General features: G+C 37.8%; 60 protein-coding genes, 1 rRNA gene, 1 pseudogene and 1 riboswitch (1 of these 63 running past the window's edge). Of the genes and pseudogenes, 11 read left to right on the forward strand and 51 right to left on the reverse strand.

Translation table 11 applies throughout. From position 1 onward, the window contains the following. The 3 genes from SFC47_RS23405 to SFC47_RS23415 form a co-directional block, all read right to left on the reverse strand. Positions 1–87 (reverse strand): 16S ribosomal RNA (locus SFC47_RS23405); the annotation flags it as partial. 380 nt (positions 88–467) lie between these two features. Beyond that, the gene (locus SFC47_RS23410) at positions 468–1,346 is read right to left on the reverse strand and encodes a proline iminopeptidase-family hydrolase (protein WP_411256961.1); all 879 of its coding nucleotides are present in this window, start codon (positions 1,344–1,346) and stop codon (positions 468–470) included. A gap of 155 nt (positions 1,347–1,501) precedes the next feature. Continuing rightward, a complete protein-coding gene (locus tag SFC47_RS23415) occupies positions 1,502–2,224 on the reverse strand; it encodes a TerC family protein (protein WP_411256962.1) in 723 nt (240 codons plus the stop codon). A 170-nt stretch (positions 2,225–2,394) separates the two neighbouring features. Between SFC47_RS23415 and SFC47_RS23420 the strand changes: the two genes are divergently transcribed. Next, entirely contained in the window at positions 2,395–2,643 is a 249-nt protein-coding gene (locus SFC47_RS23420; protein ID WP_411256963.1) for a glutaredoxin family protein, read from the forward strand. Between the two features lie 76 nt (positions 2,644–2,719). Here SFC47_RS23420 and SFC47_RS23425 read toward each other — a convergent pair whose 3' ends face one another. Continuing rightward, positions 2,720–3,253: a GNAT family N-acetyltransferase gene (locus SFC47_RS23425; RefSeq protein WP_411256964.1), complete on the reverse strand. Its 534-nt coding sequence runs from the start codon at positions 3,251–3,253 to the stop codon at positions 2,720–2,722. A 50-nt stretch (positions 3,254–3,303) separates the two neighbouring features. After that, complete coding sequence (locus SFC47_RS23430; RefSeq protein WP_411256965.1) at positions 3,304–4,518, reverse strand: MFS transporter; 1,215 nt, start codon at positions 4,516–4,518, stop codon at positions 3,304–3,306. A 318-nt stretch (positions 4,519–4,836) separates the two neighbouring features. On the opposite strand from SFC47_RS23430, the gene SFC47_RS23435 reads away from it, so the two are divergent. Next, positions 4,837–5,565: a cell wall hydrolase gene (locus tag SFC47_RS23435; protein WP_411256966.1), complete on the forward strand. Its 729-nt coding sequence runs from the start codon at positions 4,837–4,839 to the stop codon at positions 5,563–5,565. 40 nt (positions 5,566–5,605) lie between these two features. Here SFC47_RS23435 and SFC47_RS23440 read toward each other — a convergent pair whose 3' ends face one another. Beyond that, on the reverse strand, positions 5,606–5,746 hold the full coding sequence (locus SFC47_RS23440; protein ID WP_411256967.1) for a hypothetical protein: 141 nt from the start codon (positions 5,744–5,746) through the stop codon (positions 5,606–5,608). Positions 5,747–5,819: 73 nt separating this feature from the next. Continuing rightward, complete coding sequence (locus tag SFC47_RS23445) at positions 5,820–6,275, reverse strand: SRPBCC family protein (RefSeq protein WP_411256968.1); 456 nt, start codon at positions 6,273–6,275, stop codon at positions 5,820–5,822. A gap of 126 nt (positions 6,276–6,401) precedes the next feature. On the opposite strand from SFC47_RS23445, the gene SFC47_RS23450 reads away from it, so the two are divergent. Continuing rightward, complete coding sequence (locus SFC47_RS23450; protein ID WP_411256969.1) at positions 6,402–7,238, forward strand: RMD1 family protein; 837 nt, start codon at positions 6,402–6,404, stop codon at positions 7,236–7,238. Between the two features lie 66 nt (positions 7,239–7,304). On the opposite strand, the gene SFC47_RS23455 is transcribed toward SFC47_RS23450, so the two are convergent. From SFC47_RS23455 to sda, 3 genes are all read right to left on the reverse strand, one after another. After that, on the reverse strand, positions 7,305–7,727 hold the full coding sequence (locus tag SFC47_RS23455; protein ID WP_411256970.1) for a DUF1801 domain-containing protein: 423 nt from the start codon (positions 7,725–7,727) through the stop codon (positions 7,305–7,307). A gap of 188 nt (positions 7,728–7,915) precedes the next feature. Next, a complete protein-coding gene (locus tag SFC47_RS23460; protein ID WP_411256971.1) occupies positions 7,916–8,404 on the reverse strand; it encodes a GNAT family N-acetyltransferase in 489 nt (162 codons plus the stop codon). A 283-nt stretch (positions 8,405–8,687) separates the two neighbouring features. After that, a complete protein-coding gene (gene sda / locus SFC47_RS23465; protein ID WP_411256972.1) occupies positions 8,688–8,822 on the reverse strand; it encodes a sporulation histidine kinase inhibitor Sda in 135 nt (44 codons plus the stop codon). 156 nt (positions 8,823–8,978) lie between these two features. Here sda and SFC47_RS23470 point away from each other — a divergent pair, with 156 nt between their 5' ends. Next, complete coding sequence (locus SFC47_RS23470) at positions 8,979–9,677, forward strand: Na-translocating system protein MpsC family protein (RefSeq protein ID WP_411256973.1); 699 nt, start codon at positions 8,979–8,981, stop codon at positions 9,675–9,677. Positions 9,678–9,727: 50 nt separating this feature from the next. Here the strand turns inward: SFC47_RS23470 and SFC47_RS23475 are convergent, their stop codons facing one another. From SFC47_RS23475 to SFC47_RS23520, 10 genes and pseudogenes are all read right to left on the reverse strand, one after another. Further along, positions 9,728–10,579 carry a P-loop NTPase family protein gene (locus SFC47_RS23475; RefSeq protein ID WP_411257020.1) on the reverse strand — a complete coding sequence of 284 codons (852 nt, stop codon included), beginning with the start codon at positions 10,577–10,579 and terminating at the stop codon, positions 9,728–9,730. 352 nt (positions 10,580–10,931) lie between these two features. Continuing rightward, positions 10,932–11,744 (reverse strand): VOC family protein, encoded by an 813-nt coding sequence (locus SFC47_RS23480; RefSeq protein WP_411256974.1) that lies wholly within the window; start codon positions 11,742–11,744, stop codon positions 10,932–10,934. A gap of 13 nt (positions 11,745–11,757) precedes the next feature. Then, a pseudogene (locus SFC47_RS23485) lies at positions 11,758–12,740 on the reverse strand (quinone oxidoreductase family protein). Positions 12,741–12,815: 75 nt separating this feature from the next. Next, entirely contained in the window at positions 12,816–13,556 is a 741-nt protein-coding gene (locus SFC47_RS23490; protein ID WP_411256975.1) for a TerC family protein, read from the reverse strand. 435 nt (positions 13,557–13,991) lie between these two features. Next, the gene (locus SFC47_RS23495) at positions 13,992–14,852 is read right to left on the reverse strand and encodes a M15 family metallopeptidase (RefSeq protein WP_411256976.1); all 861 of its coding nucleotides are present in this window, start codon (positions 14,850–14,852) and stop codon (positions 13,992–13,994) included. A gap of 101 nt (positions 14,853–14,953) precedes the next feature. Next, a complete protein-coding gene (locus SFC47_RS23500) occupies positions 14,954–16,060 on the reverse strand; it encodes a sensor histidine kinase (RefSeq protein WP_411256977.1) in 1,107 nt (368 codons plus the stop codon). Further along, positions 16,053–16,748, reverse strand: coding sequence for a vancomycin resistance response regulator transcription factor, VanR-F/VanR-M family (gene vanR, locus SFC47_RS23505; RefSeq protein WP_411256978.1), 696 nt, complete (start codon positions 16,746–16,748; stop codon positions 16,053–16,055). The genes SFC47_RS23500 and vanR overlap by 8 nt, the downstream gene beginning before the upstream one ends. Positions 16,749–16,881: 133 nt before the next feature. Next, on the reverse strand, positions 16,882–17,487 hold the full coding sequence (locus SFC47_RS23510; protein WP_411256979.1) for a DedA family protein: 606 nt from the start codon (positions 17,485–17,487) through the stop codon (positions 16,882–16,884). A gap of 141 nt (positions 17,488–17,628) precedes the next feature. Further along, positions 17,629–18,153, reverse strand: coding sequence for a GNAT family N-acetyltransferase (locus SFC47_RS23515; RefSeq protein ID WP_411256980.1), 525 nt, complete (start codon positions 18,151–18,153; stop codon positions 17,629–17,631). Between the two features lie 19 nt (positions 18,154–18,172). Continuing rightward, positions 18,173–18,874, reverse strand: a complete 702-nt coding sequence (locus tag SFC47_RS23520) for a YjjG family noncanonical pyrimidine nucleotidase (protein WP_411256981.1) — start codon at positions 18,872–18,874, stop codon at positions 18,173–18,175. A gap of 182 nt (positions 18,875–19,056) precedes the next feature. Between SFC47_RS23520 and SFC47_RS23525 the strand changes: the two genes are divergently transcribed. After that, positions 19,057–20,124, forward strand: coding sequence for a sulfite oxidase (locus SFC47_RS23525; RefSeq protein WP_411256982.1), 1,068 nt, complete (start codon positions 19,057–19,059; stop codon positions 20,122–20,124). 408 nt (positions 20,125–20,532) lie between these two features. Here SFC47_RS23525 and SFC47_RS23530 read toward each other — a convergent pair whose 3' ends face one another. Then, positions 20,533–21,684, reverse strand: coding sequence for a 3-phenylpropionate MFS transporter (locus SFC47_RS23530; RefSeq protein ID WP_411257021.1), 1,152 nt, complete (start codon positions 21,682–21,684; stop codon positions 20,533–20,535). A gap of 137 nt (positions 21,685–21,821) precedes the next feature. Between SFC47_RS23530 and yeiL the strand changes: the two genes are divergently transcribed. Next, positions 21,822–22,484, forward strand: coding sequence for a transcriptional regulator YeiL (gene yeiL, locus SFC47_RS23535; protein ID WP_411256983.1), 663 nt, complete (start codon positions 21,822–21,824; stop codon positions 22,482–22,484). A 155-nt stretch (positions 22,485–22,639) separates the two neighbouring features. Then, a complete protein-coding gene (locus SFC47_RS23540; RefSeq protein WP_411256984.1) occupies positions 22,640–23,119 on the forward strand; it encodes a hypothetical protein in 480 nt (159 codons plus the stop codon). Positions 23,120–23,149: 30 nt separating this feature from the next. Here SFC47_RS23540 and SFC47_RS23545 read toward each other — a convergent pair whose 3' ends face one another. Then, on the reverse strand, positions 23,150–23,620 hold the full coding sequence (locus tag SFC47_RS23545; RefSeq protein ID WP_411256985.1) for a hypothetical protein: 471 nt from the start codon (positions 23,618–23,620) through the stop codon (positions 23,150–23,152). 393 nt (positions 23,621–24,013) lie between these two features. Between SFC47_RS23545 and SFC47_RS23550 the strand changes: the two genes are divergently transcribed. Both SFC47_RS23550 and SFC47_RS23555 read left to right on the forward strand, forming a co-directional pair. Continuing rightward, on the forward strand, positions 24,014–25,024 hold the full coding sequence (locus SFC47_RS23550) for a 2-oxoacid:acceptor oxidoreductase family protein (protein ID WP_411256986.1): 1,011 nt from the start codon (positions 24,014–24,016) through the stop codon (positions 25,022–25,024). An 18-nt stretch (positions 25,025–25,042) separates the two neighbouring features. Next, the gene (locus SFC47_RS23555; protein WP_411256987.1) at positions 25,043–27,355 is read left to right on the forward strand and encodes a thiamine pyrophosphate-dependent enzyme; all 2,313 of its coding nucleotides are present in this window, start codon (positions 25,043–25,045) and stop codon (positions 27,353–27,355) included. A 442-nt stretch (positions 27,356–27,797) separates the two neighbouring features. On the opposite strand, the gene SFC47_RS23560 is transcribed toward SFC47_RS23555, so the two are convergent. From SFC47_RS23560 to SFC47_RS23575, 4 genes are read right to left on the reverse strand one after another with little or no spacing between them, the layout of a single operon-like run. Further along, positions 27,798–29,051, reverse strand: coding sequence for an MFS transporter (locus tag SFC47_RS23560; RefSeq protein ID WP_411256988.1), 1,254 nt, complete (start codon positions 29,049–29,051; stop codon positions 27,798–27,800). Between the two features lie 24 nt (positions 29,052–29,075). Further along, on the reverse strand, positions 29,076–29,939 hold the full coding sequence (locus tag SFC47_RS23565; RefSeq protein ID WP_411256989.1) for a PhzF family phenazine biosynthesis protein: 864 nt from the start codon (positions 29,937–29,939) through the stop codon (positions 29,076–29,078). A gap of 25 nt (positions 29,940–29,964) precedes the next feature. After that, positions 29,965–30,627 carry a DUF429 domain-containing protein gene (locus SFC47_RS23570; RefSeq protein WP_411256990.1) on the reverse strand — a complete coding sequence of 221 codons (663 nt, stop codon included), beginning with the start codon at positions 30,625–30,627 and terminating at the stop codon, positions 29,965–29,967. A gap of 14 nt (positions 30,628–30,641) precedes the next feature. Beyond that, a complete protein-coding gene (locus SFC47_RS23575; protein ID WP_411256991.1) occupies positions 30,642–31,142 on the reverse strand; it encodes a GNAT family N-acetyltransferase in 501 nt (166 codons plus the stop codon). Between the two features lie 79 nt (positions 31,143–31,221). On the opposite strand from SFC47_RS23575, the gene SFC47_RS23580 reads away from it, so the two are divergent. Then, the gene (locus SFC47_RS23580) at positions 31,222–31,638 is read left to right on the forward strand and encodes a ribosomal maturation YjgA family protein (protein WP_411256992.1); all 417 of its coding nucleotides are present in this window, start codon (positions 31,222–31,224) and stop codon (positions 31,636–31,638) included. Between the two features lie 28 nt (positions 31,639–31,666). Here the strand turns inward: SFC47_RS23580 and SFC47_RS23585 are convergent, their stop codons facing one another. From SFC47_RS23585 to SFC47_RS23680, 20 genes are all read right to left on the reverse strand, one after another. Next, on the reverse strand, positions 31,667–34,789 hold the full coding sequence (locus tag SFC47_RS23585; protein WP_411256993.1) for a YhgE/Pip family protein: 3,123 nt from the start codon (positions 34,787–34,789) through the stop codon (positions 31,667–31,669). A gap of 184 nt (positions 34,790–34,973) precedes the next feature. Further along, positions 34,974–36,263: a hypothetical protein gene (locus SFC47_RS23590; protein WP_411256994.1), complete on the reverse strand. Its 1,290-nt coding sequence runs from the start codon at positions 36,261–36,263 to the stop codon at positions 34,974–34,976. Positions 36,264–36,280: 17 nt separating this feature from the next. Next, the gene (locus SFC47_RS23595; protein WP_411256995.1) at positions 36,281–37,477 is read right to left on the reverse strand and encodes a DUF58 domain-containing protein; all 1,197 of its coding nucleotides are present in this window, start codon (positions 37,475–37,477) and stop codon (positions 36,281–36,283) included. 2 nt (positions 37,478–37,479) lie between these two features. Further along, positions 37,480–38,415 carry an AAA family ATPase gene (locus tag SFC47_RS23600; protein WP_411256996.1) on the reverse strand — a complete coding sequence of 312 codons (936 nt, stop codon included), beginning with the start codon at positions 38,413–38,415 and terminating at the stop codon, positions 37,480–37,482. A gap of 168 nt (positions 38,416–38,583) precedes the next feature. Further along, positions 38,584–38,826 carry a hypothetical protein gene (locus tag SFC47_RS23605; protein ID WP_411256997.1) on the reverse strand — a complete coding sequence of 81 codons (243 nt, stop codon included), beginning with the start codon at positions 38,824–38,826 and terminating at the stop codon, positions 38,584–38,586. A 171-nt stretch (positions 38,827–38,997) separates the two neighbouring features. After that, a complete protein-coding gene (locus tag SFC47_RS23610; RefSeq protein ID WP_411256998.1) occupies positions 38,998–39,147 on the reverse strand; it encodes a hypothetical protein in 150 nt (49 codons plus the stop codon). A 153-nt stretch (positions 39,148–39,300) separates the two neighbouring features. Next, entirely contained in the window at positions 39,301–39,741 is a 441-nt protein-coding gene (locus tag SFC47_RS23615; protein WP_411256999.1) for a GNAT family N-acetyltransferase, read from the reverse strand. A gap of 17 nt (positions 39,742–39,758) precedes the next feature. Beyond that, the gene (locus tag SFC47_RS23620) at positions 39,759–40,169 is read right to left on the reverse strand and encodes a RidA family protein (RefSeq protein ID WP_411257000.1); all 411 of its coding nucleotides are present in this window, start codon (positions 40,167–40,169) and stop codon (positions 39,759–39,761) included. Between the two features lie 359 nt (positions 40,170–40,528). Further along, complete coding sequence (locus SFC47_RS23625; protein WP_411257001.1) at positions 40,529–41,380, reverse strand: alpha/beta fold hydrolase; 852 nt, start codon at positions 41,378–41,380, stop codon at positions 40,529–40,531. 25 nt (positions 41,381–41,405) lie between these two features. Next, positions 41,406–41,708, reverse strand: coding sequence for an RNA polymerase alpha subunit C-terminal domain-containing protein (locus SFC47_RS23630; protein WP_411257002.1), 303 nt, complete (start codon positions 41,706–41,708; stop codon positions 41,406–41,408). A gap of 195 nt (positions 41,709–41,903) precedes the next feature. Beyond that, positions 41,904–42,485: a cupin domain-containing protein gene (locus SFC47_RS23635; RefSeq protein ID WP_411257003.1), complete on the reverse strand. Its 582-nt coding sequence runs from the start codon at positions 42,483–42,485 to the stop codon at positions 41,904–41,906. Positions 42,486–42,911: 426 nt separating this feature from the next. Continuing rightward, the gene (locus tag SFC47_RS23640; RefSeq protein ID WP_411257004.1) at positions 42,912–43,559 is read right to left on the reverse strand and encodes a YcnI family copper-binding membrane protein; all 648 of its coding nucleotides are present in this window, start codon (positions 43,557–43,559) and stop codon (positions 42,912–42,914) included. 46 nt (positions 43,560–43,605) lie between these two features. Continuing rightward, on the reverse strand, positions 43,606–44,196 hold the full coding sequence (locus SFC47_RS23645) for a copper resistance CopC family protein (RefSeq protein ID WP_411257005.1): 591 nt from the start codon (positions 44,194–44,196) through the stop codon (positions 43,606–43,608). A gap of 216 nt (positions 44,197–44,412) precedes the next feature. After that, the gene (locus tag SFC47_RS23650; RefSeq protein WP_411257006.1) at positions 44,413–45,498 is read right to left on the reverse strand and encodes an NAD(P)H-dependent flavin oxidoreductase; all 1,086 of its coding nucleotides are present in this window, start codon (positions 45,496–45,498) and stop codon (positions 44,413–44,415) included. A gap of 15 nt (positions 45,499–45,513) precedes the next feature. Further along, positions 45,514–45,681, reverse strand: a complete 168-nt coding sequence (locus tag SFC47_RS23655; RefSeq protein ID WP_411257007.1) for a Fe3+ hydroxamate ABC transporter substrate-binding protein — start codon at positions 45,679–45,681, stop codon at positions 45,514–45,516. A gap of 71 nt (positions 45,682–45,752) precedes the next feature. Continuing rightward, positions 45,753–47,600, reverse strand: a complete 1,848-nt coding sequence (locus SFC47_RS23660) for a cell wall-binding repeat-containing protein (RefSeq protein ID WP_411257008.1) — start codon at positions 47,598–47,600, stop codon at positions 45,753–45,755. 152 nt (positions 47,601–47,752) lie between these two features. Continuing rightward, positions 47,753–48,715 carry a LacI family DNA-binding transcriptional regulator gene (locus SFC47_RS23665; RefSeq protein ID WP_411257009.1) on the reverse strand — a complete coding sequence of 321 codons (963 nt, stop codon included), beginning with the start codon at positions 48,713–48,715 and terminating at the stop codon, positions 47,753–47,755. A 319-nt stretch (positions 48,716–49,034) separates the two neighbouring features. Next, positions 49,035–50,255, reverse strand: coding sequence for an eIF2A family protein (locus SFC47_RS23670; protein WP_411257010.1), 1,221 nt, complete (start codon positions 50,253–50,255; stop codon positions 49,035–49,037). A 169-nt stretch (positions 50,256–50,424) separates the two neighbouring features. Further along, entirely contained in the window at positions 50,425–52,056 is a 1,632-nt protein-coding gene (locus SFC47_RS23675; RefSeq protein WP_411257011.1) for a flavin-containing monooxygenase, read from the reverse strand. Between the two features lie 46 nt (positions 52,057–52,102). Continuing rightward, on the reverse strand, positions 52,103–53,047 hold the full coding sequence (locus SFC47_RS23680; protein ID WP_411257012.1) for an alpha/beta hydrolase: 945 nt from the start codon (positions 53,045–53,047) through the stop codon (positions 52,103–52,105). 165 nt (positions 53,048–53,212) lie between these two features. On the opposite strand from SFC47_RS23680, the gene SFC47_RS23685 reads away from it, so the two are divergent. Further along, a complete protein-coding gene (locus SFC47_RS23685) occupies positions 53,213–53,887 on the forward strand; it encodes a response regulator transcription factor (RefSeq protein ID WP_411257013.1) in 675 nt (224 codons plus the stop codon). A 407-nt stretch (positions 53,888–54,294) separates the two neighbouring features. On the opposite strand, the gene SFC47_RS23690 is transcribed toward SFC47_RS23685, so the two are convergent. The 5 genes from SFC47_RS23690 to SFC47_RS23710 all read right to left on the reverse strand — a co-directional run. Further along, positions 54,295–55,176, reverse strand: a complete 882-nt coding sequence (locus SFC47_RS23690; protein WP_411257014.1) for a 5'-methylthioadenosine/S-adenosylhomocysteine nucleosidase — start codon at positions 55,174–55,176, stop codon at positions 54,295–54,297. Between the two features lie 172 nt (positions 55,177–55,348). Next, positions 55,349–55,452, reverse strand: a riboswitch (purine riboswitch). 171 nt (positions 55,453–55,623) lie between these two features. Then, positions 55,624–56,463 carry a nucleotidyltransferase gene (locus tag SFC47_RS23695; protein ID WP_411257022.1) on the reverse strand — a complete coding sequence of 280 codons (840 nt, stop codon included), beginning with the start codon at positions 56,461–56,463 and terminating at the stop codon, positions 55,624–55,626. A gap of 185 nt (positions 56,464–56,648) precedes the next feature. Further along, complete coding sequence (locus SFC47_RS23700; RefSeq protein WP_411257015.1) at positions 56,649–56,786, reverse strand: hypothetical protein; 138 nt, start codon at positions 56,784–56,786, stop codon at positions 56,649–56,651. A gap of 302 nt (positions 56,787–57,088) precedes the next feature. Continuing rightward, a complete protein-coding gene (locus SFC47_RS23705) occupies positions 57,089–57,235 on the reverse strand; it encodes a putative holin-like toxin (protein WP_411257016.1) in 147 nt (48 codons plus the stop codon). A 53-nt stretch (positions 57,236–57,288) separates the two neighbouring features. Next, positions 57,289–57,671, reverse strand: the end of a protein-coding gene (locus SFC47_RS23710) for a TIGR01777 family oxidoreductase (protein WP_411257017.1). Its footprint extends 514 nt past the window's final position; the window shows 383 of its 897 coding nt (coding positions 515–897); its start codon lies beyond the right edge, outside the window; it ends in the stop codon at positions 57,289–57,291.

Below are 57,671 nucleotides of genomic sequence, written 5' to 3' on the forward strand. Positions count from 1 at the left end.
ATGCAAGCACCTCTTGATTCGCTCGACTTGCATGTATTAGGCACGCCGCCAGCGTTCGTCCTGAGCCAGGATCAAACTCTCCAAGAAAGTTGATATAGCTCATTTGTTACGTTGGCTTAGCTTTTATAAAAAGCTAAAAAATTGTTTGTTGACGTTCTTGTTTGTTTAGTTTTCAAAGAGCAATATCGCTTGTTCAGCGACTGGATTAATAGAATAACATGATTCTATTATTTTATCAAATACTAATTTCTTCCAAAATTTATTGGAACCAATTAATAGAAGTAGTTGCCGCAATCAGAAGCGACAAGAAATATAATAACAAGAATTTCTTATCTCCGCAATAAACAATTTTTTCCAATAAGAACAACTTGTACGGCTTCTGGAATAACACCTTATTACTAGAGTTGGCCTTGTGTACCCATAAAAGGACCGCCTTAAATATAAGGCGGATAGAATTATTTTTTATATCAGTTAGAATCAACCGTCTTTAAAAAGTCTCCTACTACCCTTAAATACTCTTCTTTTTCTTCAAAGTAGGCCATATGGGCACTTTTCTCATAAACATGTAATTTCCCATTTGGCACCAGACTGCTAAAGTATTCGGTTGATTCCGGTGTAGCCTCATCATAACGGCCGCAGGTAAAGAGTGTCGGACAACTGATTTCATTCAATCTGGATGTACAATCAAAGAACTTTAAATTTCCTTTTACACTAAACTCAGATGGACCCCACATGATATTATAGATTTGTGGATTCCGATACTCTGCTCCCTTTTTAACCCACTCAGGATCTGGTTCTTCCTGTACTCGACAAACAAATTCCTTGGCAAATTCCTTAATGGAAGCTTTATATTCCTCTGAATCTGTATTACCATTCTCTTCACATTCTGTAATTGTATTTTGTACATTTATAGGGAGCTTTTTAAGATTTTCAATCTGGTCCTGTTCCCAACGCGGAGCACTTAAACAAGGACTTGAAAAAATAACACTTTTAACCCCGCTAGGTTTTGTTAAACAGTATTGTGCTGCAAGCGTTGTTCCCCATGAATGCCCTAAAATATGTACTTCATCTAAATGTAATGCTTCTCTAACCTGAGCTAATTCTTCTACAAAGCGATCAAGCTGCCATAGAGAAGTGTCAGTTGGACGATCCGACCTTCCACAGCCTAATTGATCATATAAAATAACGGGCCTGTCTTCTTTTAGATCCTGTAAACCCTCTAAAGAATAGCTTGATGATCCAGGACCTCCGTGTAAAATGATGACAGGAGTCCCTTCTGAATTTCCATTAAACTTTTGATACCAAACTCTGCCGCCTGTTACCTCTATGTATCCCTCTTCACGCATAAACCTTCCCCCTAAAAAGACAAGAAATATATATCTAACGACTTTTTAATAATACCCTATATTATAAAAATTTTGAAAACATTTGTTAATGATGGGTAAATAAAAACGACTATCAAATAATAGTGATAGTCATTTTTTACATCAAAAATCCTATATTATTTTGTTGTAAGCTTGCCTTTTAAGAAATGTACAAGGAATGTCCCCATAAAGATTCCAATTAATATACTAAAGAAAATAACTTCTTGCATTTGGTACCCAAAGGCTGATGCAATCATTCTCAATCCAATAATTCCGATTAAAACAAAGGCTGTGGTTTCAAACTCAGGTATTCTTTCTATTAAAGCTAAGAATAATTGCGCTACACCGCGCATCATTAAAATCCCTAAGATACCTCCTAAAAATAATACCCAAACTTGATTGGAAACACCAAATGCTGCAATAACACTATCAATACTAAACGCAATATCCATTAGTTCAACGGTTAAGACAGTGCTCCAGAAACCAACTTTTTTTGTTTGAATCTCTTCTTCCCCATCTTTTTTATTTATGAAGTTTTGAAGGACAAGCCAAAGGAGATAATGACCTCCAACGATTTTGACCCAGCCTATATTAATCAATGTAACCCCTATTCCAATGGCAATAACGCGAAATAGATAAGCACCAATGATTCCGTAGAAAAGTGCTTTCTTTCGTTGTTCTTCTGGCAAATGCTTAACCAAAACAGCCAGGACTAGAGCATTATCAGCAGATAATAACCCTTCTAGGATGATTAAGGTACCAATGATTCCCCAGCTCGCAGGATCCGTTAATACATCTCCCAAGGCGTCTAATGATAAAAATGAACCATAATTCGCTATGATTTCTTGTAAGAACTCCATCCCCTTGATCCAATCTCCTTTTCATTGTTTTTTTCTAACGATCTGCTTGTCTTCCTTATTGTATGTGTATGTCAGGTCCCGGATTATATGAACCAAGCTAGAGATTAATCCTAGAAATGAGACATTTTCTAATGAATGGTTTAATATGAAGCTATAATGAATTAGGAGGAATGAATGTGCGAAAAGTGGTTATCTATACTCAAGAGAGCTGTGGTCCATGTACAGCCGAAAAGTTATGGTTGAAAGATAATGGGGTTGAGTTTGAAGAAAAAGACATCAGGGCAAACCCGCAATACTTAAATGAAATCGTTGAACTAGGGGCTTCTGCTACCCCCGCAACCGTTATTGAAGATGAAAAAGGTTCACAGGTTGTTTTGGGCTTTGACCAAGAGAGACTAAGTGAAATTCTGGGGATATAAATATAAAAACATACCAAGGGGGCGGTTCTCCTGGTCGCAAAAGACCAGGAGAACCGTCCCCTTGGTCACTTTTTCGTTACTCAAAAAAAGCACGGGAGTATTCTACTGTACCATATACATTCTCAAGAGCACCTTCTTCAAGCTCTAACGCCATGAAGTATTCTTTTGCTACGTCAAAAGGTGGTGTGATTCCCCATTGTGATGAAGGTTTAAAACCGAGTTTTGGATAATACGTAGGATGCCCTAGAACTACAACAGAATGGAAGCCGATGTTTTTCGCTATTGTCAAAGATCTTTCAATTAATAGTTTTCCGATTCCTTGATTCTGATATTCAGGCAGAACGGAAACAGGAGCCAAAGCCAAAGATCCCACAGAACTATGCCCATTTTTAATTTCTATTCTAGACAGGAGTATATGACCAAGTATTTCATGTGTTTCTTGATGAACTGCAATTAATGATAATTCCGGAATAAATGCTTTTGAATTCCGCAAACGAGACACTAGTTCATGTTCTTTTTTATCACTAATTTCTACATTTGCAAATGCACTTTTAATAACTTCTTCTGTATTTCTATAATCCGATGGCACTTCTTGCCTAATGGCATACATTGCTTTGAACCCCCACCCAAAAGAATAAATACACTCACATTTTACCCTGCCTAAAGCGACTTCTCCGTAACAACTTTAGATTTACTGTCGCGATGTAAGTCGTTTGCATGCCAATAAGCCATACCTGTTGCGGATAACAGTAAAATACCAGTGACAACAAACACCGTTTGGACAGGGAATATACCGCCAAGGATCCCTCCGATAATTGGACCAATCATCCCTCCAATTTGATTGGAAGTTTGATGCAAACCAAAAGCACGCCCTCGGAAATCTTTTGGAGTTGACCTTACAACCAGACCGTTTAGTGCTGGAAATACGGCACAGAAAAAGATTCCAAAGATGAACCGGGTCAGAGAGAATCCCCAGATATTACTGAAGACAATTTGCGCAATGGTTCCAATACCCCCGCCCATTAATCCGATAAATAAGACTTTCTGGAAGCCGACCTTGTCAGCCCACCTGCCCCACATTGGAGCAAAAATGACACTAGCAATCCCCGGCAGTGAGAACACAATTCCTGCCAGTAACGAAGCATGTTCATGAGAACTTCCTAAATCTACAATATATAACGGCAGAACCGGTTCAATCGTCATAATCGAACCAGATGTGATCGCAGTTAAAGCGAGGACCAGCATCAACGAACGATTAGAAGCTGCCATTTTAAAATCATTCATGATTGAGCCTTTGTCTTTACTAGGTGTGAAGTTTTCCTCCGTAACCCAAAAGATGACTAGCAGCGTGGAGATGAGCGCAAAAATCCCTGCACTGCCAAATGCCACACGATTCCCCACTAATGAAGCGATCCCTCCGCCGAGTAATGGACCAACAATTCCCCCAGATGCCGAAGCAGAGGAAATCATAGATAGTGCATATCCGACTTTGTTGCTTGGAGTATTGGTTCCTACTAGAGCAATCGCTCCAGGAATGAAACCGCTTAGTAATCCTTGCATTATGCGTAATCCTAGCAATTGATATGGATTTGTAACAAAAGCGGTTAACGTATAAACAACAAAAAGTGCTAATCCTGCCCGAATTAACAACGGCTTTCTTCCATATTTATCAGCCACTCTCCCCCAAAACGGGGAAGCAATCGCACCAGCAAAAAATGCAGCACTAAATAACAGACCAGACCATACTTCTGTGTGTTCATGCACACCAATTTGAAGCAGGAAAATAGGCAAAAACGGGATAACCATAGAAAAACTGGCTGAAGTGAAAAAGACTCCGATCCATAGCACCCACAAATTACGCTTCCATATTAGCATGCAAATCCATCTCCATTATATTTCATCTAATATGGTATATCTTATCATAATGCCTATTTATTTTCATTTCCGAAATATTAGATAATAGAAATATTTTGTAATATCCCCCTTCTCACTATATATTTCATGCAAAATTTTCCTCTATACCGTAAAAATGGCTGTATTATGACAGGATTATAGGCATATTGTCATATTGTTGCCCCTAGTGTAATGTTGTTCATCAAACTATAAAGAAATGTAACCTTATCGTTCTGTATACCAAGTGCTTGGCCATGTTAGTGTTATATCATACAAAACAGACATCAGGAGGTAGCACACATGAAAAACACTTATTTTAAAAAAGTTGCGGTAGCTTGTGTAGCTACATTTGCATTTATCGGTATACACAATTCTACTGTTGAAGCGATAACGGAATATGAAGTTGTAAATGTAGACAGCCTGGCCGAAATTGGACAAGCTTATGCTTATGGTCCATTCATGTATGAAATCAAAAAAGAAACTAATGAAGAATATATTGAATTCAATGACGAAAAAGAATTCATTCCATATAAACCAGACCTTTATAAAAAGCAACTTCAAGAAGAAGAAGCAAAAGCGGAAGAAACAGCTAATGCAGAACCAGAATCCAAAGAACTTGAAGAGGTAAAACAGCCGGAACCAGAAACACCAGCGGTTTCTATTTCAAATGAAGAAAAAGACCTTTTTGCGAGACTAGTAGAGGCTGAAGCAAAAGGTGAATCGTATGAAGGAAAAGTAGCTGTTGCGACAGTTGTGTTAAACAGAGTGGAATCACCCGAATTTCCAGACACAGTATCAGGAGTTATAAATGAAGTAGTCGGCGACGCGTATGCCTTTTCACCTGTTCAAAATGGTGAAATTAATGATTCAGCATCAGATGAATCTATTCGTGCTGTTGAAGAAGCACTAACGCGACAAGATAATTTAAATGATTGCATTTATTTTTATAATCCAGAAATTGCAACAGATACTTGGATTACAACTCGCGAAGTTGTAAAGACAATTGGAAATCATGTATTCGCAAAATAGTTGAAAGAGCCGTCAGTAAAGTACGGCTCTTTTTTGTATTTTATTTTTCTTTTTCGTACGCTATCACTACAACCTCTTTATTCGCTTGTTCACTTAATTTTTCTTCAAGAGATTTAATCTCACTTACTAAGTTTGTTGTCAAATCTGCCGCAACATAATCCTTTAATTCATCCATCATCATCTCTCCTTTACTTTTTATTATTATACTTTAAGGAGAAAGTATTACATTAAATTCATAATAATATCCTTTGAAATTAAATGGTTATAGCAGGCAAAGCTCTTCCGGTTTCTAGAAGGCTTTTTAAATTACTTAAAATCGCTGGCCAGCCATTATTTAAACCCTCAAAAGTATCTTCTTTATCCACTAAATCACCAGGCTGAAGATTTTCATGATGTAACACTAATTTTACGGTTTCATTTAAAGAAATTAAACGAAAGGTAACTTTAGAAGGCTCCTTAGTTTGGACTCCATCCCCCGCATAGGTCCAGGTGAAAGAAAGTTCTCGATAGGGATCACATCGCAGGATTTGCCCATAATCAGATACCTTGCCATTTCGAGAATACGTAATTTCTGATCCTTCCTGCCAATGTGATTGTATGCTGCTTCCAAAGAAATATTTTTCTGTGTATTCGCTGCTAGTCAAAGCTTCCCAGACTTTTTGGGGTGTTGCAGCAATGTACGTAACATAAACAAATTCATTCGTATTCATACATTTCTCCTTTAAAATCTTCTTTATTCATACCCTCATCATTTATTCTCTATTCTTTTTTGCTTTTCCTTCATTAACTTAGTGTGTTGTTTCATATACTATTTAAAAAGAAAAGAGTGGTGAAAAATGAGAGATTTGACTTTTAAAGCTTTTGCCATTACAAATGAGATTGATTTAAACAAAATCGCCATTCATTGTGGGATACCAAAGAAATTCACCTGGGAGGAACCATTGATTTTAAGAGGTGAAATATTAAAGTCGATTCTACATAAAGATGTAGATGAAACACAAATGGTACTGGTTTTTTCCTTCGGCAGTATTGTCTTCATTAATTATACCACTCCAATTGAGATCACCGCTCTATTGAATTACCTTCACTCCTTTGAGCCAGATATTGATGTCAAAAGAGCAAATAGATATAGCGATGATTACAGCTTGCACATAAAGGAAACGGAAAGCATTGAGTTAACAGATGAGTATGTGGTCGTTCCTGAGTACGAAACCTACTATCCAGAGTTGATATCTACCGTTCTGGCGAAGTCAGTGGCATTAGAAAAAACAGAAGAACAGCTGGGGCATATTAATGATAAACTTGAAACCATGATAGACCGCCTGGAGAAAGGCAAGCTGAGGATTGGAAATAAAGAACTAGCAAGGACAACGGCAAAAATAATTCGTCACGAGTATAATACCCTTGCTTACATCATGATCCTTGATAAACCTGATATTACGTGGACAAGCAGTACAGCGGGTGAATTTTATGATAGAATGCTCGAGTTCTTCGAATTAAATGATCGCTATAAAATCTTAAAAAGCAAAACGGAAATCCTTTACAACATTATGGATGGGTTTTCGACCATCAGCCATTCGATTCGAGGCCTATTCGTTGAATGGATTATTGTTATTCTGATCCTCTTTGAAATTGTCCTGTCACTATTGGGAATAGCCGGCTTACTTCCCTAACCAAAAAAATCAAATAGAGTCCGTTATTTTGTAATCAGCAGATTGCAAATAAGGGACTCACAAGCGTTATTTGGCAGGATACATTTTTTGTAAAAAGGATACAGATTCATTAATTAATGCTTTTAAAACTTCAACATCAATATCTGCAAGCTTATTTACGTATACACATGCTTTCCCTGATGTGTGTTTACCTAATTGTTTTAACACTTCTTCCCTCTTTGGTTCACCTGGTGCAAAATATAAACTAATTTTGGCCTTCCTAGGTGAGAAGCCGACTAATGCTGCATCCCCTTCATGGCCAGAAGCATATTTGTAATGATACGATCCAAAACCAATAATACTCGGGCCCCACATTTTCGCTTCAAACCCAGTGGTCTCTGTGAAAATATCCAATAATTTGTATGCATCTTCGCGCTTTTTAGGGTTTTCTATTTGTTCGATAAACTCAATGACACTATTGTCTGTTTCTTTTGTTTTTAATTCGTACATCCATTATGCTCCCTTGTCATAAGCGTTGTTATTACAGCCCATTCTAACATAATTCTCCTCTGGTGAAGATAATAACCCTATAGACTACTTGCTATTTTTTTAAAATAATATCTGTGCTTTAAGAGCAAAGATATGATATAGGTATAAAAAAAGAACCTGGATTTTTGGGCTCAGGTTCTTAAATAACATTACTGTAATTTTTTAATCATGTTGTACCAGGTTACCCCGCCGTGCTCCGATTTTGAAACACCCCTATTGACATATCCTAAATTTTCATAGAAAGGAATTAATTCTTCTTTACAGGTTAAGGTAATACTTTCACGCTTTTTCGATAAAGCTTCATTTTCAAGATGTGTTAATAATGCTGTAGCCACTCCTCTTGTTTGGAAATGGGGAGTCACTGCTACACCTAAAACCGTTTGGTGCCCGCCAATTGCTGGATTTTCCTTAATCTCATCAAACAAATCATCTGTGATGAATTCAGTTTCAATCACAGGGCCATTTACTAAACCAATGATTACCCCACATTCTTCCGCTACAAAAAAGCTATCCGGAATTTTTTGAACCCGCTGCCGAAACGCCTCTTCTGTTGCAGCTTCTTCGATTGGAAAGCAAATTTGTTCAATAATGACAAGCTCAGGTAAATCTTTCATCGTTACATTTCGAATAGTTAACATTGCATGCGCTCCATATTTTCATAGTTTTTTCTAGAGTTTCAATTCCTTCTTAATATATAAAATTATACAAAAATATTTAGTATTTTAGTAAGAAAAATAAAGATTGTTAGACAAAAAGAAAAAAGTTAGGATATCCTAACTTTAAAAATAGTATAAGTAGTCAAAAAATTTAACAGGTACCTCATTTATAAGAATGAAGAGCAAAAGCCATTCGCTGTTCCTTATTACATAACACCTAGTACTTAAAAAAGAGGATTAAAAATCATCTAGTAAAGAGCTATGGTTATACCATTCTTTCTACCTGATCTAATTGTATTCCTCTCCGATTAATTTCTTCTTCTAGCAAAATAATAAAATCTTCATCTAACTTTAGCCTTACTGCATTAAAATATGTTTCTACCAAAACTTTGTTGCTCATGCTTGAAAACATAACCTACTCCTCAAAGCGAATGGCTTTCTATCCCTTCACCTACTAACATTATATTTTTATTTGGAGAAACAAACCATGCTAATTATTTCCAATAAATAGGGTAACCTAAGTAATAAAAACTTAGTCGTTAAAGGAGACGCGGGGATGGGAACAGAAATAAATAAACAAACAACGGAATTAAGCAGCTACATTAGTAAAATCCTCCGAGAGAATTTCGGTAAGGGTCCAGAAATGGTGCATGTTTCATTAGGTAAAACCTTTATTGTTTTCTATATTCGAAATTTCCTCTCTCCAACAGAAAAGGTGCTAATGAATCAAAAACAAGATGAAAGCGTTCAACAGACTAGGGATTTAGTGATGCAGACGCTAATTCCTGAAATCAATGCCTATATAAAGATTGTTACCGGCATGGAAATAAGAGAATTCTATTATGACTGGAGTCTGCATAATAAATCTGCAATGTTCACTGGAATCTGTACAGATTCAACGAGTATTGACTATCCAATTAATGAGGAGTTTACAGGGAAATCAGAGCTTATTGATGAGATAATAAATTTAAGCTCAGAATCGGAAAAAAAGCCGGAAGAAATTTATGCCTGTCAATTGAATCGATTGGTAGTAGTGATTCGAAACGGAATATTGGTGAGAATTGAAAAGCAATTAATCAGACAAGGGATGCGGGAGCAGCTAAAATTAGCAAAGCGCACACTAGAAAAGGGATTACTGCATAACAACAACCATTTTGAAGGGATCTTAAATACAAGAGTCATTGATATCTTTGTCGACTGGGACTTTGATTTGGATAAGAGTGTAATCGTTTTGATCACCAATCACTCTCAATAGTTTTTTTGCAGTAAAAAAATCAGAGGCGTTATGCACTCTGACTTTCAGACTTAGATTTTTACCGTATTCTTGAATATATCGATAATTTCATTTTTATATGGGTCGAACTCAAACATGGTATTATCAATTTTATATTTTTTCATGTTTAAGGCATTAAATATGGATGACTCTAATTGTTTTCTAGCTTCCAAAACTGAAATGGTCCCTTCAATTCCTTCTGCGCCATTTATTTTTCCGTAGCCTTGATTATTATAATAATCCATAAAACCAGTAGACCATTCTTTCGGCCGTTCTTGAACAGCTTTTTTAAAGGAGGACGAAAGATCTTGTTGATCTACATATAATAACACGGGATGCAATGGCTCAATAATAGCAGCTAATTGTTTTACATAGTTCATAACAACCTCTTCTCGGGCACCATATTTTATCATACCGATGGTTACAGGATTTTGAATAAAGCAGCATTCAAAGATATAGGTTTGTTCTTCTGTTCTTGCCTGGTTAACGAATCTTTGCCATTTATCAGTTATTAATTCGATGTTTTTCTCTAACGGCAATTCATAGATATCATGATCATAAATGTCACTCCAAAAGGTATCAGGCACCAATGACTCATCAAGCTCATTTTTCAGCTTATATTGCGGTAATACAAATCCATCACAGCGTTCAAGAGCATGTTTGACTAAAACTAGCCTAGCATCATTATTATTTTGTAATAACTGGGAGAATTCAGTTTTTGTAAAGTAAGAGCACCCTTCATAATCGGCAGGATGTTCGACATTTCCCTCGAGAAATAACTTGGTATCGACATTCCATTCTTTTAATATATCATTTGTCAGCGATGCGGTTGTAGATTTTCCTGAACCAGGTAATCCCTCTACTAGTATTAGTTTTGTGGTGATCATCTAAACGTCTCCTTACGTTTTATTTTCAATAAATATAAAAATCGCAGATTTCTCTGCGACTTGTGAATTTAGATTTATATGGCATGTTAAACAGCACAAAACAAAACTACCGATGTAAAGCAGCAAAAGAAAGAAGCCCAATACATGTAGACAGTCTAGTTCAGGTATCTGTAAAATGACATAGTAATCCCGTTCACTCATCAGCAGAGAGCGTAATGGTTCGTATGAAAAACGGCCATAAATGGGATTAGTTCAACATGTCTACAGATAACCTCCTTAAAATAACTATCATTATTATAAATTCAATTGAAATTTCATGTCAATCATTTTATTTAGAATAGTCTGGCGATTAGAGGCGCCAATAACCATTTAACCATTCAAAAAATCTGCCATCATTATCTTGACTAATGTTCACTAAAAAGGGAGTTTCGCCTCTTTCATGCAAAACCTTTTCTGCTGGTCCTTCTCCATTTGGTGTGCAAAATAATAGGTGGGTGCCAGACAATTCTAATGTTTGACAACGTGCATTTAAGACTTCATCCCTGAATTCTTTTGTTGGTGTAAGATTTAAAAAGTTGCCCCAGGCTTTTATCGTTTCATCCAAATCCCTTACGACAAATCCAACACTATGAAATTGGCAATTTTCGCCGCCGCTATGCAGCCCTAACATTCCTTGTTCCTTTAATGAAGTTAGTCTTTCAGTATCACTTTTTTTCCATTGGATGAAAAATGGAAAAGAAAGCTGATTGGGGATATCCTCGATAAAAAGAAGTTTCCAGCTGATCACTTCACCAGACGCAGTGACCCGTTGACCAGGAAGTGGACCATAAACAGTGAGGCCAGCTTGTCTCAGCTTGATTGCTAATTCGTGAATCTGATTCGTTCGAATTGCTATTTTAGCAGGACCTTCTCTCTTCTCTTTTCCGAGCTGCTCTACAATTTGGGTAATTAAGCGATTCTCTTCATGCTGCTCAGCAATAGAAAGGACTTCAATGCCCAAAAATTCAATATAGCTTAAACCGAAATAACAAAGAGTATTATAGGTTCCCCATGCTTCATGTCGTCCGCCCTGCACAACATGAATTCCTTTATCTGCAAGGGGCTGTATCGCATTTTCTGGTTTTTGATGAAAACAAACTAAATGGTCGAAAGCAAGTTCCATATCTTTCTCCTTTCTATGCATTTTTACAATCTAATAGAATTTTACCGGTACTATTTCTGCTTTCTATTAATTCATGGGCTTTTGCAGCCTGACTCAATGGAAATTGATGACCAATATGTATTTGTAGGGCCCCATCACTGATATACTTCAACACTTGTGCTGCTGTATCTCGCAGGGATTCAGGTCTATTTTTTCTTGTGGTACCTAAGCTGAATCCAAGGACAGACCGACAACTCGAATGTAAGTCACTTGTTTTTATGTTCCCAGCTTTGCCGCTGGAGTTTCCAAATTGGAGCAAACGTCCATATGGTGCTAAACATAATAAACTTTTTTCAGTGGTATTCCCTGCAATCGAATCTAAAACTACATCGACCCCTTTGCCATTTGTCAGGTCATTTACTTTTTTAGAAAACTCTTCTTCCTCATAACAAATAACATAATCCGCACCTGCGTTTAGAGCGATTTTGACTTTGTCACGGTGTCCAACGGTTCCGATGATATTCTTTGCACCCAATATTTTGGCCATTTGAATCGCCGTTGTCCAACCCCTCCAGCAGCAGAATGAATTAATATATTCTCTCCTGCTTGTAATCTAGCAATATCTGCAAGAAGTTTATATGAAAGAAAGGAAACCGTCGGGCATGCGGCTGCCACGTCAAATGAGATAGTCTCAGGAAGTAAATAAGTTAAATTAGTATCTGCTGCCACGTATTCTGCATACGATCCCGCAGAGGGAAAAGCGATCACTCTATCACCTGCCTTAAACTCTGATACCTCTTTACCGATCTCTACAATAACTCCGGCACAGTCCAAACCAGGAATGTATGGAAAAGTTTGATTTCCCTTAGTACCATAACGGGATTTAACATCCGCATAATTAACACTGCACTTTTCCACTTTTATTAAAACCTGATTATTTTTTATATTTGGTATGGGCATTTCTGTATACTTCATTACGTCGGTTGAACCAAAACCAGTTACAATTACCGCTTTCATTGATTTTCCACTCCCTTAATTTTTCAAAATGAAAATGGCTTGGTGTTATTCCAAGCCATTCTGTGGTGTACGTATTTAGGTTGACTGTTGGTTTTTCTTACCAGATAGGAACCAGCCGCCTAAAGCAATAAGAAGCATTACAGACCAAAAGATTGTATTCCAAATCGGTCCTTCTACAAAGTCATGTGGAATAATGTGCAAAGCAGGATGTGCAAGGGTATGCATCAATAACTTAACTCCGACCCAGCCAACAAGTAACATTGCTGCTGTTTCAAGGCTGGGGCGTTGTGTCAGGACTTTAACAAAGAATCCTGCTGCAAATCGAATCACGATTAATCCAGCGATCGCACCGATTAGGATGACAATAAATTGCGCACCATCCATTCCCCCGATTTCGCCCATTGGTGTTCCTGGCAAGGCAATGACCAGAGCGACTGCTGCTAAAATGGAATCAACAGCGAAGGCAATATCAGCTAATGCTATTTGAGCGACAGTTGCTCTATAGCTCTTACCTGTTTTTTCTTTCCCGCCGTGATCCTTTTTAAGTAAATGTTTTAATGCGATAAAAATTAAATACGCTGCCCCAATCGCTTGAATCCACCAAACATGAAACAAAAACGAAATAATAAAGATGGCACCAATCCTAAAGATAAAGGCCAATAACAACCCAATATTAATCGCCTTTTTTTGCTGGTCTTCTGGCAGGTGCTTCGCCATAATCGCTAATACCAAAGCATTATCTGCAGACAGTAAGCCTTCTAATAAAATCAAAATCAGTAAAACCCATCCATACTCTAATAACAAAGAAAATTCCATCGTATCCCCCTATGTATGATTGCAACGTAATAATAGTATAATTTATGTTTACACTATATTAGTACTATTTTGCACCATTTTATTGATAAAAATTTCCATCGTGGAAATATATTTTATACATGTGGTTGGGAATTTCTTGTATGAGCTGGGATTACTCTCGGATAAGCTGAGATTTCTCTCGGATAAGCTGAGATTACTCTCGGATAAGCTGAGATTACTCTCGGATAAGCTGGGATAACTCTCGGATAGCTGGATTTACTCTCGGATAGCTGGGTTTACTCTCGGATAAGCTGAGCTTACTCTCGGATAAGCCGGGTTTACTCTCGGATAAGCTATGAATACTCTCGGATAAGCTATGAATACTCTCGGATAAGCTATGAATACTCTCGGATAAGCTGAATTTACTCTCGCATATGCTAAATTACTCTCACCTGATTATGATTTCAATTCAGTCACAATAACTCCATCAATATTATTTCCTGAAATCTCATACACACTATTCTTCGATACTTTGATGGCACTACTAGTTTCAATGGGATAAAAAGTAATGGTATATTCTTGTCCATTAACAATAGCAGATATATTCTTTTCTTTTCTTAGATAGTCGATATATTCTTCTAAAGCAAAATCTTTCTCTTCTATGATCGCACTGTGCGGCAGACCTACATAGCGGATATGCCATGGTTCGTATTGAATTCCGGTAATATGGGTTTTATCTTTTGGATAGCGTAAAATAAAACCGTACTTCCAAGCGTTCTTTTCAATCCATTTGCCTTCGGGAGCATCACTCATTTTCATTTGAGTCGATCCTACATCCAATGATAACCCTAGATTGTGTTCACTATGTCCTGCTGGTAAAGCTAAGCTTGCACCCATTTGTTGATAAAGTACATTCTGCTCATTAAAATCCCTGAATCCACTGTTAACAGAAAAATATCGGACCCCTTCATCTTCTGCAGCATTGACCAGCTTAGAAAACTCATAGGCAACTTCTTCTGATAAATATATTTCACTATCTAATAGTCCATATCCTTCTGTTAATTCCTTGTTTTCCATTAAATTCACGACATCTGATTTAATACTCTCTTCGTGGACAGGATGCTCCTTGTTGACCAAAAGTAAATTTCCTTGATAAACGAGTTCGTCTCCAATCCCAACCAAATGAGTACCTTCATCCAATCTATAATCTGGTTCGATATGTTTAATTTCAATACTATCTTTAAAAGTTTCTAATCGATCTGCTATCGTAATTCCCATGCCTACGGCAAGCAATAATAAAAATCCCCACTTTTTCATCTTAAATATCCTCCTATTTCTATCTTGGTATTAGAATAGGAAAAACTATTTAAATAAAAAGTGGGGTAAAGTTTAAATTTTTCTTAAGTTTTTCAATTTGATTAAGTCAATACCATACTCTCGTGCGGTAAACGAACTTCAAAGACTGTCCGAACTAAACTGCTTTCTACCGAAATGGTCCCATTGTGCTGCTCGACAATATTCTTTGCTATGAACAAACCTAGACCTGTACTGTTCTCTTGATGAGAACGAGCTTTATCACCGGTATAAAACATATCAAAAATATGGGGAATTTCATTAGGAGGAATGCTGTCACCATAATTAACAATTTGAACAACCACTTCTTCTTCCTCAATAAAACCGTTAATATCGACATACTGACCATCAACACCATACCGGTTTGCGTTGGTTAATAGGTTTTCAAATACACGTGCTAACAGTTCTCCATCACCTAAAATAGTTAGTGAAGGCTCGATATTGGTACGAGCTGTCAAATCATTTCTTTCAAAGACGGGATACATTTCTTCCTTTAATTGATTGAGCAGATCACTTACATTAAGGTGTTTTTTCTCAATATGTAACATTCCATAATTCATTCGTGTTATCTCAAATAACTCATCAATCAATCGCTCTAATCGCTGTGATTTCGTATAGGCAATAGTTAAATAATGTTCGAGTTCTCCCTTAGTCAACTCTTTATCCTTTAGGATTAAATCCAAATAACCGATAACGGAGGTAAGCGGTGTCCGTAAATCATGGGCCAAATTAACGACTAACTGATCCTTACTGCTTTCCGAAAAATCACCTCTCCGTATGGCTTCTTCTAATTTTTCGCTTGCAAGATTAATATCATGGGCAATATCAGTAAATTCATCATTGGACAGAATTGTAATCCGATGTTTAAAATCACCGCGCGCGAGATTGTGAATTCCATTTGAAATCTCATTAAAATACGCAGTATAAGGCTTTGTAAGTAAATAGAAAAAAAGAATAGAAAGTGGAATAAAAAACATTAAAAAGAAATTAATATCACCTATTCTACTTATAAACAGCCGGAGCACTGCCAAAGGGTCGCCCCAATCAACCCAATTATGGTAGTACCATTGCAGCCCTTTAAAAATCATATATGTAATGGCTGCAGACAGTATCATACTTAAGCCAAATATAAGAACCATTCTTGACCGGAAACTTCGTACGATTTTAACCATTGAATGTATACCCGACTCCCCACACTGTCTTAATTAGCTTGTTCTTCCGTTTATCTTCTTCTAGTTTTTTCCGCAGTGTACGAATATGGACCATTACGGTATTAGCTCCTTCATAGTATGCTTCACCCCATACCTGTTGAAAAATGTTTTCAACACTGAACACTTTCTTTGGCTGCCGGGCTAATAAATATAAAATATCAAATTCTTTTGGCGTGAGGTCAATATTTTCACCATATAAAGTAACGGTCCTTTGTTCCGGAGAAATAACCAATCCGCCAAATTCTAAACCAGAAATAGGATTCACTTTCGGTTGATTTAATTTCATAAACCGGCGCAGCTGTGCATTTACACGGGCAACCAATTCAATGGGAGTGAAGGGTTTCGTCATGTAATCGTCTGCTCCGATCACTAGTCCATGTACTTTATCAAAATCAGATGTTTTAGCACTCAAGAATATGATCGGCATATTATGCTGCTCACGGATATGACGGGTTACTTCATAACCATCCATTTTTGGCATCATGATATCCAAAATGACTAGATCAATCGATTGAGTCTGGATTGCTGCTAATGCTTCCTCACCGTCAAACGCTTTAATAACACGATACCCTTCCTTTTCTAAATGAATCGCAATTAAATGGGCAATTTCTTCTTCATCATCTGCAACTAAAATCGAAATACTTTTCATCTTTACACTCCTAATACATTCCATTCATAAAAATTATAATTGATTGTTTATTGGTTAGGAAGTTTTAACCTATATATTTCCAATAGACTACGTTAAAGTAAAAGAAAAAACACCCCTTCAGGTGTAAATGGATTTAACTCATCACGTTTTGTTTCTTTTGCTGGCGAGTACTCCTTAATTTAATACCCAGATAAAACAATGTGATGAAGATAAATATAAAAAATATTATTAGTTGATAATCCTTGACGATATTCATAACTTTACCAATATCACCTGGATAAAAATGACCTATACTTAGAAATAGAAAAGTGGATGGAGCAATTCCTATCATTGTAAGCAGTGTATAGGTTCGAAGATTCATATGTGACATCCCCGCTAAAAAAGGAACAAAATTCCCTAAATGAAGCGGACTGGAAATGGCAACACTCCATACACCATTCTTGCTAAAGGCTTTCTTCGCCTTTGTTAATTTTTCTTTTTTGGTACTACTTAACCTGTCTTCTATCGAACTACCGAATTTATAGCCAATAAAATAGGGTATCCAACTCCCTATCGCGTATAAGAAGCTGCCTGCTAAAGAAATCCAAATCATCTCGAACCAGGTCAAATCTAAAATAAATCCCACTGTAACCATAATAAACGAGCCGATAAAGGGAAGTGCACTTCCTTCAATAAATAAGGAAATAAACACTCCCCATATCCCCCATTCTCTAATCAGGGATAATATTGATTCAGTCATACTTCTCACTCCATTATATTAGGTAATGCAAGTATAGTAGAAATATAAATTAATCAGAAGGTGCTGAAGTAGTAAGTTTTTCTAAGACTTGAGAAGTAGAAGATGATTTTGATCCTAGGTGAGCTTAGGATGAATGGACCCTTATTTTCGTAACACAGTAATAAATCCATCCAAAATTGTATGACTTACGGAGAATCCTTTATGCTTGTAAAATTCCAGGGCGTTATCATTACCATTTGAGACAAAGATAAAATAGTCCTCGATATCATTGAATTGATTCAGCCACTCCATTGACATATTAAACAGTTTAGAACCAATCCCAAACTGTCTATATTCATCTTTAATATAAAATTGCGAAAGACATCCTACATTCTTTTTACGAACAGATGATAAATCAAAAAAAGTCGCGAAATCATTTGAATAAACTTCCTTTGGAGAAATATTCGAATAGACATAGGCGACAATCTTCTCTCCATCTTTTACGATTACCGTGTAATTCTGTATTGCCTTCTTTACGGAAGGAACCATCCGGGTGTCAAAATTCATTTGATCAAACATTTCAGGATAGATATGAGCTTTAGACTTTTGGAATGCCATCAGTTCATTGCATAAGTCCCGGCAACATTCAATCTTATCATCGTATATGATTTCATAGGTTAATTCCATGCTCTTGGCCCCACTTTTCTTAGATTACATTTTTGACCCTTACTATTTGTTTTAACTCTGAAAGATTGTGAATTTGATAGGTTGGGGTAATAGTTGTATGATTTACTTTCGAATTTGGATTAAACCAGCAAGTATCCAACCCAGCCAACTCTCCTCCTTTAATGTCGGCATTTATTGAATCGCCGATAATCAGTGCCTCTTCTGCCCTGAAATTAGGAATTCTTGAAAAGACATAATCAAAATATTCTATCATTGGTTTCTGATAACCTGTGTCTTCCGATACAAATATAGCTTTAAAAAATGAAAATAAACCTGAATCCCGTAATCGTTTATACTGTGTCTTTGACACACCGTTCGTGACAACATACAAGTCAAAATCATGATTAAGTTCAGAAATCAGATTAAATGCTCCAGCTACCAATTGATGACCTTGTTCAAGGTATCTCCGGTATTTCTTTTCTAGTAATTCCCCGTCCATTTCTTTTCCATATTCTTTAAATAATAGAGAAAAGCGTGTGTTTACAACCTCATCCCGGTCCAATTCTCCTGCTTCAAACCTTCTCCAGAGATTTTGATTGATTTTTTTATATTGCTCTTCCATTTCAGATGTGAGTGTAATATGCTGCTCTTCGAAAAGCAGCTGTAATGCTGATTTTTCAGCTGCGCCAAAATCTAATAAAGTATCATCTACATCAAACAATAATGTTTTATACCTTTTCAAAGTGACCTCTCCATTTCTGTTTTCTCTATCGATGATTTACTTATTATTATTATTTTAATAGTTTCTTATATTATTGTCCAAGGGACAGCTGCCTTTACGATCTTCTCATAATCTGTATTGAATCCTAATTCATGCACATAAAGCATACATTAATTATTATTTCTGATAATAAGGAGGAATTTATGGAGGATCCAAAACATCATGTTGTGAAGCCTTACTTAGTGACACGAAGCCTGCAACCTGAAAATCAAGAAACACCCATTCAATTTATGGAGAGTGATAGTATCCCAAAACATCTATTTTATAGGCGCAACCACTTTTCTTATCCAAAGCTTGCCTATTCAAATTATTTCCTTCCTATAAATGGTCTAGTTACGAACCCCATACTAGTATCATTGCAAACAATCCTTCAATTACCGTCGAGAACAGTAGAAATCGTCCTTGAATGCTCGGGAAATAAGCGTAGTCTATTTGAACCCAAGGTGTTTGGAGAACAATGGAAAAAGGGTGCTATCAGCCTAGGCGTCTGGAAAGGTGTTCCTTTACGTAGTCTGCTCGAAGTGACAGGATTAAAAAAAGGAGCCAAAGAAGTAGTGGTAGAAGGATATGACTTTGGAGAAAGATCGGACTTAGACAAAGTCTTTTCATATGCAAGGAGTTTGCCGCTAGAAAAGGCCTTACATCCTGATACGATCATTGCCTACGAATATAATAATCAACCAATATCTTTTAAACACGGTCATCCCTTGAGGTTAATTGTTCCTCAGTGGTATGGAATGGCTTCTGTTAAATGGATTAAGCAGATAAGTGTTATAGCTTCTGACTTTAACGGCCCCTTTCAAAGTATTGACTATCAATATTATCCAAATCAGGACAATGACAATGGTGCATATCCGGTCACCACGATTCATGTAAATTCAACGATTCAAAAACCGTTAGATATGGCTAAGTTGAATACTGGCACCCATGTGATAAAAGGTATTGCCTGGACTGGGAAAGGTAAAATTAGCAAAGTTGAAATTAGTACGGATCATGGCGATACTTGGGTTGAGGGAAAACTGAGTCAGTATAGTTCAAATTACAGCTGGGTTTCTTGGACGTATGATTGGGTGGCAGCCAAAAAAGGGATGTATTCCATCATGTCAAGAGCAAGTGACTCTCATGGTCGAACACAGCCAATGAAACCGGTTTGGAATAGAAATGGTTATGGATATAATGCAGTGGATCGGATAAAAGTAAAGGTAGAATAGGTACCCATTTGAAAAAGGTCACTCATTGTGTAAGATGGCATGTGCCCATCAGAATCCTGTAGGAAATAAACGGAGATTTTCCGGTTAAATGCAAAACTGAGCACTTTTTGCGGGGAATAATCGGAGGTTTTCCGGTTATCCAAAGAAAACTTTAACATTTTCACGTCTTTTGAACCAATAGACGGAATTTCTCCGTCTATATAAGCCTTTTTTAATAAAAATTATGAGATAAGCGGAATTTCTCCATCTATTTACCAGCTCAGGAGCTTAACCTCATCCCCCCAACAGATATCATTGCGGCCACTCTTGGCCCTAGGCCCTATAGATAAGAAAAAGACGTATGCCCATTCATACGTCAATTCTTTGTTTCTTTTAAAAATAAAGCATCTAAAACGGAACAGTATTTTGTTAATATTGATACTTCTTCCTTGTCGTTACCAAAATCAATATAGCAGGAACCGTGCAGATGATCATAGCTATGAATGAAAGATTTGGAGAGATTTCATATAGAAAGCCTCCAATTAGTGTTAACACAGCGGTGCTGAAACTCAAAGCCAGCGCTGAATAGATTCCTTGTGCGTTTGGAATTTGCTGTTTTGGCAAATTTTTGGTGATATAAACCATAAAAGCATAATGGGCAACACCAAACGACAGTGCATGCAAGCTTTGTGAAATCATAAAAACCCATACATTCGGGAACAAGAATACGAGTACCCAGCGTAAAGTGGAACCTGCAGCCGCTAGAATTAGTAATGATGAAGGCTTCCATTTGGTAAACATGTGATCAGCCTTCAAAAAATAAATAATTTCAAAAATCACGGCAATATTGATAATGATTCCAATATAAAATTGATTCACACCTAAATCCTGCAAATAAATATAGCCATAATTGTAATATGATGCATGTGCTCCTTGCAGTAAAATGACACTAAGCAGCACTATTGGAAAACTTTTTACCTGCCATAAACTTTTAAATGTTAGGGAATCCCTGCGATCCTTCACAGTCGGCTTTACCGCTAATATTGCTGGTGTCGGAAGAAGACGCATAAGTAACATGAAACATAGCCCTATTATCATACTGCTTAAGATGGCAGAGTCCCCGAAAAACCCTGTTAACATACTAATGATGAGTACTGAAACAATAAACCCAATAGAACCGTATGATCTGCTTCTTCCATAATTAACGTCGCCTTGTTGAACCAAGTTCCCTGCTGCTGTATCAAGTGCTGGAAGCAAAGGTGGGAAAACGGCACTGAAAAATAAGGTAACAATAAAAAGTGTAACAAAGGATGAAGATGGTATATGAAGGATTGCAGCAGCAAGTGAGCCAAGTGTCAATACAAAAATAACAGTTTGACTGCTCAAAAATTTAGATGCCAGCGGAAAGACAAAAAGCGATGATGCCCCTCGTGCTACTAATCCAAATCCCATAATGATACTCGCTTCAGTAACACTGAGTCCTTTACCCTGCACGAGCCATCCAGTCCAATATGGTAAGAAAATTCCCCATGTTAAGAAAAATACAAAGAAATTCAGTGACATCCACCGTTGATTACTCATTATTAATTTTTTTGGATTACTTAGCTGTTTAAGTGTTTGTTGATTATTCAAGATCGACCCCTCCATATCCTTTGCATCATAGCATGGAAACAAATACAATTATATGAGATATCTCATATTTTTTCACGGAGGAAGAAATGCAATTTTTAATTGAACCAATGCGAAGTTTCTATATTGAAAAATACCCTATTCAATCACTTTTTTCCTTTCCGATTAACCCATATATCCAAGTGGTACAGTTTGATCGAGGTGAATTTATCTTTAAGGAAGGCACTTATCCTGACTATATGTTCTATCTCGTTGAGGGGAAGGCAAAATTATACGTTACTCAAAAAAATGGAAATGTGTCTCTCCTCAATTTTTTGCATCCTCCAATCTTCATGGGTGAAATTGAATTATTAAATGAAGAACGTTATTCCAGAGGGATCCAAGCGGCCACAAAGGTAATTTGTCTTGCCATACCCATTCATGCCTGTAAAGATAAACTATTAAGTGATGCAACTTTTTTAAAATATTTATGCATCTTTTTAAGTAAAAAGCAGACTTCCTTTACATCGAGGTATGCAGAGAATCAAGCATTTCCGCTGATTAATCGTCTTGCTTCCTTTATCCTTATATCAGCAGACCAGGATATCTACAAGGAAAAACACACCGAAGTTTGTGAATATCTTGGTGTTTCCTACCGCCATCTTCTTCATGTTCTAGCTCAATTATGCGACGCAGAGATTATTGAAAAGCAATCACGTTCTTATAAGATTGTGGACAAAAATAGGCTGCAGGAATTAGCAAAAGAAGTCTAACCTCCATATTAATAGTCGATCTCTCTAGTTTTTTAGAGAATCGGCTTTTTATTATGGGACAATTAACCCGCGTAAAAAGAAGCGAATCAGTTAACTATTATGGATAATTATGGTAAAATAAAATTGCAGTTAAACTTGTAAAACAGGGTGATTAGATGAAAAAATCAACGAATAAAACTGTTTTATTTTTCACTGTATATTTATTGCTAATGATCTCTATGATACTAGCAGTTTCATTGGCAGACTTTAAGCCTAGTAAGTCAAGCGTTGAAGTACCTGATACGACATTTAAACAAGAATTAGAAAAACACGAAAAAAAAGTAGAAGCTAGACAAGAAGAATCAAAGAAAAAACGCTTTAATATATCAAATGAGACCGTATTGATAGCTGTTTCGATTGGCGCTGTACTTGATGTTGTGATCGTATATATTTGGGTAAAAAAAGAAAACCGAAAGAATAGTGAAAAAGAAAGAACCGGGAAGAAAAGATGGCGTGACTCGAAAATATTCTGGAATATTGTTGCGATGGGCGTTATTCAACCGAAAGAAAATAAATACGTCATTAACTGGGTCAATATGATTGGCGCAGGGATCCTGGTTCATTTGTTTTTGTATTTTTTCCTTCAGGAAAATTAAAAAGGGGGTGGCACTTTCCACCCCCTTTTACTAATGTTCTCTCAAAATATCATCTACGGTCATTTTCATGGAAAAAATAACCGTTTTTTTATAATGTGCAGCTAATAGAAGAACTCTGATTTGTTGAGACCGTGACAATTGTTTAAATCGAGGTTCTTGTTTTAAAAAAGACCGTACGATGGACCAGCTTGAGGGCATTAATGGAAAATCATCCAGCGGTTGTTTCCTTCGTAAACGATGGTACCAGGATAATTTTCCAGAAGGAGAACTCTTATCGACGATACAAGGGGCATAAATACTTTTCGTATGTTTTTTAAGCGATTCATAGCGATCCTGCCCGCTTATAATGGTATAGTTGTTATCTTTCCGATTTTTCCTAACAACCAATACAAACATACAATCCCACATCAACCTTTGAAGTTTCTTGATATGTTCGGTAATTTTTAGCGATGTATTTGGCTTAATTTTTTTTAACGGTATATATTGTATGGTAAACTTCACAAACATCCCCTCCTGTTCGAATAAACTTTTTACTATATACACAACTATCACAACAGGTTTGGAGAAATCTATATTCCCTCTTACTTCCCTTTTCTCTTTCACAGTATATGTATGATCTGGGCTCAAGTGACCTAGAAACAACTCCCCCCTAATTTGTTTTTCTTTACTCACCTGTTCCCAAAAATTGTTATATAACAAAATGCAATCTGTACTATATCACATATATTCTTATAGGATTCTATTCAAACGATAACTCCGGCACCATATGGGGTAATATCTTTCATTAGAAAAATCTGTTGTAATTGTTTTGGTGTCCTGTTACAATAGAAATAATTTATAGAATATTTATAATATTCTATTTAATACTCCGTTTCACAGATAGGAGGAATACTTTTGTCAAAATTGCCAAAAACAAATGAGTTAGGTTTTTTTGAAATCCGTCTTGAATCGATTGGCGGATTAGGAGCGAATCTGGCTGGAAAAATGCTTTCTGAGGATGGCGTTGTTGGAAACGGACTAAATGGAGTCGGTTTCTCCTCTTACGGTTCAGAGAAAAAAGGCTCCCCTGTAAAAGCACACATACGTTTCTGTGCACCGGAAACAAACATTCGCGACACCACACCAATAGAACGTCCTCATGTTGTCGGCATTTTCCATGATGCTCTGTTCAAAACCATCGATTGTACAAGTGGTATCTATCCAGACAGTACAATCCTAGTAAACTCACAAAAATCCCCTGACGAACTGAAAAAACTCATGAAAATTACGGGCGGAACCATTGCCATTATTGATGCTACTGGAATTGCATTAGAAGAACAAACAAAAGCAAACACGGCGATGCTGGGGGCGCTTTATCGGATATTGGACTTCCTAGATCCTGAATCAATGAAACAAACGATACGCCGTACATTTGAAAAGAAATACCCGCACCTGGTTGAACCAAATATTCGAACATTTGACCGAGGATTTAGTGAAGTAGAATTTAAAACCTACCTTCCTGATTCTGAGATGGAACCTATCCCTTTTACAAGACCAGTACCTGTTCTTGGTTACGAAACTCAAGCAATTGGCGGGATGATCATCAATCCAGGTAACAGCATATTAAAGGATTTAAGCATTTCACGTGCCGGTATGCTCCCCCATTTTCACGAAGATAAATGTATTAATTGTGCTGCTTGTGATACAGCCTGCCCGGACTTTTGCTTTGTTTGGGAAGAAAAAGCAGACAAAAAAGGACGTCCGCAAATGTTTCTTAAAGGAATTGACTATCAATACTGTAAGGGCTGTTTGAAATGTGTCACTGCTTGTCCGGTGGAAGCGCTTTCAGGAGAAAGAGAATATAATGACGGTTATGCGGACAAAAACCGTGTACCCCATCTATTTGATTTGGTCACTCAAAACTAACGGAAAGGACGGGATTCTATGTCCATTGAAATAAATCAGGAAAAGCTCACAACTGAAAAAGGAACAGTTGAGCAAAGTTTTGTCTTTGAATCTGGCAATGAGATGGCGGCCTTTGCTGCCCATCAGATTAATTATCATGTTATGGGATACTTCCCTATTTCGCCATCCACAGAGGTCGCTCAATTCCTTGATGGCATGAAATCTAGGGGTGAACATGATATCGTTTTGATTCCTGCAGATGGAGAACATGGTTCTGCTGGTATTTGTTACGGTGCCTCCACTGGCGGCGGACGAGTTTTCAACGCAACCAGCGCCAATGGATTTCTTTATATGTTAGAGCAGCTCCCAGTACAATCCGGAACCCGGTTTCCCATGGTATTAAATTTAGTGAACCGCTCTGTTTCTGGTCCATTGAATATCCATGGAGATCATTCTGATTTATATTTTGGTTTAAATACCGGCTGGCCAATCTTGATGGCCCGTGATCCGCAAATTGTCTATGATATGAACATCCTTGCTATTAAACTAGCAGAAGATCCTGCCGTGAGATTGCCTGTTATCGTTTCTTTTGATGGCTATTTCACCTCCCACCAAAAACGCCGGGTACAGGTAATCAAAAATAGAAGTGATGTTCAAAAGTTTATTGGGGAGGTTAATGCGGACTTCCCTCATGCCTTAGATCGTGAGAATCCCGTTACCATTGGTCCTTATATGAATGAACCGGATTACATTAATAACTGCTATCAACAATCGGAAGCGATGTACAATGCGGAAGCGGTATTCGAGCGAATTTCGAAGGAATATGCTGAATTAACTGGTCGGGAATATCCAATCCTTGATTTATATCGTATGGAGGATGCAGAGGTAGCAGTATTTATGTTGAATTCTGCAGCTGAGGTTTGTAAAGATGTGGTGGACCGGCTTCGTTCACAGGGTATAAAAGCTGGAGTGATTTCTCCAAATATGATTCGTCCCTTCCCTCAAAAACAATTAGCGGAAGCATTAAAAAATATCAAGGCCGTTACTGTCGGCGATCGTGCAGACTCTTACGGTGCGCATGGCGGCAACATGGCTCTCGAATTAAGAGCAGCCTTGCAAACGGTTGGGAATGCACATACAAAAGTAATCAACCGCATCTACGGATTAGGCGGAAAAGACTTTTATGCGGATGATGCTGAACACTTTTTCCAGCTGGCACTTGAAGCTTGTGAGAAAGGTTTTGTAGATAAACAATTTGACTACTTCGGGCATAATCCAGGTACACTAGAGTCTGCTCCAAAACGTGTATTAAATCCATTGAAAAAAGAAGACTTGAAAACCGGTTTAATCAGTGTAACTCCTGATGAGAAAACGGGTGAGTTAAAAGTGAAAATTCCGCCGATGCGGAGTTTAACGAAGAAACCAAAACGCCTTGCGTCCGGTCACGGTGCCTGCCCAGGCTGCGGCATCTTCTCTGGATTGGAATTGTTCTTTAAAGGAATTGAGGGAGATATTGTCGCATTGTTCCATACTGGTTGTGCGATGGTGGTCACTACAGGCTTCCCATATAGCTCTCATAAAGCCACCTACATCCATAACCTTTTCCAAAATGGCTCAGCTACCCTTTCTGGTCTCGTAGAAATGTTCCATGAAAGAAAAAGACGCGGTGAGCTGGCAGAACTAGGTCTAAGCGATGACTTTACTTTTGTGATGGTTACCGGTGACGGCGGAATGGATATTGGAATGGGCCCTGCGATTGGCACGGCTTTACGTAACCATAAAATGATTATCCTTGAGTATGATAATGAAGGGTACATGAATACAGGAAGTCAACTCTCTTATTCCACTCCGATGGGACATATGACGAGTACTTCCAACATTGGCGGGTTCCAAAATGGAAAGCCATTCCATCATAAGGACACTGCTCAAATTATGGCTGCAACACACATCCCATATGTGTTTACAGGTACAGAAGCGTTTGACCGCGACCTCTTAAAGAAAGCCGCAAAAGCACAATGGTATGCGAACAATGAAGGCTTGGTATATGGAAAAATCTTAATCACCTGCCCATTGAACTGGAAATCAAAGGATGAATTAGGACAAACGATTGTTGAAGCTGCTGTCAACTCCTGCTTCTTCCCTCTTTATGAAGTGGAGCATGGCATTACAACAGTTACCTATAATCCAGAAGAAAAAAATAAGCGATTAGCAGTATCTGAATGGTTGAAGCTGATGGGTAAAACGAAACATTTACTCAATGAAAATAGTAAAGATATGCTGGATTTGTTTGATAAGGAAGTAGACCGACGCTGGAATATGCTTAAGGCGAAGCATGAGAGTCCATATTTATAAAAAGAAATCCCAAGTGAAGATGCAATTCACTTGGGATTTTCTGTTTGACTTGCTTATTGTTACCTTAAATCGATTTCTAATAGAAAAAATGGGCACAATTATTCTATTATTCTATCCGTAATTTCCATAATGATAGAATTACGTGCACAATTAGTCTAGGGGCTATGACAAGAGTTCCCCACATATCAGTTTGTGAATTAGGCTAAGAAGCCTAGCTGATAAATAGACGGAAAAATTTCGCTTATTTCATAATTATTATTAAAAAGGGCAGAAATAGACGGAGAAATTCCGCCTATCACTACAAAAAACGCGAAAAAGGTAAAGTTTTCTGTGAATAACCGGAAAATCTCCCCTTAAATCACCCTAAAACGAGCTCCATTTTTATATAACCGGAAATTCTCCGTTTATTTTACACCTGCTGGTTATTGATTAAAGTACTCGTTTACATCACTTCATTCACTTTCTTCAAATACCGATACAAAATAATACTAAAAATAGAGCACAGCAGTCCACAAACTCCAATGAAGATAAACCCTGCCTGAAATCCTCGCATAAGTCCCATTTCAGCGCCTAGAAAGCCTGTGAACCATCTTTTAAAAAATTCAATTAACGCTCCTAAGAATAAATTGCTGATAACGACTACAATCCCCATAATGGTCACTGTAACGGTAATGGCAGCGTCAATTCCGTTAGGATATCTTTTAGCAATCAGCGCCATGACTGTCGGGTAAACAGGAGCAATTCCAAACCCAGCTGCTGCATATAACCATACACCTGATGCTCCAAATAATGTTGCCAAAATGGTGGTAATTCCAGCAAGACCAGAAAATAGAATAATAGAAATCATAAATCCTATTTTATCGGTGATAAATCCTAGGAGTAACCTTCCTACCATAAAACAAAGAAAAAAGATTGATAGCATACCAGACGCAGCTGCTCCACTCCAGTGAAACGATCGCTCAAGAAAGTTAACCAGCCAGCCAGCAATCGACAGCTCTACGATCACTCCAAACGAAAGTATGAGAATAATGAACCAAGCTACCCGATCCTTTAAGAACATCTTTATAGGCAGGCGCTCGTGTTTTGTTGTTTGATCAACAGGAAGTGTACTGAAAAATGCTGGTATCATGGGAATGATACATAAAGAAAGCATGAATAAATACATCCCCTGCCAGCCTAACTCACGGCCGCCGAAAACTGTCACTCCCATTAAGCCTGCTGCTAGTAAGGGGGCAGCGGTAGAACTAAGGCCATAAAAGAAATGAGAAAGGTTCATCATAAAACCAGTGTTTTTCGTAAAAATTCTCGCAGCTAAAATCGCAAGCGCAATTTCTAACATTCCGTTTCCTAAGTACATAATAAAATATGAGATTGAAAAAGCAGTGAAGTTACTAGAAAAATAAATAAACACACCTGATACTGCCATTGACCCAAAAGCGATTAGACTTGTAACTTTAATACCGAATTTAGTCGAGAAAGCCCCTGTAAAGCTGCATGCAATTAAAAAACCAATGGAATTGATTGCAAGCAGAAATCCAACCTGCAGTTCATCAATACCATAATCCATTTGCATCTGAGGAATCGCTGGACCTTTAATATTCTCTGATAATCCAAAAACTAGATATCCAAGAAAAATAACTAAAAAGGAAAGGGGTATGTATTTTTTTACTGGTTGTGTTTGTGGCAATGTTTGCATATTCTATATCCCTTCAATTAATTTTTAATACCACTTACCTTCTGAAACAACAATCACTTGCCCGCCAACTTGGATGAGATAATGATTAGAAGTCTTATTAGCATTTATTTTTAACAGCGATGGTCTGCCGATAAAAGCACCTTGTTCAACACGGTAGTTTATTTCGTTGGAATTAAAGAAGTTATACTCCAATAAATATGCTGCTAAATTTCCATTCGCACTTCCTGTTGCCGGGTCCTCTAAATATCCTGGTATTGGCATAAACAATCTTACATTTAAATTGTTTTCTGGTTTTAAAGTTTCAGTTGTAAAAACTAGTAAATTAATATCTCCCATATCCTTCAATAGCTCTAAATAGGCTTGATGATTAATAGTGCATCGACTAATAGCATCTAAAGAATTCAAAGGAACAATAACACTTGGTAATCCTGTTGATACCACTTGAACCGGAAAATGATGATTGATATCCTCTGTATTAATTTGTAATACACTAGCAATTCTATCATTCTCTACGATAGCGCCGAATTCAGGTTGGTTTTGAGTCATCCAAGCATATGGATCATCAAAAATCACTGGTATTTGCCCAACAGGCAGATTAAGTTTTATTTCACTATTTTCTGAAGTGCTTAAAAAGTTCTTGATAACATACGCTGTTCCAAGGGTTGGATGCCCTGCAAAAGGTAATTGGGAATCAGGTGAGAAAATCTTAACATCATATCCACCATTATTCTGTATACCCGACATAATAAAGGTAGTTTCCGAAAAGTTTATTTCTCTGGCAATTTTTTGCATTTCATTATGTTCAAGCTTCTCATCAGGTATGAAAACTGCCAATTGATTTCCTTCATATTTGTTTTCCGCAAAGACATCAACAATGTAAAATTTCATCTTAAGTCCCTCCTTGAATTCCTCATTAACAACAATAATCATAAGGATGTAACGGCGGATTTGCAGGGAGCAGCCATTTCGGTTTAAAACATGGATCCTTCCAATGCCAAGCCCCTAATGCTGCTGCACATGCGTCAATCATATGACTTTCTTCGTCTATAAATGAAGGTAAATTGGCTAAGTGGTGGTCCTCTAGCCAATTTTTTATAAAACTTCTTGCTGGAAATTCTTGTTTATACTTCAATACATATTCTAAGTCTTCTTGCGAAATTCTTGATCCGATAACAGCACCAGGATGAACTTCCACGAGCGATATTGGGTTTTGGCTTGTGAGATTTTCTATTTCTCTCGTAAGTTTTATTCCTCTTAATGTTAAGTAGACCATACGACTAAAGGTAGGAGTCATGATGGAACCAGACTTCATACCCAGTGAAACAATGTACTGTCTCAACTGTTTATCACCAAGCCTGTCTCCGCCGCCATCCTCGTAAGATAAAGGGGCATCAATACCAATAACCATTTCATCTCTTTGACTTTGAAGATGGATTTCCTCCAATATTTCTAAGTCGCTAATATTTCTCCTTAGCTTGAGAAACTTTAATTTACCATCCTGTGCTTCAAAGACGGCCAGAACGGTATCTTTATGATTACTCGGTCCAGATAAATCAATTCCTATTACGATCATCATAATCCCACTTTCTATTAATCTACTATTTTATAATAGATCACTGTAGTATCTAATTCTCCCTCTCCTGAAAGGGCAAAGTGTGGTATTTTTCCAGCCTGAATATATCCAAGTGATTGATAGAGGAGATTGGATGGGTCCCCCTCCCTTGTATCAAGTATAAGCAGAGACTTTCCTTCAGCTCTTGCTCTTTCCTCCGCTATCTTCAATAAGGTCCGGGCAACTCCCTTACGTCGAGCATTGGGACTCGTCATCAATTTGGCGATTTCCGCTCGATGATGGCCATTCTGCTTCGTGCATAAATGGAGTTGAATGGTTCCAACTATTTCATTATTTAGTGCTGCTATAAATAAAATAGTATCTGGTGTGATAACACTCTGCCAATACTGCCTCGCATCTGATAGCTTCATAGGCGGTAAAAATCCTATGGATGCACAGTCATCCACCACCTGTACCAAAAGTTCTGAAAGTGAATCTAAGCAGGATTCAATAGATTGGATTTCTTCAATTTTCAGCATCACTAACACCTCTATTAGTAAAATAAAATTCTAAAAATATGTATAATGAAGATTATACGGAAGAAAAAAGGAGTTGCCAATGATTTCTAATTATGAATCACCAGATCGCTTGAGGAGGACGTATTTTGCAGCTGTTTTAATCACCATTTTACTAGGACTCGCATCTAGAAAATTCAGTCATCTCATATTCCCCTTTATAGCAGAAAATGCCGGAGATGTCCTCTGGGCCATGATGGTTTACTTTGGATTTCGCTTCTTATTTTTGAATAAACGTATGGTAACAGCCATCTTCCTCAGTCTTTTATTCAGCTTCGCTATCGAATTCAGCCAGCTGTATCAAGAAGACTGGATTAATCAACTTCGAGGAACATTATTCGGGGCATTAATTTTAGGGAAAGGCTTTCTTACTGTGGATCTATTTCGATATTCAGTTGGAATTATCATGGCTTCTAGCTTGGATCGTGTAACCATAATAAAAAAACAGAAGAACATATAAAATCAATGTTCTTCTGTTTATTCTGTTTTTAACGGACATCCTCGATATTTTTCCTGCTGAACAAGAAAACGCATAGTGCAAGAACAACAAAAACGGCGAAATATACAAAGAGAATGCCGGTATTGGCCCACATATAGCCCATGTCATCAAGTGAGATTACGGCTCTAAAGCCTGCATTGGTATAAGTTAAAGGCAAGTATTGACTTAAATTGCGATACAGCTCAGGAAGCATTTGAACTGGTAAGTTAGCACCAGTAATCGAAAGCTGTGCCACAATAAGTGCTAGTCCAATAAATCGACCAATGTTACCAGCAAACACGATCAAGAAGAAGATAATCGTCATAAAAGTCATGCTGACGAATATCGAAAATAAAATGAATGAGAACGCGTTTGTGACTTGAAGCCCAATGATAATCAACGAGAATACCGAAACCAATAAGGCTTGAGATATCGCAAAAATCGAAAGCTTCATATATTTACCTGCAAACCAGCTTACTTTTGATGCTGGGATCTCTATTGGCTTCTTAAAGTCTACGAAAAATGACATAATTAACATCCCTACAAACAAAGCAAGTGAGATAATATATGGAGCTGTTGAATCACGGTAGTATTGATAACCGTTCACTTTTTCTCCAACGGTCTTCACTGGTGAAGAGAACATGGTAATATTGTCATCGTTTACGTTGATCGCACCCGTTTTTTCAGCACCATCACCAAGTTTTGTTGCGAGTTCGTTACTGCCATCCTTAATCTTTCCAACACCATCATTGATTTGTGTTGCTCCCTCTGTCAGGTCACCCCAGCCAGTTTTAACCGCATCAGTACCATTACTTATCTGAGTGGATCCAGCATGAAGTTTAACTGCCCCAGCACCGACCTGCTGCCAGCCTGTGTTTACGGTTGTATTTCCGGCACTTACCTGAGTGGAACCGGCGTGAAGTTTACCAGCGCCATCCACTACTTGCTTCCAGCCAGTATTCACAGTCGCATTTCCGGCGCTTACTTGAGTGGAACCAGCGTGAAGTTTACCAGCACCATCTACTACTTGCTTCCAGCCAGTATTCACGTCTGCATTTCCAGCGCTCACCAGAGTGGAACCGGCATGAAGTTTACCAGTACCAGCAATCACTTCCTGCCAGCCTGTATTAACGGATGCATTTCCGGCAGCAATTTGGGATGTACCAGCCTGCAGCTCTGTGACACCCATTGTTAATGCTTGCCAGCCAGTGTTAACACTTTGGTTCCCAGCTGAGATTAAACTGGCCCCTGAATTCAATTCAGTTGCTCCAGCAGTAAGTGATCTCCAGCCTGTGTCTACTGTTTGATTTCCATCAGCAATCTTAGCCGCACCATCTGCCATTACAGGAATTTTTACTAGCATATCATTCCATGAAGCATTTAATTGAGTAGTTCCTGCTGCCAATTGGCCAAATCCAGGAACCAATTCATCTTTAATTTTTGAATTTAACGTAGTTTGACCAACAACTAGTGCATCGACACCTAATTTTAATGTTTTTGGATTAGCAGGGTCATCTTGTGCATGATAGATTCCTTTTGCCAATTGATCCATTCCTGGTTTTAACTCAGAATCAATACTTTGTGACATGGACGAAATGCCGCCATTAATCCCTTTTGCTAATTCAACCAATTGGTTAAATAGTGGGTCAGCTGCAAGAACTGGGTGTGCAAGATAGGCACTTAAACCAGAAGCAAGTTGACCTGACAGTCCAGTTAGCTGTTGTGCACCGCTGCTAAGCTTTCCTACACCAGCCTGTAATTGCTGACTTCCTGGTACCAATTGATTCGAAATACTGCCTTGAATATTTTGTAAGCCTGCTAAAATCTGTGAGCTGCCACCTTGTAGAATGGGGCCGTTCTCGTTCAACTTCTTTGCACCTTCATGAAGCTGTGTAATACTTGGAGATGCAGCAGAAATTTTGCTTGAAAGCTCACTTACGCCAGCTGAAAGTTCTTTAGAACCTGCTGCTAATGTAGAAATATCATTTTGTTTCGCAGTTAGATTCCCCAGTAATAGTGTTGTACCACTTTCTAGAACTTTTGATCCTTTAGCAAGAGCAGCAATATCTTCAGTTTTGCCTTTTAGATTACTAAGAATTTCAACAGCACCATCGTCCGCTGCCTTTGCACCTTCAGCTAATTTGGCAATATCGGGTTGTTTTCCAGTTACACTGCTTAGTAATTCAGACAATCCATTTTCAACCTCTTTAGAACCTGCCGCTAACTTAGCAATATCACCTTGCTTTCCAGTCACACTGCTTTGTAATTCCTGCAAGCCTTTTTCAAGCTCTTTTGAGCCTGCAGCTAACTTTGCAATATCGGCTTGTTTTCCAGTTACACTGTTTCGTAATTCCTGCAAGCCCTTTTCAAGTTCTTTTGCACCTGCAGCCAGCTTAGCAATATCACCTTGCTTTCCAGTTACACTGCTTCGTAATTCTTGCAAACCATTTTCAAGCTCCTTAGAACCCGCAGCCAGCTTCTCAATATCTGGTGATTTTTCCACCAAAGAGTCCAGCATGGTATTTGTTCCGTCATGAAGTTCTGAGGATCCAGTATGTATTTGCTCTGAACCATCAGCCGCTGTTTTGAAACCGCTTGCAATTTCACCTAACTGTTTAAAAATATTTTTTGCATACGTCTCTGTAATGGTATTACCCAGCTGCTCGCGAATTCTTTCGGTGGCACTGTTGGTAACTTGGGAAGCCATAAAGTTCAAGCCCTCGTTTTGGATATAACGCAGTTCAGGGATTTGTGGATTTTCATCCATTACCGTTGTGATTTTTTCAGAAAAATCTTCTGGTATTTCAATCATCATATAGTAATCCTGTTCATCCATCCCCTTTTCTGCTTCCTCAGAACTTACAAACTTGAACCCGAGAGACATACTCTCTTTCATACTGGCCACCAGGTCTTCACCAACATTGATTGGTTCGTCTCCTGACACACCACCCTTATCCAAATTTACGACTGCAACAGGCAAATTGGATAAGTTGTCGTATGGCGACCAGGTAGGTGAAAGCAGAATGGCTACATACACAATTGGTATGAGCAATACGCCAATGACTGAAAATAGTACTCCCTTTTTACTTCCTAGCTTGGCCAGTTCAGCCAGCAATAACCGAAAACCGTTCATACGATACCCCCTTTTATCTTTTTTTGTTAAAAATGAATGAATACTCATTCATTAATATTCAAACATTTCTAACTTTTCCTTAAATTCTAATTAACAACTGTAAATTCCTGCTAAAAAAAGTATTGTCGAAAACTTTATTTTTCGACAAAGATTGTATTTCATAAAAAAACAGAAGAACAATTAACTATTGTTCTTCTGACCGAGATGAAAATCCCTTAATAATATTTTTCATACGTGATGTTGATTTTATTTTACCCTCTTGTAGGAGCAATTTATGAATCTGCTTTAACTCTATTTTCTTTGATTCAATACTTTTTATAAATGATTGAAATTCCTCATCAGATTCAAATTGGTTTCCATATCGAACCCGGTCATAGACGTTTTGGAGGAAAGTGTCCTCTTTGACTCCTACTCTTTTAAACCATTCTCCTAGCGTTTCCGAAGAATTTCTGCCAAGCTTAAGTTTTTCTGCCAATTTTTCAAGTCGATAGATTTCTTTACGGACTCGATAGGAAGACTGTTCTCCCTGCTTATTTGTTTTTGTATTCCTCTTCATTTCTTTTTCATCAAAAGTAGAGATAAAATAACCATTTTCGGCAGGATTTAAATCCTCTGTACTTCCTTGAAATTTCTTATAGAGGAACACAAATAAAAATACACATAGGATAATAAATACAACAATGAAAAAATAAGTGAAATTAAAATCGATATTTGAAGCCACTGACGAATGTTCTTCCATGAAACTTGTATTCTCACCTTCTCCTTCCGTCTGTTCGTCCTGATTTTGAGCAAAGGGATTCAATTCTCCTGTCAGCTCAACTTTTTCAGCCCAATTAAACAAGGGAGACAAAGGGATTGAAGCGGCAAATACCACTAATTGGAGGGTGGAAACAACCACCCATTTAAGGACATCCCTCAAGGCCACAATCACGAGACTAATCGTAATCATAATCCCCATTATGGATAGGAAGTTCCGGAGCAGACGCCTTTTTTCGAGCTTGTTTCCAGTCATCGTTAACCAGTTCATCATAAATCCACCTATTAGAATGAAAGCAAGAAGGACTATGATGCAGATAATCAAGTGCTGCTGAAAAGGATATTCCTGTAAATTGGAGATAACGAGTGTTATGAAGCCGAAGAAGATCGTTAGGAATACCCATAAACCTGTTTGAATACTTTCTCCTTCATTATTCATAACCGGTATCCGCCAGTAAACCACCATTGATAGCAGGAGAACAAAAACAATCGAAAACCCTAGCCATAATCCAACACTAACGATATATGGCAAGAGTGTTATAAAAAATAATAATTTGCTCTTCTCCTGATATTTGTATACTAGGAAAATAAATAGATAGGCAGCTGGTATCGCGATCAAAAAATAAAAGAAGAACGGTATTTCTTGTTTCTGTAATAGATAGTAAGGCGCCATAAGTAAACTGCCAAAAATGATTTCAATGGTTTTATAATAAACCAAATACCAAACATTGTTTTTCAGGACGGTATCCCCCTTTTGTGGGAGAATGATTTCTTTACAATAGAAGCACTTTGTTCATTCACCATAAGTTCGTAAATGCTGGATCCTTTTTCAGCAATCTTTTTCAGTAAGTCCCTTTTTTCAGGAATGTATTGACCAGCAAGCAGGAAGAATGGCTGCGTTTCTAAATGGCTGTCATAATAGGCAAGCATTTTTTCAAAAGGATAAACAGATGTATGCACATCTATATGTGCAATGGCTTCCAATACTTTTTGCAAATGCTCCCTGCCCGTCCCCGGCATAATGTAATAAAAGGGTGTGTTCCCAACATGCCGGATATTAATACAAACGGAAAAAGGGATATTCTGTTTGACATAGAAATAGGCTAAATCTGCGACCCCGCTTAAAATTTCCTCTAGATTATTAGTAATAAAACGATCGTCGCCAATATTGATTGCGATATTCCAGCCATTCTCTGTCACTTTGTCATAAAGCTTTGTTTGTAAGGATTGATTACGAGCACTAGCCTTCCAATGAATACGATTAAAAGAGTCACTATAATGGTATTCTCGTGTTCCAGCTGGTGAAAGGGTATCTTCAAAAAGAGAATATGAAACCGGAGAATCGCCCTGCTTACTAGTTAGCAGCGTATGTTTATTGTGCACAGCTAATGTATTCGGATAAACAAGCGCTTCTTGTATGGAATGAAACTCCTTTTCTAATATGGTTTCACCAAATCCGAAGAAGTGTGGAATCATTAGTTCAATTTTACGAATCCGGGAGACTCCTCTTTTTTCAGCAGTAAATGGAATGGTAACACTAGTTTTTTGACGATAGCTGCTAGAAAATGGGACCGTAACCTCATACATGGATGCCTTCTTTATAGCACGTGAGTCATGAGGAGTAACAGAATCATGGAAAGTAACCGTAAGCTGCGCTTTCATAATGGGTACACCTGTATTGTTAAATTGTAATAACCATTCCCCCGCTTCTTGTGGGAAATACTTCCCTCTAATCTTCTGATTATTATAAAATAAACCCTCTCCTACCTTCTGGAGATAGAGATGATTGAAGTAAAGAAGCAGAATAATAAACACTCCAACGAAAAAGACCAGCCATGATTGGTAGAAAAAAGAAGTGATACACAGAAAGAACCCAAACACTCCTGTTATAGGCAGATATTTGTTCTCAACACTATATTTTCTCCATTCCATGATTAAGATCCCATCTCAACAGGCACTGGGACAGCTTCCAATACTTCCTTTAGCACACTTTCAGGTGACTTTGTAAATGAAGCTTCCGTCGATAGTATGATACGGTGACCCAGCACATAGGGAACCATCTTTTTAATATCTTCCGGAATAACATAGTCTCTATTTTCCAAAAATGCTTGGCCCTGTGCTGCCTTCATTAACGCCAATGCCCCGCGTGGACTAACACCCAAATCGATTTCTGGATGCTGTCTTGTTTGTCTTACGATATGCAGCAAATAAGTTTCAACTGTATCATTGATTTTGATCTGCTGAACCAATTCTTTCAGTTTCTTAATTTCTTCATGACTTAAAACAGCATGAGTTTGATGACTCCTGCCTAATCCGCGTGCTTGTTGTAATATCTCTTTTTCACTTTCCAAACTTGGGTATTCCATCGTAAGCTTCATAAAGAAACGATCCATTTGGGCGACTGGAAGCGAGAATGTTCCTTGCTGTGCTTCAACCGGATTTTGGGTGGCAATAACCATAAAAGGATCATCTACTTTCACCGTAATCCCATCGATTGTAACCTGTCTCTCCTCCATTACTTCAAGTAAACTCGATTGAGTCCTTGGCGTAGCCCGGTTAATTTCATCTGCCAGAACAATATTAGCTACAATTGGCCCGCTTCGAAGTTCAAACTCTTGAATCTTAGGATTGAAGAACTGTATACCGGTTACATCACTAGGCAGGACGTCTGGGGTAAATTGAATTCTTGAGAAGACTCCATTAATACTGCTCGCAAATGACTTAGCCAGCATCGTTTTCCCAGTCCCTGGTACACTCTCTAGTAATATATGTCCATTAAAAAGAAGCGAAATAGTAAGAAGCTCAACCTCCCGCTCCATTCCCACCATAACCTTTGAAATTTCTGACTTTACTCTGTTTACTTGCTCCATATGTATCCACCTGCAACCTTCTGAATGTTTGAATGACCATTCACTTTTTTAGTAAAAAATATATAGTTACTTTTCACTATAATCGATTCTGATAATTTTGGAAATATTTATATTCTTCTTTAAATGGATTAGAAAAATAAAAAAGGCTGCAGTCAGCAGCCTTACTCCTTACGCGTACCTTATCCCAGCAAGTTTGATATTTTGAATATCACTGGACCCACAAGGTGTTACGGCATAAGTCATTTCACATTTAGGACAGTTCATGATAACTGTTTCTAAGGTAAAAGTCTCTCCACACTCGCAGTGAATCTCATGCACCACTGCCGGTGCTAATTTTTCTTTTCCTTTACTCTTAACATGATCAACAATGTCTTTTCCATCTCGAATATGTGATGAACAACCGCAGCTCATTTTAACCCCTCCAAGGATGTAGGATGATTGTACCTGGTAGATTAAGAATAGCATAGGAAAATGAGCTTTATTCACCCGAAAATCAAACAGATTATGAATTTTATCAATCTAAAATATAAAAAGAGAAGACTTCTAAACTAGATGTCTTCTTTGGAAAATTGTCTATATCATTTAATGTACTTTTATCATTTCGTAAATATCTTCGTCATGGTGCACCCTTGTATGCTTGGATTCAATCCGTTCAAATTCTTCAATCTCTTCATTGTACAATGATTCGCCAAACCACCAGTTTTTGAATTCAAGAAATAATTCTGTCAGCATCTTGATTCCTCCAGTTACGGTTATTGAACTCCTTACACTCTTATTATACATGTGAATCACTTCACATAAAAGCGTTTCCATAATAGGCGGAATAGGAAAATAATAGAGAATAATTAGAAAATAGTGGAATTCCTAATCGCGGAATGAACACGATTAGGAATTCCATTCATAAAGAATATCTGCTAAATTTTCTTCATTTTCATGACCTTTGCTAATAATTTTAAATCCATGTTTTTCGTAGAATACTTGTGCTGCTTTATTCACTTCAAAGGTATATAGTGTTAATCTGCCAATGGAATGGGTTTTAGCTTTTTCAAGTAAGGTTTGGCCAATTCCAATTCCTTGGTAATCATTATGAATATATAGCTGACTTACTTCAGTATGATTATAGGCAATCATGCCAACTACTTTCTGATCCATTAACGCTAAATCTATTTGATAGTTTTTAACCAATATATGGGTTAAAAAGTTTACGTGATTTTCAAAACTGTGAATTTCCTTCTGGCCAATTGCCTTTTCTTTGCTCTCTCTCCACATTTGAACGGTTTGTTCTGCATACTTAGGGTCAAACGGAGTTATGATAATTTCCTGCATATCGGATCTCCTCAATGTCATTGTTCCTTATCTACTGCAGCAACTGCTTCTATTTCTACCAATTGATTTCTGTATCCCAAAACTGTAACCCCTGATAATGTACTTGGAACATCATGTTCGCCAAATTCTCTTCGTATCGTTTCCCAGGCGGTCACTAGATCGGATCGATTCTCTGAAGCAACAAGTACTCTTGTATAGACGACGTCTGCCAATGTGGCGCCGCATTCTTTTAAGGCCTCTTTCAAATTCTCCACACAAAGGTTTGCTTGCAATGCATAATCACTAGATTCAGGTACGATTCCCTCTTTTGTAAGCGGACAGGCTCCAGCTAGAAATAGAATATCCATACCCGCCGGAACTCGACTTGCATAGGCATAATCCACTTGTGCTAAATTGCTAGAACGTATGAGGGATATTTTATTGACCATATTGGCATCCTCCTAATTATTCCAATTTTTATAGTGTAATTGTATCAAATTATAACGGATTCATGTATTGAAAGTCCTTCAGCTGGAATATCTTTTTACCTATGTGTGTTTTAACTTTAGAGATATATTTTTGATGTTTATACTTTCAGTGGAGGGCATTTATGAAAGCAATAGTGTGTAATAAATATGGTCCGTCAGATGTTCTTGAAGTAGCATAGGTTGATAAACCGGTGCCGGATGCTTTTAAATACTTTGAACAAGGGCATGCTCGAGGTAAAGTGGTTATTACCGTGGAATAATACTTTCAAAAAAAATCCCCCAAGTAACCACTCTGGGGGATTTTTGGATGGACAAAGACATTATTCCTTTATATGATTCACCCATTTCATAATTTCGGAACTTACTTCGTCTGGTTGATCCCATTGGACCATGTGACCGGTATTGTTTAAGGAAATAATAGTAGAATCTAAAATATCTTTTCTTAATCGAGAGATTCCTATTTTTCGTGCCTCCTCTAATTCTTTCGGTTCTGCAGCATGAATGAGTAATAAAGGCGATTTAATATAAGGATATGTAGTTGAAAAAGGTTCTTCGAAAAACGCTTTAATGATAGATAATACTGTAAATTTAGAGGCAATTAACTCATATTTTTCATTCTTTATAAAAATGGTTGGTACGGACTGTTCAATGTCTGTACTCCAGCGCTTTGTGAAGGTGCGGTACTCATTAAAAATTTCGTCTAAATTATGATACATAGCATGATCGAGATAATTGTTCCAACCCTCGTAGGCTGCATTAAAAGTCATTTCCTCTTGAAATTCTGGAAAAGTAAAACCGCCATCTAATAGAATAATACCCTTAATTCTATCAGGAAAATGTTTAGCATAATGCAGGGCACAATCTGCTCCCCATGAATGTCCTAAAATATAAAATGGTTTGTCCAATAGGGAATCAAATAGCTTTTCATACCACTTTGCTAGATTTGAAAATATATAGTCTTCTTCATTCCTAAATGCTGTGGTTTTCCCGTGCCCTGGCTGATCGATCAATATGAGATGAAAATGAGTGGATAACTTTTTACTAAGTTCCAAGAAACTATAAGCAGCGCTTCCAGCTAAACCGTGAAGGCAGACAATGGTTGGATTTTGACGATCCCCAGTCTCAAAATAACTTACTCTATCCCCATTCCATTCTAACATGATATTTTCCATACAAATCTCTCCCTTAAGTAGATACCTAATCTTTGCTATTCTTTAAAGACAATCCTTCTTCCTCTAAAGCGGACCTTAATTTAGGTAAGGACGCACGTCCCATTCCATGAAATTTTAAAATTTCCTTTTCACTATAAGTAGAAAGCTCCTGCAAACTTGTAATACCATTACTTTCTAATGCCCTTCTAGCAGGTGCTGAAAGCAATGATAGAAATCCACTTTCAGGTTTTCTCTCTAACTCACAAGTAGGACAGGTTGGACAATCACTGCTTTTATAATATTTGTGTCCTCTGTCGCAAATGCGTAAACTTTTTTCTGACGTAGTCATACCTATTCACTCCTTTTCCACTTTCAATGGAATCCATCATAATAATTCGACACGTAATCGTTCTTTCCTTTTATCTTAAGTTTCACTAACAGAATATCCAAAACCATTGAGAAATAAAAATAAAGAAGCGTTCAGTTTCATGAAAAACAACGCTTCTTCAATTTATACATAATGTATTTGTATTAATCGAACGCGTTAAGCGTGATTTTCTTCAGCTGCGATCGCGTCTGCTTTCGTTCTATGAACCGTCCCGAAAGGATGTTCAGGCGGTGCATAAATGGAATAAAGTTTCAGTGGAGTATCCCCTGTATTGGTTATATTGTGCCATTTCCCTGCAGGAATTATGATGGCAAAATCATCTGAAACGCTTTCCCTGAACGTTAAATTGTCTTTTGTATCACCCATTTGAACGATTCCTTGCCCATCCTCGATGCGCAGGAATTGATCAACATCGGGATGCATCTCTAATCCAATGTCTTCACCCACGTTAATACTCATCAATGTGACTTGGAAGTGACCTCCTGTCCATAAAGCTGTTCGAAACGTATTGTTTTGCTTAGTCGCTTCCTCAATATTCACTACGAATGGCTGTTTACCGTAATCCTTAATTTCAAAATTTCTTTGATTTATAGATTGCCAATACTGATATCGATTGGCATAGTCTAATTCATACGGGTAACCCCAATACAAATCCTGTCTCCCATAATTATAGATTGGCACGTTAGCATAATAAGGATTTTGATAAGCATATGGGTAGGTATAAGGAACATAGTACATATCGCTCATTCCCTTCAAAATTAATCTAGGTATTCTATTCACGCTGGGTAGGAAATGTACCTATGGACTGAGGAGGATATCGCTTCCAATTATGATGGTTATTGGTAGCCAGCAGGGGGTGAAATAAACGGAGAAATTCCGTCTAATTGCAGATTGGAGCTCATTTCGGGGGATATAGGCGGAGGTTTTCCGCTTATTCAAAGTAAACTTTAGATTTTTCACGTTTTTTGAATCAATAGCCGGAATCTCTCCGTCTATCTCAGCTATTTTTAAACATAATTTCAAAATAGACGGAATTATTCCGCTTATATTCACACGGGCGTCTAATCAAACCTGATCTTCCCCAACAGATAATTTGAGCCTAACCCTATATAAATAAAAAAGGACGTATGCTAACCATACGCCCTTTTCTTCTTACAAGCTTATTTACCGTTTCTTAAGTGAAATAACCAGGGCTAGTAACCCTGCGATTAATGCTGCAATAGATACATAAAGTGGAGCATTTGATGTTTTTGAAGTTTCCTTTACTTCTACTTTAGTTGTTTCATCCGCTTTTGCTTCGTCATCTTTTGCAGAAGCACCATGGTGATCACCTGATCCGTCAGCTGGCTTTGGATTTACAGTTGTTACTGAAGCCGGCTTTTGTGAATCCGGTGCTCCAGTCCACTCGACTACACTGCCATCCTGGTAAGTCTGGTAAGCTTTGAATACAATTTCAGTTGCCTCGTCTGCAACTTTACCCTGCATATTAAAAAGACCGAATTCAGTTGCTGTTAACCCTTCCTCTTCTGACGTCCAAGTAACGCTCGTAATTTTATCTGAGGCGTCTTTCTGAATTTCATATTTCCAGCCAGGCTTTGGCTCAAAGCGGCTGATATTTACTTCAGATGGAAATTCTACTTTTACTTGTGTTGTTGGTACAGTATCATTCTCAGATGGTACCCGAACAGTAAACATTTCATAGCTTCCCTGTGTGGTTTCCTTAGGCAGTACCGTTACGTGGGCACTTGCCATCCCTGCAAAAAGCGAAATTGCAACTAGCATGAACAGTAGTGATGCTGCGGTCTTCTTCATTATATTAAGTCTTCCTTTCAGGATGGTAGATTACAAATGTATTATGTTAACGCTTCTTCTTTCCAGTAAATAATAAAAGTACGATTCCAAAAATTACAATTAAGATAATAAAAACAGTAATTAACATAGTTGATGAGTCTTTATCATCTTCATTGTCTGCATTTTCAACTGTATCAGATGCTGTATCTTGATTTTCACTATTTTGTTCTACTTGATCTGTCTGACTGTCATCCTCTTCCGTTCCTTCGCTTTCTTCAGGAGTCGCAGGATTCTCTTCAGTTACATTTTGTTCCATTTCTACTACGAAATTAATTTCGCCTTTTATTGGATGGCCATCTTCTCCAACAATTGTCCATTGGATTATGTAAGGGCCATTCTCTAATGGTTTTGCTATGGTCCCGCTTAATTGTTTATTTTCAACTTTGATTCCTTCTAAAGGAATTTTATTCCCATCCTTAACCAAATCCATCGTGCTTAGTTCCTCGATAGAAGTACCAAATGTAAGAATAATTTGTTCAAGATTCTCTGTTACAACCTGTCCTTCTGATGGGTTTGATGAAGATAAGCTAGTGTGCGCACTAACCAATGAAGGTACCATCATTAATATACAAGACAAGATAAAAATGATTTTTTTCAAGATTATGCTCCTTTCTTTCTGAAACATGATGTCATAAATATATTCGATTTGTCGCAAAACTAGTACTTGATTCCTAGCATATTCATATTAACACGATACCTATGTTGTTATTAAGAATAAGGGACAAGTTCATAAAAGTTTCACAATTAATAACTCTTGACAGAAATTAATATAAAAAAGCGATTGGTCCCACTGATCAATCGCTCTTCGACAAATTTACTTATCCGCTATTATATCTTTAATATATTTTGCTTCCAATATAATCTCTTTCATTAACATTTCAACGGTTTGATTTTTGGCTAATCTTGGAGTTTGACCCGACCAGAGTGACATGTATTCTGGGTTATTTTGAGCAGAAGCAGCCTTTCGAATGGGTTGGGTGAGTGTGTTTTGAATTGGAAAATTCGGGATAGAATCTTGATGATTCTTCATATCTGAAATAAACTTATTGTGTATTCCCCTTGCCGATTTACCTGAAAATGCTTTTGTTAACACCAACTGGTCCTCTTTAGCGTGAAGAATCGCTTCTTTATGTACATGATGTGCTCCACTTTCGATACAAGTTAGAAAAGCTGTACCCATTTGAACGCCCTTAGCTCCCAAACAAAGAGCCGCCATTAGACCCCGTCCATCCATTATTCCTCCTGCGGCAATCACGGGAATGCTTACATGATCAACAACCTGAGGAATTAATGACATTAAACCTACTAAACTGTTTTCGTCTTCAGCCATAAAGTTTCCTCGGTGGCCACCCGCTTCACTGCCTTGGGCAACAACCAAATCCATCCCTAACCTTTCAATTTCAATTGCTTCTTCAACAGTTGTTGCCGTTCCCATTAGAATCAAGTTATGATGCTTTAACCTAGCGATTATCTCAATGGATGGAACACCAAAAGTAAAAGAACAAACAGGGACTTTTTCATCGATGACCACTTGAATTTGCTCATTGAAAGTATCAAATACCTGATTAGGTGAAGGTATGTTAAGGTTTACCATGCTGCTGCTTAATTGCTTATACATGGGTTGTAAGTGCTCATTTGCAGTTATGATTTCTTTTTCTGTACAGGTAAATTCGTTCGGAACAAATAGATTGATGCCAAATGGTTTTGATGTTAACTGCTTTATTTCTCTGATCTCATCACGGATTTGATCTGGGGTCATGTAACCAGCTCCGATCATTCCAAGGCCTCCGGAATTTGAAACCTCAGCGACTAAACTTGAGGTGGTAACTCCTCCTGCCATAGGAGCTTGGATAATCGGAAATTCAATTTTTAAAAGCTCTGTCATGTTATTCTTAAACATCCACTACACCTACTATTATTTTTTTTGAAAACATTCTTCACAGATGAATGTACCTTCATTCCTTAAGTAAGCTTTTATTTCTGTAAAACCTTTTCGCTTAGGATAGCGCATTTTGACATAAACCATTTCATCTTCCTTAATTTCTTTATTACATACGAGACACTTTGGTTTATCCCATAACATGAAAGAAATACCTCCCCACTAAATAATAGTTTGAAAAAAGGAACTTCCAATTACAGAAGTTCCTTTTAATTTTAATACTTTATTTCTTGAACAATTTGTCCAATTTCATTTTGAACATTTAGCACATCTTGACCACCGAGGAACCCAAAGAAATCAATTTTCTGATTCAAAATAGTACTCCGGATAGAAGGTGGAACATTCTGATCATTGGATAACAAAATAGGTACACCTTGTTTTGCAGCTAATACCGCCCCAGTTAAGGCATCAGGGAAATCATATCCTCGTGCAAGATAAGCCTTGTCAACCCCATTATAAAGTCCATTTACAATGGCCGCGTTGGTATCAAAACGAGTTGCCCCGCCGTATCGGATGACTTTCTTTGGTGACACTTTAGATAAGATGCTATCTGGAAGCAGCTGTTTATCTCCAACCACGATGATATTTTCATATTTTTTTAGTTCGGTTGCGGTTACATCCGGTATCCCAGTTTCCCGTGTTAAATAAATAGGGTAGCCATTTTGAGCTGCATAAGAAGCAATGGATAGCGCATCTGGAAAGTTGAATCCGACAGCCAAGACTGCGGTATCCTTTTTCGGTAATTGCTGTCCTATTTTTGCTGCTGTTTCAAATCGATCATTCCCGCCATAACGAGTGATGTTTTTAATGCCTAGATCCTTTAATTCTTTCTCAACAGATGGCAAAATGAGTTTTGAACTTCCAAGCAGGACAGCATTCTTAGCACCTAATCTTTTAATCTCTTTTTTCGTTGCGTCCCTTAATGAATCATAGTATGACAATAAAAGCGGTGCATCAAGGTGATACGCAAGCGGTGTGCCGGCTAGAGCATCTGGAAAATCATAACCAAAGGCAATCACAACGGTATCCGCTGATTCCCAGCCTTCTCTAGCAACAGCAGCTGCTGTTTCCAAACGATCAAAACCATGCAGACGTTTACCTAATGGGATCATTTCACCTGAAGCCGTATAAGCAGTGGTTTTACCATCATTTAGTACCGCTTTATACCATACATATTGTCTGTCTATCATTTTAGTATTTGAATCATATTTGTAGGTTTCATCGTAAACCAATGATGAATATTGAGGGGCTCCTGCTTGATTCCCTGGATCAAGGATGGTGACAGCTTCACGTTTCCCTTTTGGTAAACTCATTATTGGGTCAATCGTTTTTACTGAAGAAGGAACACGACGGAATTGTGCACCTGGTGCAGAAAGAACAATATCATCTTTTTCGAATTTATGCTTTGTTTCATGCAATAAGTGATCCGGAACAGCGTATTCCATCTTTTTAAATAGCAAATTAAAATCAGGGTGTCCGGTATACGTGAAGTCCTCTGGTTTAAATGGGAATGGCAGTGGAGAAACTCCCATAAAGTTATTATAGTAATCTACTTTCGCATAGACTTTCTCCTGATAGGCTCCTGTGTTAACACTGCCATCATCTTGCTTCGTAGGACTATTCACTTGTTTCTTGCCATTGTATGCCAATAATGCAAAGTACCAGTTTTCAAGCACGTCACGGTCCATATCATTCAGTTTTGGAAGAATTGCATCAACATTACGAAACTTATTATCAAGTATTTCTACACCTTTTTCGATGTTATACTTGATGTCGTTTTTTAACAATTCCTCATTATAATTGTGGGGTTGGGTAACCTGCATGATACCAATCCCGCCATCAATGACTAAAGGCTCACCCTTTTCATTGAATTGGCGCCAGCTGCTTTCTTGAACAGCAACAGCTTTCACAATTTCAGGCGGTATACCTTTTTTAAAGGCTGCTTCGGTTAGCATTCTATTAATATCCTGTTGAGGAGGATTTGTTGCTGCATACCCCTTTTCTCCTGCAAAGCACCCGATTGCCACACCTAAGGCAACCAGGGAAACCATCTTTTTAATCATTCTTAATCCCCTTTCAAAAAAACATATTCTTATAGAATGGTAACATTCTTTGACAATAATTGCTATTATCTAACATCAACTAAAATGAATGGTAAAAAGAAAACCCGCCATAGTATGGCGAGTTATGAAAGGATATTTTATTCTCGTTACAGTTATACTGTTTGTCTTTCAATTAATTTCACTTCTATCTCCTCGTGAGAATGACCGCTGTTGCCAATTGCTTGAAGAAATAAGTTTTCCCCTATCGCAACCAAAGGAATTTCAAGTGTTGTGATATGCATGATTTTTGCAATTGGTTGGTTATCGAATCCCATTATCGCAAGATCATCAGGAATTAAGATTCCTTTTTCCTTGCAGTAAGTAATCATTCCAGCCGCTACGATATCACTTGTAACGAGCATTGCAGTGGGTGGGTTGTCCATTCTAATTAATTGTTGGACTACCTTTACACCATCTTCAAATTTAAGACTTTCATAAAAGATATAATCAGGGTCAAATGACAGGTTTGCTTTATGCAAAAAATCTCTGTAAGCCTTCTCCCTTTGTTTACTATTGGTTCCTGATTTTCTACCCACACAATAGCCAATTTTTTGATGTCCTTTATGATAGAGATACTCTAATGCATTAGTAAAGCATTTATAATGGTCAATGAATGTTGAAGATACATTACGGCCTCTCGCATCTTCGCAAAAAATGATCGGCCCATACTCCACAAATTCCTCAATAACATCCCAACGGCAGCTTCTTGAACAGATAATAAGTGCATCTATTTGCTTATGCTGTAACATCTCTAATGCTTCAATTTCTCGTTTTTCTACATAATTGGTTTGAAAAAGAACCAACTTGTAATTATTTTTTACAGCTTCCTTCGCAATTCCTTCAAGGAGTAAGCCGAAGTAAGGATGATTGGTAAAAGGGATAACAACTCCTATAAGGAAGGTTTTGCCTCTGCTTAGATGAACGGCATTTATATTTCGCTGGTAATTGTATTCCTCCATTGCCTTTATGACTGCTTCCTTTTTTTCTTTCCTTACATATGGATGATTATTCAATACGCGAGATACGGTTGAAACCGATACTCCAGCTATTTTTGCAATATCTTTGATATTTGCCACATTTATTACTCCTTAAAAACTTTTTCTTGCTATGATACGCGTTTCATAATTTACACTGATTTCAAATAATAAAAGGAGGTTACTAAAATGTACATGATCATAGGTATTTTGTGCTTACTATTCTTATGTAGTTCTGTACTGATATTATCATCATTTCCAATTAATCTGTACACAAAAAGACATTCAATAAAGAAGAAATCTAAAAATAAGGTAAAAGATTATTACAGCAGGATATTTGATGTATATTAAAAATCTTATCACACAAAAAACTAATTATATCTAAAAAATGACGTATGCCCATCATACGTCATTTCTAGATTCATTTATTCTTACGATAAAAAACAGGTGCAGAATCAACATTCTTAAGCCAAATATACTCTTCACTATTTAGAGTTTCCTTTTGCCAAACATCACCTTTATTACCCTTGTCCTTTTTACGAAACCAAGTTATATGAGATCCAACAACCTGCGGATTCACATCTAATTCACTCTTTTTAGGATAGGAGATTTGCTCTTGTTCTTCCGATTTAAGATTAATCGTAAAAAGGGCTGTATACATCGTTGGGACTGGCCCTTCCTTCCACTCTTTGTTTTCTTTTGCACGAGAAACGATTACCTTGTCTTTTGAGAACCATTCAATATCAAGGTCAACGTATCCACGAGGGGTATATTCCTTTTGCTGAGCAGAACTTGGAAGTTCTGCTATCTTGGATTTCTTGTTCTCAACAAAAAATCTGCCTTCTCCTGAGATGTAAGCTAGTTGGTTAGAGGATGGCGCCCATTTCATCCAATCCTTATAGCCCAGCATTTTACCAATTGCTTGAAACTGTTCTCCTAGTGAAGAAAGGACACATAATGTATTACTATCGTTTGACCAAGATGCAGTTGGAGTTGCCAGGAAACTCACCCACTTTCCATCAAAACTCCACTTAAAAAAGTCTGCTGAAATCGCAAACAAATCTGAGGTATTTGTTTGAATAGTGTAAAAAGGCTTTATCTTGGCAGGATCCAGATTGGCATCCACAGGAATCCTGAACAAGTGTACGGGTCCCCAGCCAGTAGGAAGTAAATTGGCTTGTGAGGATACGATAAATTCTTTTCCATTTGGAAACCATTCAAAGTCACTAACACCTAAAGAGACATTCTCAAAGCCCTCCGGACGGCCATCCTTTTCCTTTGTGACATTCAGAACCCCGCCGGCATTATAGGCTAACTGATTCTTATTTGGAGACCATTTAAAGTCCGATGTTTGAATGGTTACATAAGGCTGATAGTTTTCCTGCTTCTTTGTATCATAGATGAATAAGTTAGATTTTTCTCCTTGTTTATCCCCATCTATGTAGGCAATAAAACGACCATCATAGGACCATTTGGGTGAATACACATATTGTCCTTTTGTAAGCTGGATTTCTTGTTTTCCATTTTTGAGCCACAGCTGATGGTCACGGATAAATGCAGCAGTTAGCGGCACCTCCGCTTTGATTGGAACTGAAAAGTCAAAACATAAGAAGACAAGCAAAAGTAATATCCGAATAACCAAGATCCATCCCTCCTGCTAGTAGGGTATCCAGAATAATGTTACGAATTCTAATCTGAATGGTAGAACTAGCAGTAACGTAGGATTACTTGCCGAAAAAACTTTAGGCGTGAATTCACATTGGAATTCACGCCTGTAATTCAAGATATTACGCCAATTTTTCTAATTCAAACTACCTTTGAGCAGGGGCCGGGGCTTTTTCAAAATGGAATCCTTCGTACCCATTGGCCGCGATTTCAGCACATTTCTGACGGTAGGCTCCGACACCGCCTAAGTAAATTAAAAATCTGCGAGTTTTACCTGGGATGTTCGCACCAGTATACCAGGAATCAGCCTTTGAAAACAGCGTTGCATCCGCGACCTCGCCGCAATGCTTGCTCCATGCTTCTTCAGCTTCGACGTTCGCTTCAATGGTTTCAAGATTATTTTCACACATATATTCGATACAATCGGAGATCCACTCTACATGCTGTTCAATGGAAACAGGCATGTTACTCAAAACGGATGGACTTTCAGGTCCAGTAATCATGAAGAAATTAGGGAATCCGGCATTGGCAACACCAAGGTAGGTTCTGGTATTTTCACCTCCATTCCATTTTTCCTTCAATGAAATTCCGTCTTTGCCGCGAATGTCCATTTTTAATAACGGTCCAGTCATTCCATCAAAACCGGTAGCAAATACAAGGACATCCACCTCAAACTCGCCTTCAGTCGTACGAAGCCCTTTCTCTGTGATTTCTACAATTGGATTCTTCTTAACATCTACTAATGATACATTATCACGATTGTAAGTTTCATAGTAATCGGTATCGATGATTGGCCGCTTTGTACCATAGAAATAAGTAGGCATCAGCTTTTCCGCAACATCAGGCTTTTTAACGATATCGCGAATCTTCGAACGGATAAATTCGGAAGCCGTTTTGTTCGCCTCTTCATTGACGGTAATATCATAGTACGAGGTGAAAATCCCTTGACCGCCAACTCGCCATGCTTCCTCATATTTCTCTAGTCGTTCTTCAGGCGTTACCTCAAGCGCTGACTTGGTTGGGATGTCACCAGGTGCACCGCCTGTGGATTCACGCATTTGGCGTTTAATTTCTTGGAAATTTTCTTTTGCTTGGCGAATATACTCAGGATCATATGGGTGATTTCTAGCTGGAGCACTATACTGTGGCGTCCTTTGGAAAACGGTTAAGTGGGCAGCTTCTTTAGCAATCGCAGGAATTGCTTGCACGCCGCTTGAACCAGTCCCAATGATTCCCACAGTTTTTCCAGTGAAATCAACCTTTGTATGTGGCCAATGTCCGGTATGGTAATGTTCTCCCTTAAAGTTTTCTAAGCCGTTAAATTTAGGAAGATTCGAAGCAGAAAGACAACCTACTCCAGTGATAAAGTACTTCGCAGTAACAGTACTGCCATCACTCAGCGTAATCTGCCATATCTTGTTGTCTTCGTCATACTGGGCTGCATTAACGCGGGTCTTAAACTGAATATCAGGTCTCAATTCAAACTTATCAGCGACAAAGTTAAGATATTTTAAGATTTCGGGCTGCTCGGGATATCGTGAAGACCAAGTCCACTCGCGATAAAGTTCTTCGGAAAACGTATAATTATAGTAAATACTCTCAGAGTCACATCGTGCCCCAGGATATCGGTTCCAATACCAGGTTCCGCCAACACCATCTGCTGCCTCATATACTCGAGTTGATAAACCTGCTTCACGCAGGCGATAAAGCATATACATTCCTGAAAAACCAGCACCAATCACGATCGCATCAAAATTAGTCTCTTTTGTAGATGTCAAAAGCATTCCCTCCTAAATTAAGGTTCAGATTTTTTTTCTATGAAAATTAGACTCTGCTTACCTCTTGGTCAACTTTAGTTAAAAATGCAGCGAATTTATCGATTGCGCCTTTGATATCATCAGGGAAGACTGCCATATTCGTAAAGAAGCCGTGAATTAATCCTTCCTCGCGTGAAGTTTCGACTGTCACTCCAGCTTCCTTTAGCCGCTCGGCATAGGCTTCTCCTTCATCCCGTAATACGTCAAACTCCGCTGTTAGTACATAAGCAGGCGGCAGATTCTGCAGGTTTTCTTCGAGAATCGGTGCAACAAGAACATTTTTTGCATCCTCATCATTTCGAATATAATAATTGCCAAACCAAATCATTAAGTCTCGATCTAAACCAAATCCTTCTTTGAAATCCTGATAGGATTGAGAATCATAGCTTAATGCGGTTACTGGATAAATCAACACTTGGCCGGCAATGGCAGGTCCGTTTTCACTTCTTGATTTCAAGGTCATCGCAGCAGCAAGATTACCTCCCGCACTATCCCCGCCTACAACAATATTGGAAGCGTTTCCATTTAATGCCGCAGCGTTTTCACTAACCCATTGTAAAGCTGCATACGAATCCTCAACAGGCACAGGGAATTTATTCTCTGGTGCAAGGCGGTAATCTACGGATACCACAATTCTCTCCGTTTTGTTCGCAAGCATTCTGCAGCTAGCATCGGAAGTAGCAATATCACCAATTACCCATCCCCCGCCGTGATAATAAACAAAGATTGGAAATGGACCTTGACCTTCTGGAGTATAGATTCGGACATTTATTTCAGCACCATCAACGGGCACGAGTCTGTCTTCAATCTTTGCAAGTGCTGCCAGCTCTACCTCTACTGGCGGTGCCATAGCAAACATATCTCTGACGGTTTGTGGTTCTAATGAAGCAATTGGGGGCATTTGCTTAAATGCTTCTAAATAGAGTTGAGATTGTGGTTTTAAATTTGCCATTGGTCATCTTCCTTCCTTTTTAAAAAAATTTAAATCCTTTTAGGGATTAGCACCTATTAGCACTATCTAAATGTTATAATTTTTTGTATAATTTGAATATTCCTAATTTTGTAGGTGTCCAATCCCCCAAAAGGAGATGATAATTTGCCGTCTCAGCATACCTTGATGGAAAAGATTGTACAGCTAGAAGATGCAGCAAGTCATGAAGAAAAACTGTTTAAGATTCTTGAAGTTTACATGTCTCTCTACCCTGTACGAAATGGTTATTTATTTCGATTTTCCCCATTAGGCTATCTTGGCGAAGGAATTATCCTGTTAAATTCAACGGGGATTGTCTATATTAACGAGATTCGAGATAATGTCCGTACACTCCCTTTTATCCACTCATCGATTGTAGAAAGAAGAGCCAAGTATTGCACTGGAATTGAACTCTTAAAACAAACAAGCGGCAAATATATCCTTACATCGAATGTAAATTCTCTCGCGGTTGTCCCGATCAGTTACGGCTCTGTCGTGATCGGCTATATTTGTACAACAGAATTTTCAAAAACTGCGGTCATCGATGAACAAACTCTCTCCTCACTCACTGACTATGGGCGTTTGGTTGGAAAGTATATGGAGCAATCTGATGATAGTAAAGAATCGCAAAACCTAAGCAAACGAGAATTAGAGGTCATGAGGAAGATTTCGTGGGGAGAAAGCATGAAGGAAATGGCAGCCGCCATGGATATTAGTGAACTGACAGTAAAGCAATATGTAAAATCAGCGATCAAAAAACTTGGTGCTTACAACCGTTCCCATGCTGTAGGAATTCTTTTGAGAAAAGGAATTATTTCTTGACAAATAATGTAAACGCTTACCTTTTATGAACTTTTCAATAACCTCTACGTCATCATCACTTCACCAGATGGCGTAGAGGTTTTTTATTAGAGCTCTGTTATGCTGATGATCCCGTAGATATGTGAATTCATAAGCGGAGAATTTCCTTCTATTCAATCTAGAAGATGCTTAAGGTGCTAATATAAGCGGACATATTCCTCTTAACCCCTCTAAATACTACAAAATCCATAGTTTTGAATGAAATAACCGAAAATCCTCCCCTTATTTATAAGTAAATTTGGGTATTTACCAATTTAACCGGAATTCTTCCATTTATTTTCAAACATAGTGGAAATCATCATTCAGCTAATACAGATCCAAATATAAAGAAATGCGCTTCTACAATAGTAGAAACGCATGCTTGGTCATTATTTATTTTTTTTCACCATGGAGATATATTCTTTAACTACTTCCATTACATATTCTTGATTTGCCGCTGCAGTACCTGGATCATACGTACCGCCGTTGGTTTTATTATTGGAAAGGATTCGTATACCTAAGAATGGAATATCATATGCATCGGCAATTTGAGCAACGGAAGCCCCTTCCATTTCTTCTACAGAGGTACCATAAATCTCATGGATCCACTTAATTCGGTCTACTTCGCTATTCCAGAAATCTGCTGAACCAATTGTACCTTCGACTACTTTACCCTTCGTGTATGTGTCTTTTACTGCATTTGCTGCTGCGAGTAAATCCTTATCACCTTCATAATGGCGGACTCTGTTTGCACTTTCATCCGAGCCGCTTCCTTCAGATGCCATTAAGTCCATTGGAATCCAGGTAGTTGGATCAGTTCCTTGGTTTTCATCCTTGTTTAGTGTTTTTAATGAACCAATGTTTGTCGTTGTTTTTCCTAAGACAATATCAAATACGTTCAGACTTGGGTCATGACCGCCTGAAGTACCTTGGTTAATGATCGCGATTGGGTTATATTTTTCAATTGTCAATGCTGTAGCAGCGGCTGCATTTTCCATTCCTTTTCCTGTTTTTGTAACGATGACAGGATAATTGTTCAGCTTTCCTTTGTAAAAAACGAACGTTCCTGATTTTTCTATTTTCACATTCTCTAATTTATCGGCAAAGTATTCGGCTTCAATTGGCATGGGACCTTGAATGACGATTGGTCTTGCCTCGCTCTTTGGTTTTGATACGTTTAGGTCTTGATCTTTCGAATTACAACCTGCCACCAATAAAACCGCTGAGATAGCCGCCACTGAAGCAATTTTTTTAAACATTTTGTTTTTCATGAATTTGTTCTCCCCTTTTTCTTGTTGTTTGTTACCCTCGTGAATGGTTCAAATGAAAAAAGTCTAGAATAGCAGGATATTCCCTGCTTTCTAGACCTACGAAGTCAAAGTAATTAATAATGAAGCATTGTATGCTCTATTATTTAATGGAGGGTTTATGAATTTCTGGGCCCGCCCATACACTTTAACTCGTAGTCTAGTTCATTTAATGGGAACCAGGTAGAAACACTCAGACCGTATTACTGAGCATATACGAGATATGTTATTAAGATTATTACTTTGTTAATATAACAAACTCGTAAAGGTAAATCAACAAAAAGGTGAATATTAATTTAAAAAAACATTAAAATGTTCGTGTTTTATGAAAAAAGTATGATAAAATTGGTAATGATTTCTTGTTTATGAACGTAAAAAAGCAACCCACTATAGAACAAGGTTGCAGGGAACTTATATGTAGTTCTTCGCATTACTGGGATTATGTACTTGAAGCCATTTTTTTGATTCGGTAATCATCCACTCACCAAAGTCATTTAAATAGTATAAAAGCTCCTCAACGTTCGAAATTGGATTAATGGCATATAAAAGTGCCTTATTCATCTCTAGTGCTTTTTCAGGATAATGTTTGGCAAATACCATATACGCTGGGAACAGATCTCTCGTATAAAGATTTTCTTCCTCGATCACAAGTGCCAGGCCTGCACGAACAATAATTTTCATAATCCAAACGCAGCAATCTTTGATATCATCCAAATCATCGTTATCAACAAGGTCTTCTCTTGCAAGTTCTATTTGTTCCTTAAGTTTAGATAAATGAACATTTCCAAGAAATGTATCTGCTTTGTATTCGGGTAACTGTGGTGATAAATCTTCTCCATAAACACAAATACTGATAGTTTTAATCATAAAAGGGATTATTGAGAACGAAGTAGTTTCCATGATTTCTTCTATATGATAGAAACTGTATTCCACTCCACTTATACAACTGAATTGAGCATTTATTCTCCCCTCGACTTCTTTCGTCCATTGCAGGTCTAATTCACTTGGTTTCATTTGCGTAATGGCTATTGTATCTAAGTCTGAAACTCCATATATACCTAACCCGCGGGGGATCGAACCTCGTATATAAATACTATGCAAGTTTGTTCCTAAATGAATTTGATAGCTTTTAATTACTTCCTCAATAACAGTTTGAAACTCAGGTTGTATCTTGTTCTGATTAGCATCACTGAGTATAAATCCTTTATCATTCATAGGACAATAACGCCCGATATTCTTAATAACTGCCAATACCTTCACTTCACTTTCTTCTTAACTAGCTCTTTATATGTTTAATATTAAAAGTTTATTAGGGTAAAACAACGGCAATATGGTTACCACTAGTGAGTGAAAGTAAAAAGGAACTTTCCTTACGCGTGAAGTTCCTTTTCTGTTTTTTGATTTACATTGATATTAATATTGTTTAAATTCCTCTCCTATTTCAATTGCACAGGAGTAACCACCGCAAAAGAATTTTCAGATGGATCGGTTACGTTGATTTCAATAACCTTATATCCATTTTCGCAAGCATTGCTTTCGATTTTAGTTGATTCCTTCAATACATCATTATTCATATTTTTTCTTCCTTCCAATAAAATTCTCACAGAAGTTACTATATGATGGAAGTTCAAAAATGTGCATGAAATTTTTTAAAATCGAAAAAAATTTTAAAAAGGCATATTCTTCATTTTCTCAGATATTGTTTCTGTTTCTTTTTTCCTATTTTTCGTTATAATATAAATATGAGCATGAACATAAGATAAAAAGACCGACATGGTGCAACATGTCAGGTCCTGCAATAGAGTGTCCCCAATAAAGGGTTGACTGTTAATGAGATTAAATAAATCCACCTGAGCCGCCAAAACTCACGGGTGGATTATTTTTTTTGACCGAACGTCAGGATGGCTACGACTAAACTAGCAAAACCAAACATAATCATAAACGTTTCGAAAATCGTCAAACAGCAGCACCCCCTTTCTATTGGGAGCTTGCCAACCTTTAAGGCAACCTTATCTATTGCCATTTAAGTATAGCATAAATAACACCAAATAAGAACATACATTCGTAATTTTACTTTTAAAGCAAATCTTCTAAAGCCGAACGAAGTGTTGGGAACTTGAATTCAAACCCATTCTCTTGCAGCACCTTGGGTATAACCTGCTGCCCTTCTAACACTAGGGCACTTTTTTCACCCAGCACCAATTTCATAGCAAACGGAGGAACGGGAAGCCAATGTGGACGATGTAAAACGGAGCCAATACTTTTCCCAAATTCATTCATAAGGAGTGGAGTTGGTGCTGTTACATTGATGGGTCCACTTAAATGACTGTTTTTAATAGCAAAGAGAATGGCACGGACTACATCATTCACATGCACCCAAGATACCCATTGGTCACCTGATCCCACTTTTCCGCCGACAAACAATCGATATGGCATCACCATGAGTGGGAGCGCACCTT

This window comes from Neobacillus niacini, assembly GCF_046591715.1.
GTDB lineage: Bacteria > Bacillota > Bacilli > Bacillales > Cytobacillaceae > Neobacillus > Neobacillus niacini_L.

Bases quoted from the DNA above. Each gene is read 5' to 3' on its own strand.
- SFC47_RS23635 (WP_411257003.1), bottom strand. From the start codon at position 42,485: ATGTACTATGTTCCTTATACCTACCCATATGCTTATCAAAATCCTTAT.
- SFC47_RS23705 (WP_411257016.1), bottom strand. From the start codon at position 57,235: ATGGCAATAGATAAGGTTGCCTTAAAGGTTGGCAAGCTCCCAATAGAA.
- SFC47_RS23425 (WP_411256964.1), bottom strand. From the start codon at position 3,253: ATGTATGCCATTAGGCAAGAAGTGCCATCGGATTATAGAAATACAGAA.
- SFC47_RS23615 (WP_411256999.1), bottom strand. From the start codon at position 39,741: ATGCAGGAAATTATCATAACTCCGTTTGACCCTAAGTATGCAGAACAA.
- SFC47_RS23470 (WP_411256973.1), top strand. From the start codon at position 8,979: ATGGGAACAGAAATAAATAAACAAACAACGGAATTAAGCAGCTACATT.
- SFC47_RS23560 (WP_411256988.1), bottom strand. From the start codon at position 29,051: ATGCAAACATTGCCACAAACACAACCAGTAAAAAAATACATACCCCTT.
- SFC47_RS23435 (WP_411256966.1), top strand. From the start codon at position 4,837: ATGAAAAACACTTATTTTAAAAAAGTTGCGGTAGCTTGTGTAGCTACA.
- SFC47_RS23575 (WP_411256991.1), bottom strand. From the start codon at position 31,142: ATGCTGAAAATTGAAGAAATCCAATCTATTGAATCCTGCTTAGATTCA.
- SFC47_RS23630 (WP_411257002.1), bottom strand. From the start codon at position 41,708: ATGACTACGTCAGAAAAAAGTTTACGCATTTGCGACAGAGGACACAAA.
- SFC47_RS23685 (WP_411257013.1), top strand. From the start codon at position 53,213: ATGGAAAAGATTGTACAGCTAGAAGATGCAGCAAGTCATGAAGAAAAA.
- SFC47_RS23460 (WP_411256971.1), bottom strand. From the start codon at position 8,404: ATGTTAACTATTCGAAATGTAACGATGAAAGATTTACCTGAGCTTGTC.
- SFC47_RS23580 (WP_411256992.1), top strand. From the start codon at position 31,222: ATGATTTCTAATTATGAATCACCAGATCGCTTGAGGAGGACGTATTTT.
- SFC47_RS23450 (WP_411256969.1), top strand. From the start codon at position 6,402: ATGAGAGATTTGACTTTTAAAGCTTTTGCCATTACAAATGAGATTGAT.
- SFC47_RS23640 (WP_411257004.1), bottom strand. From the start codon at position 43,559: ATGAAGAAGACCGCAGCATCACTACTGTTCATGCTAGTTGCAATTTCG.
- SFC47_RS23445 (WP_411256968.1), bottom strand. From the start codon at position 6,275: ATGAATACGAATGAATTTGTTTATGTTACGTACATTGCTGCAACACCC.
- SFC47_RS23650 (WP_411257006.1), bottom strand. From the start codon at position 45,498: ATGTTTAAGAATAACATGACAGAGCTTTTAAAAATTGAATTTCCGATT.
- SFC47_RS23660 (WP_411257008.1), bottom strand. From the start codon at position 47,600: ATGATTAAAAAGATGGTTTCCCTGGTTGCCTTAGGTGTGGCAATCGGG.
- SFC47_RS23610 (WP_411256998.1), bottom strand. From the start codon at position 39,147: ATGCTGACAGAATTATTTCTTGAATTCAAAAACTGGTGGTTTGGCGAA.
- SFC47_RS23480 (WP_411256974.1), bottom strand. From the start codon at position 11,744: ATGGAACTTGCTTTCGACCATTTAGTTTGTTTTCATCAAAAACCAGAA.
- SFC47_RS23655 (WP_411257007.1), bottom strand. From the start codon at position 45,681: ATGTTATGGGATAAACCAAAGTGTCTCGTATGTAATAAAGAAATTAAG.
- SFC47_RS23585 (WP_411256993.1), bottom strand. From the start codon at position 34,789: ATGAACGGTTTTCGGTTATTGCTGGCTGAACTGGCCAAGCTAGGAAGT.
- SFC47_RS23600 (WP_411256996.1), bottom strand. From the start codon at position 38,415: ATGGAGCAAGTAAACAGAGTAAAGTCAGAAATTTCAAAGGTTATGGTG.
- SFC47_RS23455 (WP_411256970.1), bottom strand. From the start codon at position 7,727: ATGTACGAATTAAAAACAAAAGAAACAGACAATAGTGTCATTGAGTTT.
- SFC47_RS23540 (WP_411256984.1), top strand. From the start codon at position 22,640: ATGAAAAAATCAACGAATAAAACTGTTTTATTTTTCACTGTATATTTA.
- SFC47_RS23700 (WP_411257015.1), bottom strand. From the start codon at position 56,786: ATGAATAATGATGTATTGAAGGAATCAACTAAAATCGAAAGCAATGCT.
- SFC47_RS23680 (WP_411257012.1), bottom strand. From the start codon at position 53,047: ATGGCAAATTTAAAACCACAATCTCAACTCTATTTAGAAGCATTTAAG.
- yeiL (WP_411256983.1), top strand. From the start codon at position 21,822: ATGCAATTTTTAATTGAACCAATGCGAAGTTTCTATATTGAAAAATAC.
- SFC47_RS23525 (WP_411256982.1), top strand. From the start codon at position 19,057: ATGGAGGATCCAAAACATCATGTTGTGAAGCCTTACTTAGTGACACGA.
- SFC47_RS23515 (WP_411256980.1), bottom strand. From the start codon at position 18,153: ATGGAATTAACCTATGAAATCATATACGATGATAAGATTGAATGTTGC.
- SFC47_RS23495 (WP_411256976.1), bottom strand. From the start codon at position 14,852: ATGAAAAAGTGGGGATTTTTATTATTGCTTGCCGTAGGCATGGGAATT.
- SFC47_RS23430 (WP_411256965.1), bottom strand. From the start codon at position 4,518: ATGCTAATATGGAAGCGTAATTTGTGGGTGCTATGGATCGGAGTCTTT.
- sda (WP_411256972.1), bottom strand. From the start codon at position 8,822: ATGAGCAACAAAGTTTTGGTAGAAACATATTTTAATGCAGTAAGGCTA.
- SFC47_RS23570 (WP_411256990.1), bottom strand. From the start codon at position 30,627: ATGATGATCGTAATAGGAATTGATTTATCTGGACCGAGTAATCATAAA.
- SFC47_RS23605 (WP_411256997.1), bottom strand. From the start codon at position 38,826: ATGAGCTGCGGTTGTTCATCACATATTCGAGATGGAAAAGACATTGTT.
- SFC47_RS23410 (WP_411256961.1), bottom strand. From the start codon at position 1,346: ATGCGTGAAGAGGGATACATAGAGGTAACAGGCGGCAGAGTTTGGTAT.
- SFC47_RS23565 (WP_411256989.1), bottom strand. From the start codon at position 29,939: ATGAAATTTTACATTGTTGATGTCTTTGCGGAAAACAAATATGAAGGA.
- vanR (WP_411256978.1), bottom strand. From the start codon at position 16,748: ATGAAAAGTATTTCGATTTTAGTTGCAGATGATGAAGAAGAAATTGCC.
- SFC47_RS23625 (WP_411257001.1), bottom strand. From the start codon at position 41,380: ATGGAAAATATCATGTTAGAATGGAATGGGGATAGAGTAAGTTATTTT.
- SFC47_RS23620 (WP_411257000.1), bottom strand. From the start codon at position 40,169: ATGGTCAATAAAATATCCCTCATACGTTCTAGCAATTTAGCACAAGTG.
- SFC47_RS23490 (WP_411256975.1), bottom strand. From the start codon at position 13,556: ATGGAATTTTCTTTGTTATTAGAGTATGGATGGGTTTTACTGATTTTG.
- SFC47_RS23555 (WP_411256987.1), top strand. From the start codon at position 25,043: ATGTCCATTGAAATAAATCAGGAAAAGCTCACAACTGAAAAAGGAACA.
- SFC47_RS23420 (WP_411256963.1), top strand. From the start codon at position 2,395: ATGAATGTGCGAAAAGTGGTTATCTATACTCAAGAGAGCTGTGGTCCA.
- SFC47_RS23690 (WP_411257014.1), bottom strand. From the start codon at position 55,176: ATGAAAAACAAAATGTTTAAAAAAATTGCTTCAGTGGCGGCTATCTCA.
- SFC47_RS23440 (WP_411256967.1), bottom strand. From the start codon at position 5,746: ATGATGATGGATGAATTAAAGGATTATGTTGCGGCAGATTTGACAACA.
- SFC47_RS23530 (WP_411257021.1), bottom strand. From the start codon at position 21,684: ATGAGTAATCAACGGTGGATGTCACTGAATTTCTTTGTATTTTTCTTA.
- SFC47_RS23510 (WP_411256979.1), bottom strand. From the start codon at position 17,487: ATGACTGAATCAATATTATCCCTGATTAGAGAATGGGGGATATGGGGA.
- SFC47_RS23415 (WP_411256962.1), bottom strand. From the start codon at position 2,224: ATGGAGTTCTTACAAGAAATCATAGCGAATTATGGTTCATTTTTATCA.
- SFC47_RS23595 (WP_411256995.1), bottom strand. From the start codon at position 37,477: ATGGAATGGAGAAAATATAGTGTTGAGAACAAATATCTGCCTATAACA.
- SFC47_RS23500 (WP_411256977.1), bottom strand. From the start codon at position 16,060: ATGGTTAAAATCGTACGAAGTTTCCGGTCAAGAATGGTTCTTATATTT.